Here is a 55,984-nt window from a genome sequence, read left to right on the forward strand (position 1 = left end):
AAGTCGTCGATGTGCATGCCGCGCGCCAGATAGGCCTCCACCAGCGTGAGGCCATTGGACAGGGTGAAAGCCAACTGGCTGATGGGGTTGGCGCCGGCCTCGGCGATGTGGTAACCCGAAATGGAGACGGAGTAGAAGTTGCGCACGCGGTTGTGCACGAAATACTCGGCGATGTCGCCCATGACCTTGAGCGAGAACTCGGTAGAGAAGATGCAGGTGTTCTGGCCCTGGTCTTCCTTGAGGATGTCGGCCTGCACGGTGCCGCGCACATTCTCCAGCACCCACTCGCGGATCTTTTCGGCTTCGGTATCGGTGGGCGCGCGGCCATTGTCGGTCTTGAACTTGGCGAGGTACTGGTCAATGGCCGTGTTCATGAACATGGCCAGGATGGTGGGCGCCGGACCGTTGATGGTCATGCTGACCGAGGTGGCCGGGTCGCAGAGGTCGAAGCCCCCGTAGAGCACCTTCATGTCATCCAGGGTGGCGATGGACACCCCCGAGTTGCCGACCTTGCCGTAGATGTCGGGGCGCGGGTCCGGGTCATTGCCGTAGAGCGTGACCGAGTCGAAGGCCGTGGACAGGCGCTTGGCCGGCATGTTGGCGCTCAGCAGCTTGAAGCGCTTGTTGGTGCGGAAGGGATCGCCCTCACCCGCGAACATGCGTGTGGGATCCTCGTTCTCGCGCTTGAAGGCGAAAGTGCCGGCCGTGTAGGGGTAGCTGCCGGGCACGTTGTCCAGCATCAGCCATTGGAGGATTTCGCCATGGTCTTCGTATTTGGGCAGGCTGACCTTGCGTATCGTCGTGCCGCTCAGCGATTTCGTGGTCAGCGCGGTGCGGATCTCCTTGTCACGGATCTTCACCACGTACTCATCACCCGCGTAGGCCTGCTGCATGGCCGGCCACTGCGCCAGCAGGCGGCTGGCATCGGCGTCCATCTGTAGTTCGCGGGCCTGGGCCAGGTCGATCGCCGCCTCGGCGGCCTTGGCACGGTCCGGCTTTTCTTCCTTGAGCATGGCCGCCGCCGCATTGAGCTGCTGGATCTCACGGGCCAGGCGGGCCTGAGCCCGTGCACGGCGTTTGTAGCCGCGCACCGTGTCGGAAATTTCGGCCAGGTAACGCGTGCGGGCGCCAGGCACGATGGGACTCTGGTTGCTGCTGTGGCGCACGCTCACGACAGGCAGACGCCCGGCGTCGAGCTTGAGACCCAGCGCACCCAGGCGCACTTTCAGCGCCTGGTAGAGCGCGGTCACACCGTCGTCGTTGAAACGCGCGGCCATGGTGCCGAAAACCGGCATCTGGTCGGGCGACGTGCTCCAGGCCTCGCGGTTGCGCTGTACCTGCTTGGCCACATCGCGCAGCGCATCCGGGGCGCCCTTGCGGTCGAACTTGTTGATGGCCACGAACTCGGCGAAGTCCAGCATGTCGATCTTCTCGAGCTGGCTGGCAGCACCGAACTCGGGTGTCATCACGTACAGCGGCACGTCCACATGGGGCACGATGGCCGCGTCGCCCTGGCCTATGCCCGAGGTCTCGACCACGATCAGGTCGAAACCGGCGCACTTGCAGGCGGCCACCACGTCGGGCAGGGCCGCGCTGATCTCGCTACCGGCATCGCGGGTAGCGAGCGAACGCATGAAAACGCGCGGACCCTGGCGCCAGGGCGAGATGGCGTTCATGCGAATCCGGTCGCCCAGCAGGGCACCGCCACTCTTGCGGCGCGAGGGATCGATGCTGATGATGGCCACACGCAGGGCGTCGCCCTGGTCCAGGCGCAGTCGGCGGATCAGCTCGTCGGTCAGCGAACTCTTGCCAGCCCCGCCGGTGCCGGTGATGCCCAGCACGGGCACTTTCCTGGCTGCCGCCTGTTCACGCAGATGCATGACCAGGCCCGCATCGGCACTGCCGTTCTCGAGCGCGGTCATGAGCTGGGCCAGGGCGCGCCAGGCTGCTTCGCCATGGCCTTGCAGGGCTTCGATCTTTTTCGGTGCCAGCGTGCCGAGGTCGCGGTCACAGCGCATGACCATCTCGCCGATCATGCCGGCCAGGCCCATGCGCTGGCCGTCCTCGGGACTGTAGATGCGCGTCACGCCGTAGGCCTGCAGTTCGCGGATCTCGGCAGGCACGATGACACCGCCACCGCCGCCAAAGACCTGGATGTGCTCCCCACCGCGCGCCTTGAGCAGATCCATCATGTACTTGAAGTACTCGACATGACCCCCCTGGTAGGAACTGATGGCGATGCCCTGCACGTCTTCCTGCAGCGCGGCGGTGACGACCTCGTCCACGCTGCGGTTGTGACCCAGGTGGATGACCTCGGCGCCCATGCCCTGCAGGATGCGTCGCATGATATTGATGGCCGCGTCATGCCCGTCGAACAGGCTGGCGGCCGTGACGAAACGCACCTTGTGACTGGGGCGGTAATTTGCGAGGGCCTTGAAGTCGGCGGACAGGTCGGTCATGGTGAGCCCACGTTGACGTTTACGTAAACGTCAATCTTACCGTTTTTGCCCGGTTTCCCCAAGAAGAAGGGGCGCCGCAGCGCCCCTTTCCCGATGAAAAAACCGTCGATCAGCCGCCGTACAGGTAGTTCGGCAGCCAGAGGGTCAGGCCCGGCCAGATGTACATGAAGACCATGCACAGGATCACGATCAGCATGTAGGGCATCATGCCGGCGAAGATCTGGTTGATCGTCACGTGCGCCGGACTGACCCCCTTGAGGTAGAAGGCTGACATCGCCACCGGCGGCGACAGGAAGGCCGCCTGCAGGTTGACGAAGACCAGCACGCCCCAGAGCATGGGATCGATCTGGAAGTGCTGCAGCAGGGGCAGGAAGATGGGCACGAAGATCACGATGATCTCGGTCCATTCCAGCGGCCAGCCCAGCACGAAGATGATGGCCTGTGACAGCAGCATGAACTGGATGGGCGAGAGGTTCATGGCCAACACCCACTCCTCGACCAGGCGCTGGCCACCGAGGATGGCGAACACGGCGGAGAACAGGGCGGAGCCGACGAAAAGCCAGCACACCATGGAGGTGGTCTTGGCGGTCAGGAACACCGCTTCCTTGATGCGCTGGAAGTCCAGCGTGCCGGCCTGCCAGGCCATGAGGAAGGCACCCGCCGCACCCACGGCCGCCGACTCGGTGGCCGTCGTGATGCCGAACAGGATCACGCCCAGCACCACGAAGGTCAGGATGCCCAGGGGCATGACCGAGCTGATCAGCATGGTCAGGATCTCGTACTGCTCGGCATCGAATTGCCAGTAGTACCAGGCCAGCAGGCCCAGGACGATCACGCAGGCCACCCAGAAGCCGGTGTAGAAGCCGTCGGGCACCGGTTCGGTCTTGGGTGCCTCGCTGCCCTCGCCGGCGCTCATGTCCTGCAGGGGTTCGTCCTTGTCCGCTTCGTCTGCATCGGGCTTGTCGGAGCCGGAGAGCTCCTGCAAGCCACCCGCTGCCTCGGCGGGCTCCGGCTCCGCGACCGCTGCGGGCACCTCTGCCGATTTCTGCGCCAGCTGCACCACCTCGGTCGGCGCGGCCTGGTTGTCCTTCTGGGAGTAGATGGTGACGTACCACCAGGTCGTGCCCAGGCAGACCACCGCAATGATCACAGGCACCAGGGCCCGCACCAGGGCGCCCAGCAGCTTGAGCCAGCTCAGCTGCACGCCTTCGATACCGCTGCGCAGGGCCTTGGCCGGCGCCACCACGGCCAGCAGCAGCGCCGGCAGCATGAAACGCGAGTAGCTCGCGGCGATGTGCGCGACCGCAGGGGAGATCGGCGCCTTCATCTTTTCCGGCGGCAGCTTGGGGGCGACCTTGGGATTGATCATGGCCCAGCCGATGACGTAGATCAGGTAGAGGAAGGCCAGGAAGAAACCCGGGAACATCGCCGCCGCGTACAGCTTGACCACCGACTGCCCGGCCACGGCCGCGTAGACGATGATCATGACCGAGGGCGGGATCAAGATGCCCAGCGTGCCCCCGGCCGTGATGACACCGGCCGCCAGTCGCGTGTCGTAACCGGCGTTGAGCATGGGGCGCATGGCGATCACGCCCATGAGCACCACCACCGCACCGACCAGACCGCTGGCAATGCCCCAGAAGGTGCAGATGACCAGGGTGGTGACGGCCAGCGAACCCGGCAGGCGGCGGAAGGCCAGCTGCACGCTGTGGAACATCTTGTCCACCAGCGCGCCGCGTTCCATGATGTAGCCCATCAACACGAAGAGGGGGATCGACAACAGCGTGTCGTTGTTCATGGCCCCGAAGGCGCGCTGCACCATCAGGTCGAAAACCTTGTTGTCCAGCCAGTGTGCGGCCGGGTCGTACAGGGCGACGAAGCCGAACATCATGCCCAGGCCCATCAGCGTGAACGCCGTGGGGAAACCCATCATGATGACGACCACGATGAGCCCCAGCATGGTGAGACCAAGTGCTGCGTTGCTCATCTCATTAACCTTTCAAACCCTTGGATTGCTCGATGGCCAGCTTGCGGGCCTCTTCATCGACAAATTCGCTGCCAGCCAGCTGCTGCGCCACGACGTCGGCCTCTTCGGCGTCCTTGATGCGCGGCGTCCACTCGCCGGTCTTGATGCAGACCACGCAGCGGACGATCTCGGAAATGCCCTGCATCAGCACCAGTGCGCCAGCCAGCGGAATCATGAACTTGAAGGGGTAAACGGGAAGCGGGTCCGCGTTGAAGGTCTGCTCATGGATGGCCAGCGAGTCCTGGAAGTAGGTCCAGCCCGACCAGGTCAGCGCTGCGATACCCGGCAGGAAGAAGGCGATGTAGAGAACCAGGTCGACCGTGGCCTGCCGGCGGGGCGGCCAGCTGCCGTAGAGAAAGTCGCCGCGCACGTGGCCGTCGTGCGCCAGGGTGTAGGCCCCCCCCATCATGAACAGCGTGCCATAGAGCATGTTGCTGGCGTCGAAGACCCAGGCCGTCGGCGCATTGAGCGCATAGCGCTTGAAGACTTCGATAACCACGAGCAGCATCAGCGCCACGATGAGCCAGGCAAATGCCTTGCCCACCCAGGTGCTGATGGCGTCTGCCGTGTGCAGCAGAGATTGGACTTTCATGGGATTTCTATTCGTACAAAAAACAAACCAGCCATCCGGGATCCCAGATGGCTGGCATGGTGGTCAGACGATCGGTTTCGTATCAGGCCTTCTTGGCGCCCTTGCCGAAGTAGTGGTTGGAGGCCATCTTGAAGTCGACCATGTAGGAGTTCTGCCATTCGGTGGTGCGCGCGGCATAGGCCTTCTGCGATTCGATCACCTTCTTGAACAGCGGATTCTCGCCGCCCTTCTTGGCGATGATCTTGTCCCAGGATGCGAGCTGGGCACGCAGGATGGCGTCAGGCGTCTTGTAGAACTTGATGCCTTGCTTCTTCAGGTCGATGTAGTCCTGGGAGTTGCGGTCGATGGCCTTCCAGCTCATGTCAGCGCTGGCCGCCTGCACGGCGTAGTCGATGATGGAACGCAGCTCGGTCGGCAGGGCCGTGAGCTTGGTCTTGTTGAACAGGATCTCGAACTGTTCGCCGGACTGGTGGAAGCTCTGCAGCATGCAGTTCTTCACCACGTCGGGGAAGCCCAGGATGCGGTCGGAGGTGGCGTTGTTGAATTCGGCGCCATCGATCAGGCCACGGTCCAGGGCCGGCACGATTTCGCCGCCGGGCAGCGGATTCACGGCAGCGCCCATGTCGGTGTACATGTCCACGGCCAGGCCCACGGTACGGAACTTCACGCCCTTCATCTGCTCGACCTTGGAGACCGGCTTCTTGAACCAGCCGAAAGGCTGGGTGGGCATGGGGCCGTAGAGGTAGGACACCACGTCCATGTTGATGGACTTGTAGATCTCTTCCAGCAGGGCCTTGCCGCCGCCGTAGTTGTGCCAGGCCAGGACCATGTTCGGGTCCATACCGAAGGCCGGGCCGGAACCCCAAAGGGCCAGCGCGGACTGCTTGCCGTAGTGGTAGGCCACCACGCCATGGCCGCCGTCCAGCGTGCCCTTGTTCACGGCTTCCAGCAGCTGGAAGGCCGGCACGACGGAGCCCGAGGGCAGCACTTCGATCTTGAGCTTGCCGCTGGCCATGTCGTTGACCTTCTTGGCAAAGTCATTGGCGTACTCGTGGAAGATGTCCTTGGCGGGCCAGGTGCTCTGGAAACGCAGGGTGGTTGCAGTTTGCGCGGTGGCGAGCATCGGTGCGGACATGGCACCTGCAGCAACGGCCACGCCCTTGAGCAAGCTGCGGCGATTCGGGGTTTTGTTATCGTTCACGGTAGTCTCCGGTAGTGGATAAGACGATGAGTTTGCTTACCATCGGGCTCAAATTCTGCGCCTCGGCGGGCATACGTACTTCTAGGGGTTTTCACCAGTATTTCTTGCGTGCTGTGCGAAACAGTTTTCACGAATCGAGGCCCTCAAGTACCTCACGCGCTGGTACAACCGTGCTTGCGCGTACACACCATAAAACCAGTTGAGGAGACACCCATGGACCGCCGTCATTTTTTCCAGAACACCGCCCTTGTCACCACCGGCGCACTCGCCGGCTGCGCACTGCCCGGCGTGGCCCAGAACAAGCCCAAGAGCCCCTTCGATGTGGCCGACACCTACATTCCCATCGTCGGCTCCGACGAGATGTTCCCGGTGCGTCGCATCTATTGCATCGGTCGCAACTACCGGGCGCACGCGATTGAAATGGGCTCCAACCCGGACCGCGAGCCGCCCTTCTTCTTCCAGAAGCCGACCGACGCCATCCAGTACGTCGCCGCCGGCACCGTGGCCGATCATCCCTACCCCACGCTGACCAAGAACTACCACTACGAAGCCGAACTCGTGGCCTGCCTGGGCAAGGGCGGGCGCAACATCCCGGTGGCGAAGGCGCTGGAGCTTGTCTACGGTTATAGCCTGGGCCTGGACATGACACGACGCGACCTGCAACGCGCCATGGGCGACGAGAAGAAGCCCTGGGAAATCGGCAAGAGTTTCGACCGCTCGGCGGTCATCGGTGCCGTGCACAAGCTCGGCCAGGTCGAGCATTTCAGCAAGGGCAGCATCTGGCTCAAGGTCAACGGCCAGATCAAGCAGAACGCCAATTTGAACCAGATGATCTGGTCGGTGGCTGAACAGATCAGCAAGCTGTCCGAAGCCAACGAACTCTTCCCTGGCGACATCATCTATTCGGGCACGCCCGAGAACGTGGGTCCCGTGGTGCGTGGCGACGTGATCGAGATGCACATCGACAACCTGCCCAATCTGAGCGTCAAGATCGTCTGATCGCACTCTGCCGCAAGGGCACGAGGGCCGCGTCATCCCGGTGACGCGGCCCTTGTCTTTTTTGCGTATCCTTGGGGCTGTTCCTGCCTCCGGCCCGGATGCGCCCCACCATGAACCCGATCCAGCTCTTCGACCCCGCCTCCAGCACCTACACCTACCTGCTTTTTGATGCAGATAGCCGCGAGGCGCTCATCATCGACCCGGTGGACGAACAGCTGGAGCGCGACCTGGGCGTGCTGCGCGAATACGGTCTCAAGCTCACGCTGGCCGTGGAAACCCACGCCCATGCCGACCACGTCACCAGCGCCAACCTGCTGGTGGAACACACGGGCGCCCGGACGGCCGCGCCCGAAGCCTGCGGTATCCGCACAGCAAGCATCCAGCTGCGGGATGGTGCGGAACTCGGCTTCGGCCGCGAGCGCGTCCGCGCACTGCACACCCCCGGGCATACCGCTGGCAGCATGTGCTACCTCTGGGAAAACGCAGGCCAGCGCCACGTCTTCACCGGCGACACCCTGCTCATCCAGGGCTGCGGTCGGACCGATTTCCAGTCCGGCAGCGCGGAGGCGCTCTACCGCAGCCTCACGCAGGTGCTGTTCGCCCTGCCCGAGGACACGCTGGTCTGGCCGGGCCATGATTACCAGGGCCGGCAGCACAGCACCGTAGGTGCCGAGAAACACAGCAACCCCCGCATAGCGGGCAAGTCCCTCGCCGAATTCAAGACCATCATGGAAAATCTGAACCTGCCCAAGCCGCGTCGTATCGACGAGGCCGTGCCCGCCAATCTGCACTCCGGTCTGCGCCACGACGCCGATGGCGCCGCCTTGATGGCCGTGCAGTCCGTGCAGGGTTATGCCGGCAACGTGAGCCCGGAGCTGGCCTGGTCATGGGTGCAGGCCGGCCAGGCCCTGCTGGTCGACGTGCGCAGCGACGCCGAACGCGAGTGGGTTGGTTTCGTGCCGGGCGCCATCGGTCTGGCCTGGAAACAATGGCCGGGCATGCAGCTCAACCCCGATTTCGACGCAGGCCTGCTGGCCGCCAGCACACCCGGCAAGAAGCTGGTGCTGCTGTGCCGCAGCGGCGTGCGCTCCATCGCAGCCGCGCGCCGCGCCACCGAGCTCGGCCTGGAGGCCTACAACATCCTCGAAGGTTTCGAAGGCGATCCGGACGAGCAAGCCCAGCGCGGTCACCGAGGCGGCTGGCGTTACCGTGGGCTGCCCTGGCGACAGGGCTGAGCATCAGCCTCCTTTATGATGCCGGCTGTCGCCAACTGAATCCAAAATATGTCTTTTCTCGCCATCGACGTTGGCAACACCCGCCTCAAATGGGCCCTGTACGAAGCGCCCCTGCCGGGCGCCCGGGTGCTGGCCCAGGGCGCTGAATTCCTGGACCACATCGACCGCCTGGCCGAGACTGCCTGGGCCGGCCTGCCGGCACCCAGTTGCATGCTGGGTTGCGTGGTCGCCAGCGATGCCGTCAAGCACCGCGTCGAGGCGCAGATGGAGCACTGGGACGTTTCGCCGCACTGGGTCATCTCCAGCGTCCAGGAGGCTGGCCTGAGCAATGGCTACGACCATCCGGCCCGCCTGGGACCGGACCGCTGGGTGGCCATGATCGGTGCCTGGCACCACATGCTGTCCATGGGTCCGAAGCGCCCCATCGTGGTCGCCATGGTCGGCACGGCGGTCACGGTGGAAGCCATCGATCCCGGTGGCAAATTCCTGGGCGGTTACATCCTGCCGGGCCACGGCATCATGCTGCGGGCCCTGGAATCCGGTACGGCCGGCCTGCACGTGCCCACGGGCGAGGTGCGCCCCTTCCCGACCAACACCAGCGACGCGCTGACCAGCGGCGGCACCTATGCCATCGCCGGCGCCATGGAGCGCATGGTGGAACATGTGCGGGAACACTGCAGCGCCGAGCCCTGGTGTGTCATGGCCGGTGGCGCTGGCTGGAAGATGGCCCCTAGCCTGGCCACGCGCTTCGACCTGGTCGACACCCTGATTTTCGACGGCCTGCTGCAGATCGCTGCGCACCGCGGCCTGCAATCGCCGCGCTGAGACAGCGTCAGCCTTTGCGGGCCAGCCAGGCTTCCGCCAGCTTTACCCAGTAGGTTGCGCCCAGCGGGATGAGGTCATCGTTGAAGTCGTAGCTCGGGTTGTGCAGGGCGCAGGGGCCGCCGCCGTGGCCCATCTCGCGGTGGACACCGTCGCCATTGCCGATGAAGGCATAGGCGCCGGGTTTGGCCAGCAGCATGTAGGCAAAATCCTCGGCGCCCATGGTGGGCTCCTGCTTGAGCACATTGGCCTCGCCGACGATGCCGGCCATCACGTCGCGGGCAAAAGCCACCGCCTGCTCGGCGTTGATGGTGGGTGGGTAGTTGCGGTCGAACTCGAAGTCGCAACGCGCGCCAAAGGCCGCGCAGGTGTGCTGGGCCACTTCGCGCATGCGCGCCTCGATCTGGTCCAGCACCTCCAGCGTGAAGGTGCGCACCGTGCCCTGCAACTCGCAGCTGTCGGCAATGACGTTGGTGGCATGGCCCGCATGGATCATGGTGACCGAGATCACACCCGCGTCGATGGGCTTGATGTTGCGGCTGATGATGGTCTGGAAGGCCTGGACCATCTGACAGGCCACCAGCACCGGGTCCACCGCGTTGTGCGGCATCGCTGCGTGCCCGCCCTTGCCGTGGATGGTGATCTTGAATTCGTTGCTCGAGGCCATGACCGGCCCCGGGCTCAGCGCAAAGGTACCGGCCTTCATGCCGGGCCAGTTGTGCATCCCGAACACGGCCTCCATCGGGAATTTTTCGAACAGGCCGTCCTTGATCATCTCGTTGGCACCTGCACCGCCTTCTTCGGCGGGCTGGAAGATCAGGTAGACGGTACCGTCGAAGTTGCGCTGCCGCGCCAGATGCTGGGCGGCGCCCAGCAGCATGGCGGTATGGCCGTCATGCCCGCAGGCGTGCATCTTGCCGTCGTGCCGGCTGGCGTGGGCAAAGGTGTTGCCTTCCTGCAGGGGCAGGGCGTCCATGTCGGCGCGCAGGCCGATGGCACGTTTCGAGCTGCCCTGCTGGATGATGCCGACCACCCCGGTGCCCCCGAGGCCGCGATGGATGGGAATGCCCCATTCCGTCAGCCGGGACGCGACCAGATCTGCGGTGCGCTGCTCCTGGAAACTCAGTTCGGGATGGGCGTGGATGTCACGCCGGATGGCCGATATGCCGGCAGCCTGGGCGACGATGGAATCGATGACCTTCATGCATGCGAGTCTAGTCCTTCGCCGGGCCCTCTGCCAGCCGGGGATATCCCCGCACTGGTGATTTCACTCAGGTGCGTACGCGTCCGTCGCCGGTCAGCATGGACAGCTCGACGAAGCTGGAGGCGACGTGGTCGGTGGCTGAGAAGTGGACCTGGAAACCGCCCAGACTCTGGCTGCCGATGGCTTCGATGCCCTGGATCAGGCCTTCACGGCTGCCGGCGCGTGCACCCGCACGGCGCAGGCCTTCGGTCACGACTTTGGCGGCCAGATACCCTTCCATGCTGGAGAAGTTGGCCTGCACATTGCCTGCCTTCTTGACCGCATCGGCAAACTCGCGCGCGATCGGGCGGGCCGGGTAATAGGGCGAGGGCATGACCTGGGAAACCACCACGCCGGCGCCGTCCTTGCCCAGCTCGTCGGCCAAGGCCTGCGTGCCCACGAAGGACACGTTGTAGAAGGTGCCGCCATAACCCGCCCTGCGTGCTTCGCGGATGAACGCGGCGCAGGATTTGTAGGCGCTGATCTGCACCACGGCGTCGGGCGCTGCCGCGGTCAAGACCTTGACCGCGGCCGAGACATTCACCGAGTTGCGTTCCACCGTGGCCGTAGCCACGGGTTTCAGGCCCAGCTTGTCCAGCGCCAGCATTACCCCATCGAGACCGGCTTTGCCGTAAGCGTCGTTCTGATAAAAGACCGCGATCTTCTTCAAGCCCAGGTTGGTAAGCTGGCGCACGATCAGTTCCGTCTCGTCGTTGTAGGACGCACGCAGGTGGAACACCTGCTTGTTGAAGGGCTCGCGCAGGCCCATGGCGCCCGTAAAGGGCGCGATGAAAGGCACCTGGGCCTTGGTCAGCAGGGGCAGCGCGGCCAGGCTGGTGGGCGTGCCGATGTAACCGAAGAGCGCGAACACATCCTCCGCGATCAGCTTCTGCGTGTTGGCCGCGCAGCGGTCAGGCTCGTAGCCATCGTCCAGGCTCTTGATCTCGATGGTCTTGCCACCGATGCCGCCCTGGGCGTTGACCTGTTCGAACCAGAGCTTGGCACCCTGGTGGAACTGGATGCCCAGTTCGGCCGCGGGGCCGGTGAAGGCAGCCGACTGACCGAGGACGATCTTGTTACTGCCCTGCGCCTTCAGCAGAGCGGGTGCGGCCAGCAGCGAAGCTGCGGTCAGGCCGAATTGGCGACGAGTGGTCATATGTGCTTCCAAAAAGGGGGAGCAGGGCTTTTGGCCTGGCTCCTACATCCACGACACTGCTTGTTACAGTGCCATGAAGCAGAAAAGCCCTCCGAAGAGGGCTTTTCCTTGTTGGTTGCGCGAGGAGGATTTGAACCTCCGACCTTTGGGTTATGAGCCCAACGAGCTACCAGGCTGCTCCATCGCGCGGTAATCTAGCATTATAGCTTATTCTGCCTTCGGTGCTTCAGTTTCCGCCGGACGGTCAACCAATTCCACCAGGGCCATGGGAGCGTTGTCGCCCACGCGGAAGCCCATCTTCAGAATACGGGTGTAACCACCGGGGCGGGCCTTGAAGCGCGGGCCGAGGTCGTTGAACAGCTTGGTGACGCTGTCGCGGTCACGCAGGCGGTCAAAAGCCAGGCGGCGGTTGGCCAGGGTGGCTTCCTTGGCCAGGGTGATCATGGGTTCCACGACGCGGCGCAGTTCCTTGGCCTTGGGGACCGTGGTCTTGATGACTTCGTGCTCGATGAGCGAATTCATCATGTTGCGCAGCATCGCGAGGCGGTGCTCGCTGGTGCGGTTGAGTTTACGGAGTCCGTGTCCGTGACGCATGGTGCTTTCCTTTCTTTATATAAACAGGCAGCCGTATCAGGTACTGCCCGGTGCACCCAGCCCTCAAGGGCTGGTTTTGTCCGCCCCGCTCGTGCGGGACCGGTATTCTAAATCAACGCTTCTCGAGCGCGGCCGGCGGCCAGTTCTCGAGCTTCATGCCCAGGGTCAGGCCGCGGGAAGCCAGCACTTCCTTGATCTCGTTGAGCGACTTGCGACCCAGATTCGGGGTCTTGAGCAGTTCGTTCTCGGAGCGCTGGATCAGGTCGCCGATGTAATAGATGTTCTCGGCCTTCAGGCAGTTGGCCGAGCGCACGGTCAGTTCGAGTTCGTCGACCGGGCGCAGCAGGATCGGGTCGAACTGGCTGCCGCTGCGCGGTGCCGGTGCATCGAAGGCTGCGAGTTCGCTGCCCTCGAGCTGGGCGAACACGGCCAGCTGTTCCACCAGGATCTTGGCCGAAGCGCGCACGGCATCTTCAGCAGTGATGGCGCCGTTGGTCTCGATCTCGACGACCAGCTTGTCCAGGTCGGTGCGCTGCTCGACGCGGGCGCTCTCGACGGTATAGCTCACGCGCTTGACCGGGGAGAACGAGGCGTCCAGCACGATGCGGCCGATCGACTTGGTCGGCTCATCGCCGTAACGGCGCATGGTGCCCGGTACATAACCACGGCCCTTTTCGACCTTGATCTGCATGTCGAGCTTGCCACCGGCCGACAGCGTGGCGATCACGTGGTCGGGGTTGATGATCTCTACATCGTGCGGGGTCTGGATGTCAGCAGCGGTGACGACGCCTTCGCCGTCCTTGCGCAGGCTCAGCGTGACTTCGTCGCGGTTGTGCAGCTTGAACACCACACCCTTGAGGTTCAACAGAATGTTGACCACGTCTTCCTGCACACCGTCGATGGACGAGTACTCGTGCAGCACGCCGGCGATGGTCACCTCCGTGGCAGCGTAACCCGGCATCGACGACAGCAGGACGCGACGCAGCGCGTTGCCCAGGGTATGGCCATAGCCACGCTCAAACGGCTCCAGCGCCACTTTGGCGCGGTTCAGGCCGAGTTGTTCGACGTTGATTGCTTTGGGTTTCAGCAGACTGGTTTGCATGCAGACTTCCTGTCAATACCCCCGGCTCGTTACACCGGTAAGGCTGGTGAAGCACCCGACAGACATGCCTGTCTGCCGGGAACGGACTCTAAACGAGAGCTGATTAGCGCGAGTACAACTCGACGATCAGCGATTCGTTGATATCGGACCCAAATTCGTCGCGATCGGGCACCTTCTTGAAGATACCTTCGGCCTTGTCGAGATTCACTTCGACCCAGGCCGGAATGCCGACCTGTTGCGCCAGTTGCAGGGCTTCGACCACGCGGTTCTGCTTCTTGGACTTGTCGCGCACGGCGATCACGTCGCCGGCCTTGACCGAGTACGACGGGATGTTCACGGACTGACCGTTCACGGTGATCGCCTTGTGCGAGACCATCTGGCGTGCTTCGGCACGCGTGGAGCCGAAGCCCATGCGATACACCACGTTGTCCAGGCGGCACTCCAGCAGGAACAGCAGGTTGGTACCGGTGTTGCCCTTGCGACGATCGGCTTCCTCGAAATAGCGGCGGAACTGGCGCTCCAGCACACCGTACATGCGCTTGACCTTCTGCTTTTCACGCAGTTGCAGACCGAAGTCGGAGGTACGGGCACCCGAGGTGCGGCCGTGCTGGCCGGGCTTGGAGTCGAACTTGGCCTTGTCGCTGATCGAGCGGCGAGCGCTCTTCAGGAACAGGTCGGTGCCTTCGCGGCGGGAGAGTTTGGCCTTGGGGCCGAGATTGCGTGCCACTTGAACTTCCTTCTATGTCAACTTCCGCAGTTGTCTGCGGGAGCCACCAGCGCAATGCCGGTGGCGGTGGGCTTGTTAAAGAATTGCGTGCCGCTTAGATGCGACGACGCTTTTGCGGACGGCAGCCGTTGTGCGGCACCGGGGTCACGTCGGAAATCAGGTTGATGCGAATGCCCAGTGCGGCCAGTGCGCGCACCGAAGACTCACGACCGGGGCCGGGGCCCTTGATCTCGACGTCCAGGTTCTTGATGCCCTGCTCCATGGCTGCGCGGCCAGCCACTTCGGACGCCACCTGGGCGGCAAACGGAGTGGACTTGCGCGAACCCTTGAAGCCCTGGCCACCAGACGAGGCCCAGGACAGGGCGTTGCCCTGGCGATCGGTGATCGTGATGATGGTGTTGTTGAAGGAGGCGTGCACGTGGGCGACACCGTCAGCCACGTTCTTGCGAACCTTCTTGCGCACACGCTGCGCGGCATTATTGGCGGGAGCTTTAGCCATGGTGATCTTTCAATGCCAGTTATTTCTTCAGTGCTGCGGCGCCCTTGCGCGGACCCTTGCGGGTACGGGCATTGGTGCGCGTACGCTGGCCGCGCATGGGCAGGCCACGGCGATGACGGAAGCCGCGGTAGCAGCCGATGTCCATCAAACGCTTGATGTTCATCGTGGTCTCACGACGCAGGTCACCCTCGATGGTGATACCGGCGATCTGGTCGCGGATTTTTTCCAGATCAGAGTCGGTCAGATCTTTGATCTTCTTGGAATATGCAATGCCGCAGGCATCGCAAATCTTGCGAGCGCTCGTGCGACCGATGCCGAAGATGGCGGTCAAGCCAATTTCTGCATGCTTATGCGGCGGAATGTTGATGCCAGCGATACGTGCCATTTTCGTCCTCTATAACTCTTGCAATCAGCCTTGACGCTGCTTGTGGCGGGGATCCGTGCAGATCACACGCACCACGCCCTTGCGGCGGATGACTTTGCAGTTGCGGCAAATTTTCTTGACCGAAGCCGAAACTCTCATTTCACTCTCCTAAAACTTTTACAGCCTGGCCCCGGACTATCCGGAACCTGCAAATTCATTTGGCCCTGAACACGATCCGCGCACGGGTCAGGTCATAAGGCGTCAACTCAACCGTCACTTTGTCACCCGGCAGGATACGGATGTAATGCATCCGCATCTTGCCGGAGATATGCCCCAGAACGACGTGGCCGTTTTCCAGCTTCACGCGGAAGGTCGCGTTCGGCAGGTTCTCTACCACCTCACCCTGCATCTGAATTACATCGTCTTTCGCCATCTCTTTCAGGCGCCCAGCGTCGGCTTGAAGTTAGCTTTCTTCAGCAACGACTCGTACTGCTGCGACATCATGTAATTCTGTACCTGGGCCATGAAATCCATGGTCACAACCACGATGATCAGAAGCGAGGTGCCACCGAAATAGAAGGGCACGTTGTACTTCAGGATCAGGAATTCGGGCAGCAGGCAGACGAAGGTGATGTAGATCGCACCAGCCAGGGTCAGTCGCAGCAAAATCTTGTCAATGTGGCGTGCCGTCTGCTCGCCGGGACGAATCCCGGGGATGAAGGCGCCGCCCTTTTTCAGGTTGTCGGCCGTCTCACGGCTGTTGAACACCAGCGCCGTGTAGAAGAAGCAGAAGAACACGATGGCAGAGGCATACAGCATCACGTAGATGGGCTGGCCCGGAGTCAGGCTGCTGGCGATGTCCTTGAGCCACAGCATCGAATCGCCGCTGCTGAACCAGCTCACCACGGTGGCGGGCAGCAGGATGATGCTCGATGCGAAGATGGGCGGGATCACACCGGCCATGTTCAGCTTGAGGGGCAGGTGCGAAGACTGGCCGCCATACACCTTGTTGCCAACCTGGCGACGCGCATAGTTCACGAGGATCTTGCGCTGGCCACGTTCGACGAAGACCACGAACCAGGTCACCAGGACCACCAGCGTGACGATGAACAGCGCAGCGATGATGCTCATGGAGCCGGTACGTACCAGTTCCAACAGACCGCCGATGGCGCCCGGCAGACCCGCGGCGATACCGCCGAAGATCAGGATCGAGATGCCGTTGCCCAGGCCGCGCTCGGTGATCTGCTCACCCAGCCACATCAGGAACATGGTGCCCGCAGTCAGGGTCACGACCGCCGTAAAACGGAAGCCAAAACCGGGAGCAATCACCAGGCCTTGCGAACTTTCCAGCGCCACGGCGATACCCAGCGACTGGAACAGTGCCAGGCCCAGGGTCGCATAACGCGTGTATTGCGTGATCTTGCGGCGGCCGGCTTCGCCTTCCTTCTTGATCTGCTCGAAAGCGGGCAGCACATAGGTCAGCAGCTGCATGATGATCGACGCGGAGATGTAGGGCATGATGCCCAGCGCGAACACCGTGAAGCGAGATAGCGCACCACCCGAGAACATGTTGAACAGGCTCAGGATGCCGCCCTGCTGGCCCTTGAAGAGCTGGGCCAGCTGGTCCGGATTGATGCCAGGCACGGGAATGTGCGCACCGATGCGGTACACCACCAGCGCGAGCAGCAAAAAGACGAGCCGACGACGCAGGTCGCCGAACTTGCCGGTTTTTGCAATCTGAGCCGCGTTCGTTGCCACTTCGTTCTACTCTCGGTCTGGTTTCTTCAGGCCACGCTGCCGCCGGCTGCCTCGATGGCGGCCTTGGCACCTGCGGTGGCACCGATGCCGTTCAGCTTGACGGCCTTCTTGATTTCGCCCGACTTGATGACCTTGACCACCTTGGCCAGCTGGCCAATCAGGCCAGCTTGCTTGAGGGTCAGCATGTCAACGGAGTCGGCGCCCAGCAGTTCCAGCGAGCTCAGGGTGATCTCGGCGTTGTACTTGAGCAGCTGCGACTTGAAGCCGCGCTTGGGCAGACGGCGATGCATGGGCATCTGGCCGCCTTCAAAGCCGACCTTGTGGTAGCCGCCCGAACGGGACTTCTGGCCCTTGTGGCCACGGCCGGCAGTCTTGCCCAGGCCGGAGCCGATGCCGCGACCGACGCGACGCTTGGCGTGCTTGGCGCCCGCTGCGGGCTTGATGCTATTGAGTTCCATCGTCAGCCTCTCAGAGAACCTTGACCAGGTAGTCGATCTTGTTGATCATGCCGCGCACGGCAGGGGTGTCCTGCAGTTCGCTGACGCTGTTCAGCTTGCGCAGGCCCAGGCCACGCACGGTGGCGCGGTGGGATTCCTTGCAGCCGATCGGGCTGCGAACCAGCTGGACCTTGACGGTTTGTTGCTTAGCCATGTCTGTAACTCCCGTTTAAGCGAAGAGTTCTTCAACGGTCTTGCCGCGCTTGGCTGCCACACCTGCAGGGGTGCTGCAGTTGTTCAGCGCGTCCAGCGTGGCACGGACCATGTTGTAAGGATTGGTCGAACCGTGGCTCTTGGCCACGATGTCGGTGATGCCCATCACTTCGAAGACAGCGCGCATCGGGCCGCCGGCGATGATGCCGGTACCCTTGGGAGCGGGAGCCATCATGACGTTGGCGGCACCGTGACGACCCGTCACCTGGTGGTGCAGCGTGCCGTTCTTCAGCGAAACCTTGAGCATGTTGCGACGGGCTTCTTCCATGGCCTTCTGCACGGCAGCCGGCACTTCCTTGGATTTGCCCTTGCCCATGCCGACGCGGCCGTCGCCATCACCCACCACGGTCAGTGCGGCGAAACCGAGAATACGGCCACCCTTCACCACCTTGGTCACGCGGTTGACCGCGATCATTTTCTCGCGCAGGCCGTCCTCGGGACCCTCGGCCCCTTTGCCCTGCATCTTTGCTTGAACTTTAGCCATCTTTAATTCCGATCTGCTTAGAACTGCAAGCCAGCTTCACGAGCCGCTTCGGCCAGCGCCTTGACGCGGCCGTGGTACGCGAAACCTGCGCGGTCAAACGCCACCTTCTCAACGCCGGCAGCCTTGGCCTTCTCGGCGATACGCTTGCCGATCAGCTGGGCTGCGGTGGCATTGCCACCCTTGCCCGAGGCGCCGAGCGACTTGCGCACTTCGACTTCGGCGGTGGAGGCACTGGCCAGCACCGTGGCGCCGTCGCCGGAAATGACGCTGGCGTAAATGTGCAAATTGGTGCGGTTCACGGTCAGACGGGCCACGCCTTGCGTTGCAATGCGGATGCGGGTCTGACGGGCCCGGCGAAGACGCTGCTCTTTCTTGGTCAACATGGTGCAGCTCCTTATTTCTTCTTGGTCTCTTTGATCGTGACCTTCTCATCCGCATAACGGATGCCCTTGCCCTTGTAGGGCTCGGGAGGACGGACGGCGCGAATTTCAGCGGCGATCTGGCCGACACGCTGACGATCTGCACCCTTGATCACGATTTCCGTGGGGGCCGGGGTGGCCACCGTGATGCCAGCGGGCATCTCGATGTTCACCGGGTGGGAGTAACCCACGGCCAGGTTCAGCTTGGCACCGGAAGCCTGGGCCTTGTAACCCACGCCGATCAGCGTCAGCTTCTTCTCGAAGCCCTTGCTCACGCCGTTGACCATGTTGTTCACCAGCTGACGCATGGTGCCGCTCATGGCATTGGCTTCACGGGATTCGTTCGCGGGGGCGAAGCTCAGCTTGCCACCCTCGTTGCTCACCTTGACCAGGGACGACTGGGTCAGCGACAGCGTGCCACCGGCACCCTTGACGTTGATCTGATCGGCCTTGATCGACACATCCACCCCGGTCGGGATGGCAACAGGCATTTTTCCTACGCGCGACATTTCAGTTTCTCCTCAATGCCTTAGGCCACGTAGCAAAGCACTTCGCCACCGACACCGGTAGCGCGAGCCTTACGATCGGTCATGACACCCTTGGGGGTGGTCACGATGGCCACGCCCAGACCGTTCTGGACCTGGGGGATGGCGTCACGGCCCTTGTACACGCGCAGGCCGGGACGGCTCACGCGCTCGATACGCTCGATCACCGGGCGACCGGCGTAGTACTTCAGGGCAATTTCAAGTTCGGACTTGCCACCTTCGGACTTCACCTGGAAGCCGTCGATGTAGCCCTCGTCCTTCAGCACCTGGGCGATGGCGATCTTCACTTTGGAAGAGGGCACCGACACCGAGGTCTTGGCCACCATCTGCGCGTTACGAATACGCGTCAGCAGGTCGGCGATGGGATCACTCATGCTCATCTTTAATCTCCTGCTTACCAGCTGGCTTTGGTGACACCGGGGATGTCACCGGCGAAAGCCATTTCACGGATCTTGGCGCGAGCCAGGCCGAACTGGCGGAAGGTGCCACGCGGACGACCGGTGATGGCACAACGGTTGCGCTGGCGCGTCGGGTTGGCGTTGCGCGGGAGCTTCTGCAGGCCCAGACGGGCAGCTGCACGCTCTTCTTCGCTACGCTTGAGGTCGCTGGCGATGGCCTTGAGTTCCGCGTGTTTCTTCGCGTACTTGGCAACCAGTTTGTCTCGCTTGAGCTCGCGCTCGATCAAAGCTACTTTAGCCACAGGTCACCTCAGTTCTTGAAGGGGAATTTGAAGCCGGCGAGCAGTGCCTTGCACTCTTCGTCCGTCCGAGCCGTCGTCGTGATGCTGATGTTCAGACCACGCAGGGCATCCACCTTGTCGTATTCGATTTCGGGGAAAATGATCTGCTCTTTGACGCCGATGTTGTAGTTGCCACGGCCATCGAAAGCACGACCGGAGATACCACGGAAGTCACGCACACGGGGCAGGGCCACGGTAACGAAACGGTCCAGGAACTCGTACATCTGCACGCCGCGCAGGGTCACCATGCAGCCAATGGCCTGCTGTTCGCGGATCTTGAAACCGGCGATAGCCTTCTTGGCCTTGGTCACCACCGGCTTCTGGCCGGCGATCTTGGTCAGGTCGCCCACGGCGTTTTCCATGACCTTCTTGTCGGCGACGGCTTCGCTCACACCCATGTTCAGGGTGATCTTGGTCAGACGCGGCACTTGCATGGGCGACTTGTAGCCAAATTTGGCCGTCAACTCGGGGACCAGCTTTTCGCGATAGTGTTGTTGCAGACGTGCCATGTTTATGCCACCTTGATTTCTTCGCCGCTGGACTTGTAGACGCGCACACGCTTGCCGTCAGCCAGGAGCTTGATGCCGACGCGGTCGGCCTTGCCGGTGGCCGCATTGAAAATGGCCACGTTGGACTGGTGGATCGGCATGGTCTTTTCCACGATACCGCCGGTCGTACCCTTCATGGGGTTGGGCTTGGTGTGTTTCTTCACCGTGTTCACGCCCTCGACCACCACATGGGTCTCATCCTTGCGCAGCGCGACCTTGCCACGCTTGCCCTTGTCACGTCCGGCGAGGACGATGACTTCGTCGCCTTTGCGAATCTTGTTCATGGCCGTGTCCTTAGAGAACTTCAGGAGCCAGGGACACGATCTTCATGAACTTCTCGGTACGCAGTTCGCGCGTGACCGGGCCGAAGATGCGGGTGCCGATGGGCTCCAGCTTGTTGTTGAGCAGCACGGCGGCATTGCCGTCGAACTTGACCAGGGAGCCATCGCCACGGCGGATGCCCTTGGCGGTGCGAACCACCACAGCGCTGTAGACCTCGCCTTTTTTGACGCGGCCACGCGGAGCGGCTTCTTTGATGCTCACCTTGATGACGTCGCCAACGCTGGCGTAACGACGCTTGGAACCGCCGAGCACCTTGATGCACAAAACGGACTTCGCGCCGGTGTTGTCGGCGACTTCTAACCGAGATTCAGTCTGGATCATTTCAATATTCCCAACTTGCACCAGTGAGCGCAAGGCAAACCGGTCAGTCTTGGGCCCGTCGTCCCCGGCATGAACCACTCACGCCGCTTCCGCTGGGCAGAAACTTCAGCTTTTTCAAGCGAAGCCCGCAATTGTGCCAAACAAATGGCAGGGCGTCAAGCGTCTTGTTCGGACGGCCAGCTTAAATAGTCCCGGGCCAAGCCCAGGAAGTCGGCCAAGGCGGGGTCCCGCCCGGTTTCCTCAGCCAGGATGGCCGCCACCCGCGGCGCCAGCGATGCCGCCAAAGCCGCGTCCAGGAAGAGTAGACGTGAACGTCGCGCAAGGACGTCCTCGACAGTCAGCGCATACTCATATCGTGCCGCAAAGCGCACCATGGCCTCGTCCAGGCCCGGCGCCAGCATCCGCCCGGCCCCCGGCAGGGTCTGGAGCAGAGCCTGTTCACTGCCATATATATGAAGGCCTGCGGCAGCGGCCACTGCCGGTCTTGGGACGTCCGCAGCCGACTCCGCGCCCACCAATTTCAGCTGGTCGCTCACGCCGGCTGGCTTTTCGGGCAGCAGCCCGGCCTGGAAGCAACGCGCCAGCACGTCCTCGGCCATGGCCCGGTAGGTGGTCCATTTGCCGCCGGTCACAGTGACCAGACCGGTGGGACTGACGAGCACCGTGTGCTCACGGCTCAAGGCAGCGGTGTCTTCATCGTCACCCGCCGGCCGGACCAGAGGGCGCAAGCCGACCCAGATGCTCTTCACATCGGCGCGGGTCGGGGGGCGCGCCAGGTAACGCGCGGCCTCGCCCAGGATGAAATCGAGCTCGGCGCGCAGGGGTCGCGGCTCGCGCGGCAGATCGCTGCGCGGCGTGTCCGTGGTGCCCAGCACCAACTTGCCCAGCCAGGGGACGGCGAACAGCACACGGCCGTCCGCCGTTTTCGGCACCAGCAGTGCGTGCTCACCTGGCAGAAAGGATTTGTCGACCACCACATGCACGCCCTGGCTGGGCGCCACCACGGGGCCGACGCTGCGGCCTTGAGCTGCGCCATCAAGCTGGCGCAGCGTGTCCACCCAGACCCCGGTAGCGTTGACCACGCAGCGTGCGCGTACTTCGTAAGCTTGCCCACCCATCGCATCATGGCAGCGCAGACCAGCCACGCGGCCTTTTTCGTGCAGCAGTTCGGTGACCGGGCAGTAGTTCAGCAGCAGCGCGCCTTCACGCGCGGCCGTGCGCGCCAGCGCCAGCGCCAGGCGCGCATCGTCGAATTGACCGTCCCAGTAGGCCACGCCACCGCAGAGGCCCGCAGGCTGCAGATTGGGCATGGCCGCCAACGTCTGCTGGCGGCCGAGGAAACTCGTTGCGCCCAGGCCGGCGCGGCCGGCAAGCAGGTCATAGAGCTTGAGGCCGATGCCATAAAAAGGCGTCTGCCACCAGGCATAGGAGGGCATGATGAAAGACAGCCTGGAGGCCAGGTGCGGCGCGTTGCGCAGCACCGTGCTGCGCTCGTGCAAAGCTTCGCGCACCAACGCGATATTGCCCTGCGCCAGGTAGCGCACGCCGCCGTGCAGCAGCTTGGTCGAGCGGGAAGAGGTGCCGCCCGCAAAGTCATGCGATTCCAGCAGCACCACCGAAAGGCCACGCGCCGCAGCATCGAGGGCCACGCCCAGACCGGTGGCACCACCACCGACCACGGCCAGGTCCCAGGTACGAGGCTCGGCCAGACGGGCAAAAAGTTGTACGCGATTCATGAATCCAACTAACTAACAGACAAATTCTTGGGAAGGGACGACCGAGCGCATGCAAGTTTCGCACCGCCATCGGTCGCCCCGGACTTCCCGGTTTTACCGCACCCGGCCCGCCTTCCAGGCGTTCAACAGGGTATCGTAGGCAATGGTCTGGCCCTTGGGCTTCTCATTGGCCAGCTTCTTCCACGGCGCGCCCTTGTCGGAGAGCCACTTGTTCGGGTCCTCCTTCTTGTTGAGCTTGGGCGCGCAGCGGGCCATGCCGGCGCGCTCGAGACGGGCCATCACCTGGTCCATCTCCTCGGCCAGATTGTCCATCGCGGCCTGCGGCGTCTTCTCACCCGTCACGGCCACGGCCACGTTCTTCCACCAGAGCTGGGCCAGCTTGGGGTAGTCGGGCACGTTGGTCCCGGTCGGCGTCCAGGCCACGCGCGCCGGGCTGCGGTAGAACTCGACCAAACCACCGAGCTTGGGGGCGAGGTCGGTCATGGCCTTGCTCTGGATGTCGGATTCGCGGATCGGCGTCAGCCCCACGATCGTCTTCTTGAGCGAGGTGGTCTTGGCCGTCACGAACTGGGCATAGAGCCAGGCGGCCGCCGTCTTGTTGGCGTCGTGCGCCTCGAAGAAGGTCCACGAACCCACGTCCTGGTAGCCGTTCTGCATGCCCTGCTTCCAGTACGGGCCGTTGGGGCCGGGCGCCATGCGCCACTTGGGCGTACCGTCGGCATTGACCACCGGCAGACCGGGCTTGGTCATGTCGGCGGTGAAAGCCGTGTACCAGAAGATCTGCTGCGCGATCTGGCCCTGGGCGGGCACCGGGCCGGCTTCGCCGAAGGTCATGCCCGTGGCTTCTTTCGGTGCGTACTTCTTCATCCAGTCCACGTACTTGGTCAGAGCGTAGACGGCGGCCGGCGAGTTGGTGGCGCCGCCGCGCGAAACACTGGCCCCCTGGGGGTTGCAGCCGTCTGCCGAGGCGCGGATGCCCCATTCGTCGACCGGGCGGCCGTTGGGAATGCCGATATCGGCGGTGCCTGCCATGGACAGCCAGGCGTCAGTGAAGCGCCAGCCCAGCGACGGGTCCTTCTTGCCGTAGTCCATGTGGCCGTAGATGGGCTTGCCGTCGATGGTCTTGACATCGTTGGAGAAGAACTCGGCGATGTCTTCGTAGGCGCTCCAGTTCAGCGGCACGCCCAGGTCGTAGCCGAACTTGGCCTTGAACTTGTCCTTCAGGTCCTGGCGCGCGAACAGGTCGGCGCGGAACCAGTACAGGTTGGCGAACTGCTGGTCGGGCAGCTGGTAAAGCTTCTTGTCGGGCGCGGTGGTGAAGCTGGTGCCGATGAAGTCCTTGATGTCCAGCCCCGGGTTCGTCCACTCCTTGCCCTTGCCGGCCATGTAGTCGGTCAGGTTCATGATCTTGCCGTAGCGGTAGTGCGTGCCGATCAGGTCGGAGTCGCTGATCCACCCGTCGTAGATCGACTTGCCCGACTGCATCGAGGTCTGCAGTTTCTCGACCACGTCGCCTTCCTGGATCAGGTCGTGCTTGACCTTGATGCCGGTGATCTCCTCGAAGGCCTTGGCCAGGGTCTTGGACTCGTACTCGTGCGTGGTGATCGTTTCCGACACCACCGAGATCTCCTTCACCCCCTTGGCCTGCAGCTTCTTGGCCGCCTCGATGAACCACTTCATCTCGGCCATCTGCTGGTCCTTGTTCAGCGTGGACGGCTGAAACTCGCTGTCTATCCACTTCTTCGCTTCCGGCTCACCGGCCCAGGCCGCCTGGCCCGCCACCAGCGCCGCCGCCGCGAACGCTATCAAACCGTATCTGACTTTCATCGGGATCTCCTCAATTTCGGCTCCCCTGAACCGGGAACCCGGCCTGGGGAGCTTGCGGCCGTATTCCCTTGCGTCTTAGAGCTGACGCGGTCTGAGCGGTGAGTCGCGTCGGTGGCGTCCTCACCCTTTCCTGATGATCAGCGCCAGCAGCAGCATGGAAGCGCCGAACGAAATCCATACAGAGGGCTCCTGCTCCAAAGCGAGCCAGAGCATCAGCCGCTCGCTCACACCCACGAAAGCGAGGTTCAGGTACGCCGCGCACAGCAGGCCGATGAAGAGGCGGTCACCCCGCGTGGTCTCGATCGGCAACCAGCCGCGGCGCAGCGTGGTGGGAGACTTGAGCTCCCACACCGTCATGCCGATCAGCATCAGCACGATGCAACAGAAGAACACCGCGACCGGCAGCGTCCAGGCCATCCACTCGAACATCAGACTCTCCCCATGGCAAAGCCCTTGGCGATGTAGTGCCGCACGAACCAGATCACGATGGCACCCGGCACGATGGTCAGCACACCGGCGGCGGCGAGCACCCCCCAGTCCATGCCGGAGGCGCTGACCGTGCGCGTCATCGTCGCGACGATGGGCTTGGCGTTCACGCTGGTCAGCGTGCGCGCCATCAGCAGTTCCACCCAGCTGAACATGAAGCAGAAAAAGGCCGCCACGCCCACCCCGGCCTTGATGAGCGGGATGAAGATGGTGAGGAAGAAGCGCGGGAAGGAATAACCGTCGATGTAGGCGGTTTCGTCAATCTCGCGCGGGATGCCGCTCATGAACCCTTCGAGGATCCAGACCGCCAAAGGCACGTTGAACAGCAGGTGGGCGAGTGCCACCGCGATGTGCGTGTCCATCATGCCGAGCGTGGTGTAGAGCTGGAAGAAGGGCAGCAGGAAGACCGCGGGCGGCGTCATGCGGTTGGTCAGCAGCCAGAAGAAGACGTGCTTGTCGCCGAGGAAGCTGTAGCGGCTGAAGGCATAGGCCGCGGGCAGCGCCACCACGAGCGAGATCACCGTATTGATGGCCACGTAGATCAGCGAGTTGATGTAGCCCGAGTACCAGCTCTCGTCGGTGAAGATGGTCCGGTAGTGCTCCCAGGTGAAGTTCTGCGGGAACAGGCTGAAGGTAGAGAGGATCTCCGTGTTCGTCTTGAACGACATGTTGACCATCCAGTACACCGGCAGGATGGCGAACAGCAGGTAGGCGATCAGGAAGATCGTGCGCTTGCGAAAGCGGCGCTCATCCATGGCAGCTCCCGCACGGCCGCCCGAAGGGGGCTGCCGGTCCCCTCGGGGGGCAGTGAGTGAAGTGAACGTGGGGGCTCATTGCACTGCCTCCGTTTTGGATTGCGTGCCCACGCGCTGCATCCAGTTGTAGAGGATGAAGCAGAGCAGCAGGATGATCAGGAAATAGATCAACGAGAAAGCCGCGGCCGGGCCGAGGTCGAACTGGCCGACCGCCTTCTGCGTCAGGTATTGGCTCAGGAAGGTGGTGGCATTGCCCGGCCCGCCGCCGGTGAGCACGAAGGGCTCGGTGTAGATCATGAAGCTGTCCATGAAGCGCAACAGCACGGCGATCATCAGCACGCCACGCAGCTTGGGAAGCTGGATGTAGCGAAACACCGCGAACTTGCTGGCGCCGTCAATGCGCGCGGCCTGGTAGTAGGCATCGGGGATGGCGCGCAAGCCGGCAAAGCACAGCAGCGCGACCAGCGGCGTCCAGTGCCACACATCCATCACCAGCACCGTGAGCCAGGCATCGGTGGCGTTGCCGGTGTAGCTGTAGTCGACGCCCAGCCCTGCGAGCGCTGCGCCCAGCAGGCCGATGTCGGTGCGGCCATAGATCTGCCAGATGGTGCCCACCACGTTCCAGGGGATCAGCAGCGAGATGGCCACCAGCACCAGCACCGCCGATGACTTCCAGCCCTGGGCCGGCATGGACAGCGCCAGCGCGATGCCCAGCGGAATCTCCACCAACAGCACCGAGAGCGAGAAGCCCACCTGGCGCAAGAGCGCGCCCTGCAAGTCGTCATCGCGCATCACGGCCTTGAACCATTCGGTACCAACGAACACCCGCCGCTCGGGCGAGATGATGTCCTGCACCGAGTAGTTCACCACCGTCATCAGCGGCAGGACAGCCGAGAAGGCCACGCACAGCACCACCGGCAGTATTAGGAACCACGCTTTCTGATTGATCGGCTTCATGCTGCAGCTACTCCTTCGATCAGCTCTTCGTTCTTGTAGAAGCAGGTGTGCGTGCCCATCAGGCCCAGCCAGGCGGTGGCACCGACCGCGGGCGGCGTGAGGTCGGGACTCACCCGGGCGCGGATCACGCTGTCGCCCGCCCTGGCCGTCAGCAGCCAGTAGGTGCCCACATCCTGGCGCTGCGTCACGGTGGCGGCCACGGCACCGGCGCTGTGGGTCGGCGCCAGCGTCACGTACTCGGGCCGCACACCCAACAGCGTGGCACCCGCCGGCGCACCGGGGACGATGTCTGCCGGCAGGAAGTTCATGCCGGGCGAGCCGATGAAATGCCCAACGAAGGTGTGCTGCGGCCGCTCGAACAGCTGGTCGGCCGAGCCGACCTGCACTGCGCGGCCACGCGTCATCACCACCACCTCTTCGGCGAAGGTCAGGGCTTCCACCTGGTCATGCGTCACATAGATCAGCGTGAGCTTCAGTTCGTGGTGGATCTGTTTGAGCTTGCGCCGCAGCTGCCATTTCAGGTGCGGGTCGATCACGGTCAGCGGCTCGTCGAACAGCACGGCGCTCACATCCTCGCGCACGAGGCCGCGACCCAGGCTGATCTTCTGCTTGGCGTCGGCGGCCAGGCCAGCGGCGCGCACGTCCAGCTGGCCGCTCATCTCCAGCATTTCGGCGATGGTGCCGACACGCTGTTTGATCTTCTCGGGTGCAATGCCGCGGTTCTTCAGCGGGAAAGCCAGATTCTCGGCCACCGTCATCGTGTCGTAGATCACCGGAAACTGGAACACCTGGGCGATGTTGCGCTGCTGCGGCGACTTGCGGGTAACGTCTTCGCCGTCGAACTTCACCGTGCCTTGCGAAGGCGTGACGAGACCCGACACGATGTTGAGCAAAGTGGTCTTGCCACAACCCGAGGGGCCGAGCAAGGCGTAGGCGCCGCCATCGCGGAAACTCATCTTCAGGGGCAGCAGCGCGTAGTCCTCATCCTTCTGCGGATTCGGGCGGTACGCGTGCGCCAGGTCGAGGTCGATACGTGACATCAGGCCACCCCCTCTTTCGATGGCGCTACCAGCAAAGCGCCGGCCGAATCGAAAACATGCACATGTGCCGGGTTCAGATACAGCGTGATGGATGCCCCCAGTTCGAAGAAGTGCACGCCGGTAAGTTGCGCGACGAGTTCGCCCACGCCGGTTTCGACGTGCACGAAGGTGTCGGAGCCCGAGATCTCGGCCAGTTCCACCTTGCCGGGCAAAGCCACATCACCCGGACGTTGGGCTACACGCAAGGCGCTGGCGCGCACACCGATCGTCAGCGCCTGGGTGTGCGCCTGCGGCAGCGGCACCGAGAGCTGCACGTTCGCGGGCAGGGTGACGCCGATGCTCGCAGCCACCCCATCGATCAGGTTCATCGGCGGGTCGCTGAAGGCCTTGGCAACACGGATGGACCTGGGCCGGTGGAACACCTCGGCCGTCGGCCCGTACTGCAGCAGCTCGCCGGCATCGAGCACCGCGGTATAGCCCCCCAGCAGCAGTGCTTCGGTAGGTTCGGTGGTGGCGTAAACGACGGTCGAGTCACCTGCGGCGAAAAGCTGGCTCAGCTCGTCCCGCAGTTCCTCGCGCAGTTTGTAGTCCAGGTTCACCAGCGGCTCATCCAGCAGCATCAGGGGAGCAGCCTTGGCCAGGGCGCGGGCCAGGGCCACACGCTGCTGCTGGCCACCGGACAGCTCGGCCGGCAAGCGCTTCAGATAGGGCTCGATGTGCAGCTTGGCCGCCAGCTCGCGCACGCGGGCCTCGATGCCGTCCTCCCGCCGCAACTTGAGTGGCGAGGCGATGTTGTCGTAAACCGTCATCGACGGGTAGTTGATGAACTGCTGGTAGACCATGGCCACATTGCGTTCGCGCACAGGCATGCCGGTGACGTCATGCCCGTCCACGCGGACCACACCCTGGGTTGGCCGGTCCAGACCTGCCATCAGGCGCATCAGACTGGTCTTGCCGGCCTGGGTGGCCCCCAGCAACACGGTCACGGCGCCGGGTTGCAGGTCCAGATCCAAAGGGTAGAGATGGGTGCTGGCCCCAAGCACCTGGCCCACGCGATCCAGGCTCAGATGCATGGTTGCCCCCAGGCGCAGGGCCGTGCAATAAGACCGCTTAGGGCCTGCAAAGAAGGGTACATGGCGTGATTCATGTGTGTATTCTTTCGAATCTATTGTTTTTATGTTCGTTTTCTTTCGGTATTTTCCCTAATCAGGCCGCGCATTTGTTTGTTTATGGTCTACTCCCAGCAAAACAAGAGGCCCGCCGCACGATGACCCCGAACCCACGCCAGACCCGCCTGCTTGAAGAAGTGCGCACCCACGGCTCCGCCTCCATCGAGGCCCTGGCCGAACAATTCCAGGTCACCTTGCAGACAGTGCGGCGCGATGTGCAGCGCCTGGCCGAGGCGGGCCTGCTGGCCCGCTTCCATGGCGGCGTGCGGCTGCCCAGCTCCACCACCGAGAACATCGCCTACCGCCAGCGCCAGGCCCTGCAGGCCGAGGGCAAGGCGCGCATCGCGCGCGCCATTGCGCAGCGCGTGCCCAACGGCTGCTCGCTGATCATGAACATCGGTACCACCATCGAGGCCGTGGCACGCGAACTGGTGCGCCACCGGGGCCTGCGGGTCATCACCAACAACCTGCATGTCGCCTCGATCCTGATCGACAACCCGGACTGCGAGGTCATCATTGCCGGCGGCGTGGTACGCGCGCTGGACCGCGGCATCGTGGGCGAGGCGACGGTGGACTTCATCAAGCAGTTCAAGGTGGACATCGGCCTGATCGGCATCAGCGGCATCGAGGCCGACGGAACCCTGCGCGACTACGATTACCGTGAGGTGAAAGTCGCCCGCACCATCATCGACCACTCACGCGAGGTCTGGCTGGCCGCGGACCACAGCAAGTTCAACCGGCCCGCCATGGTGCAGCTGGCCCCGCTGCGCGACATCGACCGCCTCTTCACCGACACCGAACTGCCCGAGCCGTTCGCACCCCTCATGGCCCAGGCCGGTGTGGAATGCGTGATCGCCGACTGAACAACACAAGGAGATAAAGCCGTGGATTACCTGCTGGCCCTGGACCAGGGCACTTCCAGCTCGCGCAGCATCGTCTTCCGCCGCGACGGCAGCATCGCGGCCATGGCGCAGCGTGAGTTCCGCCAGATCTACCCGCAACCCGGCTGGGTGGAACACGACCCGATGGAAATCTGGCAGACCCAGCTCGAGACAGCGCGTGAAGTGCTGCGCAAGGCCGGGCTGGAGGCCAGGCAGATCAAGGCCATAGGCATCACCAACCAGCGCGAAACCACCGTCGTATGGAACCGTCGCACAGGCCAGCCCATCTACAACGCCATCGTCTGGCAGGACCGGCGTGCCGAACCCAGCTGCGCGGAGCTGCGTGCCCGCGGCCTGGAAGACACCATCATCGCCAAGACCGGCCTGCGCGTGGACGCCTACTTCTCCGGTACCAAGCTGCAATGGATCCTGGACCACGTGCCTGAAGCGCGCCAGCACGCCGAGCGCGGCGAGCTGGCCTTCGGTACCGTGGATGCCTGGCTCATCTGGCAACTCACCGAAGGCCAGGTGCACGTGACCGACGTCAGCAACGCCTCGCGCACCATGCTCTTCAACGTGCATGAAAACCGCTGGGACGCCGAACTCATGGGCGCGCTCAACATCCCGCCCCAGCTCATGCCCGAAGTGCGCCCCTCCAGTGCCGATTTTGGCCGCACCGCGCCCGCTCTGCTGGGCGCGTCTATCCCCATCGGGGGCGTCGCCGGTGACCAGCAGAGCGCCCTGTTCGGTCAGGCCTGCTTCACCGCCGGCCAGGCCAAGAACACCTACGGCACGGGCTGCTTCATGCTCATGCATACGGGCCAGCGCTTCCACACCAGCCACAACGGGCTGATCACCACCAGTGCCGCGCAACCGCGCGCGAGACCCGAATTCGCGCTCGAAGGCAGCGTTTTCATCGGCGGCGCCGTGGTGCAGTGGCTGCGCGACGGCCTGCACGCCATCCACAGCAGCGGCGAGGTGCAGAACCTGGCGCAGAGCGTGCCCGATGCCGGTGGCGTGATGTTCGTGCCGGCCTTCACCGGACTGGGCGCGCCCTACTGGCAACCCGATGCGCGCGGCGCCATCGTCGGCCTCACGCGCGGCACCACCATGGCCCACATCGCGCGCGCCGCTCTGGAAAGCATCGCCTTCCAGAGCGCGGCCCTGCTGCAGGCCATGAGCCGCGACGCAGTGGAAAACGGCGGCGTGCCCGTGAGCGAGCTGCGCGTGGACGGCGGCGCCTGCGTCAACGACTTCCTCATGCAGTTCCAGGCCGACCTGCTGGGCATCCCGGTGCTGCGTCCGGCCGTGATCGAGACCACGGCCCTGGGCGCGGCCTACCTGGCCGGCCTGAGCAGCGGCCTGTACGACAACCTGGAAGAACTCTCGCGCCAGTGGCGCGTGGACCGCACCTTCACGCCCACGCTGCCTCGCGCACGCGCCCAGGAGCTGATGGAACGCTGGGAACACGCCGTGCGCCAGACCGTCGCGATCTGAATCTGAATCGGCGGGCGGCCCGCGCCGAGGAGCTCCCTCGTTAGCTGCGACAATCCCTCCGGAATACCCCCGAAGCCCCTCGCATACCTAGGCCAAACGGCCACCCTGAAGACCCATGAACGAACGCATTGCAATCATCGGCGGCGGCAATATGGCCAGCGCCATCATCGGTGGCCTGATCAAGAAGGGCCTGCCGGTCGCCCGCATCGAGGTGGTGGACACCAACCCCGAGGCCCAGCAGCGGCTCAAGGACAACTTCGGTCTGGTGGCCCACGCCGAACCAGGCCCCTTCTTGAAGAACTTCCCCATCGTGATCTGGGCCGTCAAGCCGCAGACCTTCAAGGACGCCGCCTTGCCCGCCGCCCCGCACGTGCGCGACGCCCTGCACATGAGCGTGGCCGCCGGCATCCCCAGCGGCAGCATTGCGCGCTGGCTGGGCACCGAGCGCGTGGTGCGCAGCATGCCCAACACCCCGGCACTGATCGGCCGGGGCATCACGGGCCTTTACGCACGCACCGGCGTGGGCGAGCAGGATCGCCAGCACATCGAGCACATCGCTTCGGTCATGGGTGAGTTCGTCTGGGTCGACCGCGAAGAACTGCTCGACGCCGTGACCGCCCTCTCGGGCTCGGGCCCGGCCTATGTGTTCTATTTCCTCGAGGCCATGGCGGCTGCGGGTGTGGAGATGGGCCTGAGCCATGAACAGGCCTACCACCTGGCCGTGGACACCTTCCGCGGCGCCGGCGAACTGGCCAAGTTCTCGGACGAGCCGCCCGAGGTGCTGCGCCAGCGCGTCACCTCCAAGGGCGGCACCACCTACGCTGCCATCACCATGATGGAAAGCCAGAAGCTCAAGGAAAAATTCGGCCAGGCCCTGCATGCGGCCGAGAAGCGCTCCAAAGAACTGGGCGCGGAATACGGCAAGGACTGAGGACTAGCGAAGCGCGTAGCCGGCCACAATGCCGGCGAACAGCGTAAAGCCCAGCCAGTGGTTGAGGCGGAAAGCCTTGAAGCAGCCTTCGCGCGTGCGGTCCCGGATCAGGCGATGGTGCCAGACCACCTGGGCCGTCGCCGCCAACAGCGCTACAAACCAGGCCCAGGGCTCGATGCGCTCGACCAGCAGCACCGTCCACAACAGCAGCTGGACGACGTAGAAGCTGGTGACCGCCACCACATCCCAGCGCCCCAGCGTGATGGCCGAGGTCTTCATGCCTATGCGCAGGTCGTCGTCGCGGTCCACCATGGCGTACTCGGTGTCGTAGGCCAACACCCAGAACAGATTGCCAATCAGCAGCCCCCAGGCCAGGGCCGGCACCTCGCCGCGCACCGCCGCGAAAGCCATGGGGATGCCGAAACTGAAAGCCACGCCCAGCACAGCCTGCGGCATCGCGAAGAAACGCTTGGCGTAGGGATAGATGATGGCCACCGCCAGCGCGGCAAAAGACCAGGCCACCGCCACCGGGTTGGTGGTGAGCACCAGACCGAAGGCCAGCAAGGCCAGCACCGCGCCCAGCCACAGCGCCTCGCGCACCGAGACCTTGCCCGCCGTCACCGGGCGCTGTGCCGTGCGCTTCACATGCTTGTCGAAATCACGGTCGGCCACGTCGTTCAGGCAGCAGCCTGCGCTGCGCATGAGGATGGTGCCGAGCACGAACACCGCCGCCAGATGCCAGCCGGGGAACCCGCCAGCCGCCACCCACAGCGCACTCAAGCTAGGCCAAAGCAGCAACAGCCATCCCGCCGGCCTGTCCCAGCGGATCAGATCCAGATAAAGCGAGAGCTTGCGCGCCAACATCAGAGGCCCAGTTGGCGCAGGTCCAGCCGGCCCTCGCGCATCGGCGGGCACCAGTAATAGGCCCCGTTGACGGGTTTGGAGAAGCGGAACAGCGCGTCGACGATGCCATCCTCCCGGCCTGCCATGCGCGCCATCTGTGCCTCGAAGGCGTCGAAGCTGTGACCGAAGGCCACGTACATCAGGCCGGCTTGGCGCGACTGGGCCCAGGGCATGGAGCGTCGCAGCACAAAGGCCTCGGGCGCGAAGCTTTCCTGCGCCGTGCGCTTGACGTGGGCCGAGGCCGGGGCATCGTCGAGTTCCTCGTTGTCGCTGCGCCGCCGGCCCATGGCCAGGTCCTGGGCGGGCTGGCCCAGCCCTTCGAAGGCATCGAAGTCGTGCACCCACTGCTGCACCACGACCATGCTGCCACCATCCAGCCCGGCACCCGCCCCCTGCACCAGGGCGGCGGTTTCGGCCTCCGCGCCCTCCGGGTTCTCCGTGCCGTCTTCGTAACCGGTGAGGTCGCGGCCATGGCCATTGGGGCCCTGGCCATGCCTGAAGGCATCGATGACACGGTCCAGATGGAAAGCGGGGGCCAGCTGTTGTTCAAGCGTGTGGGTGAGTCGCACCAGATCACCGCGGTCCTCGCCACGTAACCAGCAGCACAGGGCCATGGGTGTGGTGGGCACTTCGGCCTCGGGACCGGAAAGATCGGGCATCTCGTGCAAGCCCGGCACCTGGACACGCAGCGCCGTGATCAGGCTGGCACCCAGCAGGGCCACTACCGCGACGCCATCGGTCGCGCCAGCGCAGCGCTGCAGCGCTGCGCGCAGGGCCTGCGGCTGAACCAGCGAAAAGAAAAGGTAACGCCCCTGGGCTGGAACCGGCTGCAGGATGCCGGCTTGCGCACTGCTCATATCCACCTCAAACACGAAACATCAGGACAGGCGTTTCACACCGGGCAGCTCGCAGGCATACACGGCGTTGCGCAGCGAGGCGATGGCCTCGTAGCGCGTGAAGCTGCGCCGCCACACCAGCACCACACGGCGCGTAGGCGCCTCACCGCTGAAGGGCAGGTAGCGCACAAAACCCTCATCGGTGGTCGTCGAAGCCTTGGCCTTGCCCTTGGCCAGCAGGGCCGACTTGGGCACACTCAGGCGCGGCACCAGGGTCACACCCATGCCGGCGGCCACCATGTGCTTGATGGTCTCCAGCGAAGAGCCTTCGAAGCTCTTGCGTATGCCCTCGGCATTGCTCGAGAAGCGCGCGAACTCGGGACAGACTTCCAGCACATGGTCGCGGAAGCAGTGGCCCGTGCCCAGCAGCAGCATGGTCTCGGCCTTGAGCTCGTCGGTGCTGATGCTGTCGTTCTTCGCCAGGGCGTGGTTGTGCGGCAGCGCGGCGTAAAAGGGCTCGTCATACAGCGGCGCCACGGCCAGGCCCGTGTCCGGGAACGGTTCGGCCAGGATGGCGGCGTCGATATCGCCGGTGCGCAGCATTTCCAGCAGCTTGACCGTGAAGTTCTCCTGCAGCATCAGCGGCATCTGCGGCGTGTGCTCGATCATCTGGCGCACCAGGTCGGGCAGCAGATAGGGGCCGATGGTGTAGATCACTCCCAGCTTGAGCGGGCCCGACAAAGGGTCCTTGCCGCGCTTGGCGATCTCCTTGATGCTGGCAGCCTGCTCCAGCACGGCCTGGGCCTGGCGCACGATCTCCTCGCCCAGGGGCGTGACCGTCACCTCGTTGGCGCTGCGCTCGAAGAGCTTGACGTCCAGCTCTTCCTCGATCTTCTTCACTGCCACCGACAACGTGGGCTGCGACACGAAGCAGGCCTCGGCCGCACGGCCGAAATGCTTCTCACGGGCGACCGCAACGATGTATTTGAGTTCGGTGAGCGTCATGATTGAATTGTGCCATTCAGGAGCCCAAAGCGATAGCACGCCTTACGGCGTGCTCACCCGCAGCTGCAGCAGGCGCGGCCGCTGCGTGGCCGCATCGCTGCGGTAGCTGCCGGGCGGCGTGCTGTTGCCGCTGCGCGCCAGCGTGACCCACTGGCCCAGCGGGGCCTGCACCGTGGTCGCCAGTTCGCTGTGCTCCTGCGTGGGCAGGTCCCGGCCCGGCTGCTGCTGCACACTCTTGGTCTGCACCTCGACATCCACCGTGGCGGGCTTCTGGCCACCGGGCCAGCGCGGCTTCAGCTGCAGGCTCTGTCCGGCCTGCAGCCAGATCAGGCCCTGCTTCACGCCCGCACCCGTCATCGGCCCCTGCGCCTGCGCGGACTGCACCCATTGCAGCGGCGTGGCCTGCGCGAAGCTCAGCCGCGCCGCGCTACCGTTGCGCACCTGCAGTTGCTGCGGCGGCATCAGCGCCGCCTGCGGCCGTGTGCCCACCACATAACCCCCACCACCCTCCTCGATCTCGCGCAGCTCGAGCAGCAGATCGCGCTCGGGCAATTGCGCAGCCGCCGGCCAGGCCAGCCAGCACGACAGAAGCAGGAATAGCATGCGCATGGCTGAATCTCCTCCAGAAGGAACGGACTTCATTGTGCCAAAGCGGTCGGTCTGCGGGCCCATGCCAGAATTTGAAACCCTGGCGCACCCAGCCCCCCTGACGCACATCAAACAAAGCATCTACGCCATGAGCCTGCTGTTTACCCCATATGAGCTGCCCGCGCCGCGCGACCCCTTGCCCCTGGCCAACCGCATCGTCATCGCGCCCATGTGCCAGTACTCGGCCCACAACGGTGAGGCAACAGACTGGCACCTCGCGCACTGGACCAGCCTGCTCAACAGCGGCGCCGGCCTGATGACCATCGAAGCCACCGCCGTCACGGCCAAGGGCCGCATCACCCCCGACTGCCTGGGCTTGTGGGACGAACGCACGGAACAGGCCCTGGGCAGCACCCTGCATCGGGCGCGCGAGCTGGCGCCCCCGATGCCCGTCTGCATCCAGCTCGCGCACGCCGGCCGCAAAGCCTCCAGTGCCGTGCCCTGGCATGGCGGACAGCAGCTCTCCGCCGCACAGGGGGGCTGGCAGGCGCTGGCCCCCTCGGCCCTGCCGCAGTTGCCTACCGAAACGCCGCCTGCGGCCATGTCGCTGGCGCAGCTGCAGGAGGTGCGTGAGGCCTTCGTGGCCGCCGCGCAGCGAGCGCGGCGCATCGGCATCGACGCCATCGAGCTGCACGCCGCGCACGGCTACCTGCTGCACCAGTTCCTCTCACCCCTGGCCAACCAGCGCACGGACGACTACGGCGGCAGCTTGGCGAACCGCATGCGCTTCCCGCTGGAAGTGTTTGCCGCCGTGCGTGCCGTCTTCGATGGTCCCGTGGGCCTGCGTGTCTCGGCCACCGACTGGGTCGAGGGCGGCTGGGATCTGCCGCAGACCCTTGAGTTCTCGCGTCGCCTCAAAGATCTGGGCTGCAGCTTCATGCACGTCTCCACGGCCGGCGTGTCGCCGCAGCAGAAGATCGCCATCGGCCCCGCCTACCAGGTGCCCTACGCACGTGAAGTGCGCAAAGCCTGCGGACTGCCGACCACGGCGGTCGGCCTGATCACGGAGCCGCAACAGGCGGAAGACATCCTGCAGGCCGGTGACGCCGACCTGATCGCGATGGCGCGTGCCATGCTCTACAAACCGCGTTGGCCCTGGGAAGCGGCCGCCATCCTGGGCGGCCAGGTGCAGGCCAGTGAACAGTATTGGCGCTGCATGCCGCGCGAAGCGCAGGGCATCTTCGGCCAGGTGAAGATAGGCCAGCGCTGAACGCGCAGGCCGCAAGGCTCAGGGCCGCTGGCGTATCACCAGGGTCGGCAGGTTCAGCGTCTTGATGCGCAGCGCGGCCTGGTCGGCCTCGGCCTGGCGCGTGAAAGGGCCGACGCGCACGCGCATCAGCTTGCCCTTGGTGGCGGTCTCGAAGGTTTCAGCGCCCGCCTCCAGGCCCAGCGCCTGCACCTCGGCCAGGGCCTTCTGCGCATTCGCTTCCTGGGCATAGGCACCCACCTGGATCACCCAGACATAACGCAGCCGCGGGGCACTGGCCGCCGCGGCCGGGCGCGGTGCAGCCACTGGCGTCGCTGTAGCTGCCGCCACATTGGTCGCAGCCGCCGGGCGCGCGGGGGCAGGTTCGGCAGGCTCCGGCTTGGCCGGTGCCGCGCTGCGGTCCGAAGCATTGACCATGGCCGGCTTGCCGCTGCTCGCAGGGCGAACCGTTGCGGGAATCGCGGGCACGCTGGCGGCCTGGGCCAGCTGAGGCGTCTCTGGAACGGCGGCCGGCGCCACCACGGGCGTGGGGGCAGGCGCTGCAGCCGGTGCACTGGCCGTCACGGCCGGCTCCGTGGCCGCAGGTGCGGGCGCCGTCGCCAGCGCACGGACCTGACCGGACTGGCCACCGGCCAGCGGGCGCTCTTCATGCGAGGCCAACTGGGGCAAGGCGCTTTCGCTGCCCTGGAAACCGCTCCAGACGGCGAACACCAGGCCCAGCAGCACCGCATTGCCCAGGCCCAGCAGCAGCATGCGACGGCTGTCCGGCGCCTGGTTGGCCAGCACCGTGGCCGCGTCTTTCACCTCGGGTTTGCTGCGCAGGGCGTCCGATATCTTCTCGTTGCAGTGCGTGTAGAACCAGGCGTTGGCATACATGCCCGGGATGACAAAGGCCATCGTCAGCAGCAGCAGGGACAGCAGCACGGCGCTGGCGTCAGAGTAGTTGAACACCAGCTTGCCCACGCCGAAGACCAGCAGCGCCAGCCCCATCAGCGCGCCCACATAGGCCAGGGCCCAGCCCCACATCCTGCGGTAGACCAGCCAGTTGAAGGTGGTCCAGTAGGCGGCCCAGTTCCAGCTGCTGCCGGCCTTGCCTTCCCCGTCGAAGCGGGCGAAATGGCGCAGGTAATAGTCCTGACCGCGCGGGCCGATGGCGGCGCGGTAAAGGTAGGCGGTGTCGCCAGAGGCAAGCTTGGGGGAGGAGTCCTTGGCCATCGTGGATGTTCCAGGTATGCCCGGAGTCTAATTCACATTGGCCGCCGTGCCACGTCCGGCGTGCCGTGGATGCTACACATTTGCAACTGCCATGGCGCTCAGGCTTTCAAGTAGTTCGTTCGGCTCCCCAGCCAGCGCATGACGTGCCGTTCGGCCAGATCCGGGTGCCGGTCCAGCATCACGGGCGCCGCTTCGCGCGCCCAGGCCAGCAGCTGGATGTCTTCGGTCAGGTCGGCAAAGCGCAGCAAGGCCGCACCCGACTGGCGTGCCCCCAGGAACTCACCCGGCCCGCGGATGTCCAGGTCGCGCCGCGCGATCTCGAAACCGTCGTTGGTCTCGGCCATGGCCCTCAGCCGCTCGCGCGCCGTCTCGCCCAGGCGCGGCGCATCCCCCGTGGAAAACAGCAGCACGCAGGCCGAGGCCGCCGCGCCGCGCCCCACCCGCCCGCGCAACTGGTGCAGCTGCGACAGGCCAAAGCGCTCGGCATGTTCGATCACCATCAGCGTGGCATTGGGCACATCCACTCCCACCTCGATCACCGTGGTACTCACCAGCACACCCATCTGCCCGCTCGTGAAGAGCGACATCACGGCTTTCTTCTCAGCCACGGGCATGCGTGAATGCAGCAGCCCCACCATCACCCCCGGCAGCGCCGCGCTGAGTTCCGCGTGCGTCTCCGTGGCGTTCGTGAGATCCAGCATCTCGCTCTCTTCAATGAGCGGGCACACCCAATACACCTGCCGCCCCTGTTCCAGCTGGCCGCGGATGCGCTGGATCACCTCGTCGCGCCGCTGCTCGGACACCACCTTGGTCACGATGGGGCTGCGCCCCGGCGGCAGCTCGTCGATGGTGGACACATCAAGGTCGGCGTAGTAGCTCATGGCCAGGGTGCGCGGAATCGGCGTGGCCGTCATCATCAGCATGTGCGGCTCCAGGTCCTCGCCGTTGGTCTTGCTGCGCAAGGCCAATCTCTGAGCCACCCCAAACCTGTGCTGCTCGTCGATGATGGCCAGGGCCAGGTTCTTGAACTGCACCTGCTCCTGGATCACCGCGTGCGTACCCACCACCAGGCCGGCCTCACCGCGTTCGATCAGGCCCAGCATCTCGGTGCGTTCTTTCTTCTTCTGGCTGCCCGTGAGCCAGGCCACGCGCACGCCCAGAGGCTCCAGCCAACCCACCAGCTTGCGGAAATGCTGGTCGGCCAGGATCTCGGTGGGCGCCATCAGCGCGCACTGCCAGCCCGCGTCCATGCAGACCGTGGCGGCCAGCGCGGCCACCACGGTCTTGCCCGAACCCACGTCCCCCTGCAGCAGGCGATGCATCGGTTTGTACATTGCCAGGTCCTGTGCAATCTCTGCGCAGACCCGGCGCTGCGCACCGGTCAGCTGAAAGGGCAAGGCCTTCAGCAGGCGTTCGTGCAGGGAAACCGCGCCGTCCACGCGCAACACGGGCGCGCGCAGGTGCTCACGTTCACGGCGTGATTGCAGCTGCGAGAGTTGCTGCGCCAGCAGTTCCTCCAGCTTCAGGCGCTGCCAGGCCGGGTGCGTGTGGTCTTCCAGCTGGGCCAGCATCACGTCAGGCGTGGGGTGGTGCAGGAACTCCAGCGCCTGCTTGAGCGTCCACAAGGGCCGCAGCTTGAGCCGGGCCGCCACCTCGGGCGCCAGCGTGTCGGAGAGTTCGGCCCGTGCCAGGCCGCTGAGTACCGCCTTGCGCAGGTAGGGCTGGGGCAGGCCCGCCACCGTGGGGTAGACGGGGGTGAGCGCTGTGGGCAAGGCGCCGCTGGCCGCCTTGCAGTGCGGGTGCACCATGGTCCAGCCCAGGAAACCACCACTGAGCTCACCGCGCGCCCGGATCTTCGTGCCCACGGCCAGGGCCTTCTGCTGCGAGGGGTAGAAATTGAAGAAGCGCAGCACGCAGCTGTCGCTGCCGTCGTTCACGGTCACCAGCAGCTGGCGGCGCGGGCGGTAGGCCACCTCACAGGCTGTGACCTCGCCCTCGATCTGCACCGTGTCGCCCTCACGCGCGTCGGCCAGGCGGGTGATGCGGGTCTCGTCCTCGTAACGCAGGGGCAGGTGCAGGGCCAGGTCGATGTCGCGCCGCAGGTTGAGCTTTTCGAGTGCCTTCTGCGGCGCGCTTTTGGCTCCACCCGACCCTGATGCAGACGCGGACTTTGCTACCGGCGCTGCGCCCTCCCTGGCGGCCGGCTTCTTCGTGACTTTTTTCTCGTTTCCGCTCAAAGAACGTGAAGGCATGGCCCGATTGTGGCCCAAGCCGAACCAATCGACGCACCTGGGCACGTCTCTTGCTGAGGCTCTGGCAGACAGGGAGAAATAAATATCAGACGTCGTTGGAAACCAGCCATGCCCGCCCCTGCCCCCCGCCTACAGACCGATACCTACCTTCCTTATATGCGCGACGTGATCCGCTGCGAGCAATCGCTGCGTGAGCTCAACCAGATGTGGCGCATGATCGAGTCCTCGGCCAAGATGAACTGCCCGCAGGAAGCGCAGACCATCCTGCCCATCATGGCTGCCACGCGCGACGGCTTCAGCCGGCTCGAACAGGAGCTGGTCGACAGCCTGGTCAGCGAGAAGGTGGCCAACGTGCTCGCCGCCGTGGGCACCAAGGCACAGTACGTGATCGACATTGTGGTGCGCAATCTCTACGAACGCACCGCCGACGTGGGTTTCCTCGCCACCGACCGCGAACTCTGCACCTTTGTGGCCGGCCTGCACGAGGACGTCGACGTCATCCGCTCGCGCCTGCTGGCCTACCGCCACAAGTACACGGTCTACAACGAGATCATGCTGCTCGACGCGCAGGGCAACGTGCTGGTGCAGCTCGACCCGGACTCCCCCGTCGAGGGCAGCACCGACCCGCTGATCGCCCAGACCCTGGCCAGCGAGACCTTCGTCGAGACCTTCCGCGCCACCGACCTGCGCCCCGGCCGCACGCAGGCGCTGATCTATTCACGGCGCATGCATCACCCCGAGACCGGCGTCGTCGTGGGCCTGCTCTGCCTGTGCTTTGATTTCGAGGCCGAGATGGCCGGCATCTTCCGCTCGCACCGCGACCCCGAAGGCCGCGCCAACATGCTGCTGCTGGACGAGAACCACCGCGTCATCGCCAGCGCCGACGAACGCTGGGTCGCCCCGGGCACCACTGTCCCCGTCAACCCCGAGGGCCGCCCGCAGCTGATGATCCATGAGGGCCGCGAATACCTGGTGCGCACCACCCGCGCCGAGGGCTACCAGGGTTATCTGGGGCCCGAAGGCTGGCTGGGTCAGGTCATGACGCCTGTGGACCTGGCCTTCTCCGGCGACACGCGCCAGACGCTGGCCACCCTGGATTCGGCCGTGGCCAGTGGCCTGCTGGCCCACGCGCGCAACTTCAGCCCACCGCTGTACGAAGTGATGACCGCCACCGAGACCATACGCCGTGTGGTCTGGAACGGCCAGGTCATCACAGCCGACCGTAGCGGCGAACGCGTCAAGCTCAAGACCATCCTGGACCAGATCAGCGAAACCGGCTCGCGCAGCAACGCCCTGTTCTCGCAGTCCATCCGCGACCTGTACGAAACCGTGCTGGAATCCAAGCAGCGCAACACCGAGTTCATGGCCCAGCTGCTCGTGGACCTGCTGGACCGCAACCTCTACGAACGCGCCGACGACTGCCGCTGGTGGGCGCTGACACCCGAGCTGCGCACCAGCCTGGCTGCGCCCGAGGTGCCCGCGGCCGAGGCGCGCCGCCTGCAGGAAATCCTGGCCTACATCCACAGCCTCTACACGGTCTACACCCAGCTCTTCGTCTACGACCGCAACGGCCAGGTCATCGCGCGCTCCTGCCGCGGGAGCGAACCCGGGCCGGCCAGCATCGACGCCGGCACGCTGGAACGCGTGCGCGCCCTGGGCGACGACCAGGCCTACCACGTGAGCGCCTTCGAACCCAGCCCCTTCTACGGCGGGCGCCCCACCTACATCTATCACGCCGCTGTGCGCGACCCGCTTAACGACAGGCAGGTGGTCGGTGGCATCGGCATCGTCTTCGACGCCGCGCGCGAGTTCGAGTCCATGCTGCAAGGCAGCCTGAGCCAGGACAGCGGCATCTCCGCCTACTTCGTCGACCGCGCGGGCCGCATCATCTCCGGCACAGCCGGCGCGCAGGCCGTGGGCAGCACCCTGGCACTGGACCCGACGCTGCGCAAGTTGCCGCGCGGCCGCAGCCTCTCGCGCGTGATCGAGCACGAAGGCCAGTACGCCATCATGGGTTGCGCCGCCTCCCAGGGCTACCGCGAGTTCAAGGTCAGCGACGGCTACGAGGAAGACGTGCTCGCCGTCGTCTACCTGCCCCTCGGGGCCGTGCGGCAGGACCGCGGCCTGCAGCCCGCCGACAGCATCGCCATTGAAGACGGCAGCTACGCCGTCGACGGCCAGGAGCGCCAGACCTATGCCACCTTCCAATGCGGCGGCGGCCTGCTGGCCCTGCCCGCTGTCCATGTGCTGGAGGCCCTGCCCCTGAGCGCCCTCTCGGCCCGCATCCCCGGGGGCCCGGCCGGCCGCGTGGGCATGCTGGCCCCGCAGAACAACAGCCAGATCCGCCACTTCGTGTGGGTCTTCGACCTCGGCTGGCTGCTGCACGGTCGCCCCAGCGCGCAGGACAACAACAGCCAGATCGTCATCGTGCGCCACGGCCTGCACACCGTGGGCCTGCTGGTGGACGCGCTGCATGCCGTGCCCGAATTTGCCGACACCCAGCTCATGCCCTCGCCTTTCGGCACCGGGCACAAGCTCGTGAGCCACTTCATCAAGGCCAACGGTGGCCAGCTGCTCATCCAGCTGCTGGACCCTGCACCCCTGTTCGAACGCCTGGCCGGTGGCCTGCTCACTGCCACTGAAGCCGAACTGGACCGTGCGGAGGAAGGCCGGGAGGAAGTTCTGGGAAAATAGCGGCCTGTCTTACTTGGAACGGGTCCGTCCGGCCCTCAAGCACATGTCCTCTGCTCCCGGCGCTACGCGCACCCATACCCTCAGCGATTTCGACTTCGAGCTCCCGCCCGAGCTCATCGCCCAGCACCCGGCCGCAGAGCGCAGCGCCTCGCGCCTGCTCGACGGCCGCTCGTCCACCCCTGTGGACCGCATCTTCCGTGAACTGCCCGGCCTGCTGCAAGCCGGTGACCTGCTGGTCTTCAACGACACCAAGGTGGTCAAGGCCCGGCTCTTTGGCGAGAAACCCACGGGCGGCAAGCTGGAGCTGCTGATCGAGCGTGTGCTGACCGGCCACGAGGTGGTGGCCCACATGAAGGTCAGCAAGAGACCGGCTGTGGGCACGGTGTTGCAGATGACCGGCGGCTACACCGCCACTCTATTGGGCCGCTGGCCCGACGAAGAAGGGCAGCTGTTCCGCCTGCGCTTCAGCGCCGAGCCCCACGCACTGATGGAGCAATACGGGCACGTGCCCCTGCCGCCCTATATCGAACACGGCGACAGCGCCGAAGACGTGGCCCGCTACCAGACCGTCTTCGCCGCCAAACCCGGCGCAGCAGCAGCCCCCACCGCCGCCCTGCATTTCGACGAAGGCGTGCTGGCCGCGCTCGAAACGCGTGGCATCAAGCGCGCCAGCGTCACCCTGCACGTGGGCGCCGGCACCTTCTCACCCGTGAAGACCGAGAACCTGGCCGAACACCGCATGCACCGCGAGTGGTACGAGGTACCCGCCGCCACGCAGCAGGCCATTGCGGAGACCAAGGCCAAGGGCGGCCGCATCGTCGCCGTGGGCACCACCACCATCCGCACGCTCGAATCCTGGGCCCAGACTGGCCAGGCCAGTGGCGACACCGAAATCTTCATCACCCCGGGCTTCGAGTTCAAGGTGGTCGACCTGCTGGTCACCAACTTCCACCTGCCCAAGTCCACTCTCATGATGCTCGTCAGCGCCTTTGCGGGTTACGAGCACATCATGGGGCTGTACCGGCATGCGATCGCGCAGCGGTATCGGTTTTTTAGTTATGGGGATGCGATGGTGTTGGAGCGGGCGCGTCCGCCCCGCAGTTGAGCAAAGCCCGCTACCGGCCAAAAGCGGACACTCAGGTTTTGCGCCGAAAGCTGTCGTTCAATGACCCTTTTGGGGGATATGCCGAGGCTCCCGCCTTTCCTAGAATCTCCCTAACCATTCAGTCAAGCGCGGATCGGCCGGGCGTCCGCTTACCTCAACCGCTAGGGTTTATGAACGACGTGCTGTTTCGAACTTCGTTGTACGGGCGCTTTGGGCACCTTGTGATGGCGACAGTGAGCCTAGCCTTCGCAGTGCTTTTCGGGCTGCCGTTCCTCATGCCTGGTCCTTCCCGCCCGGAATTCCTGGTTCTAGCTGGCTCTGCCGCATTCAGCATTGGAGGGCTTGCGATCGCTCTGTATTCGATTTGGTTCATGGTTGCGCCCAGCGGACGTATTCGCTGCACCAACGAGGCCTTGTTTTACCGAGGGTTCTTTGGATCGCTCCACCTCCCTTGGCGGCAAATTGAATCGGCGAAACTGAATTTTGCTGGGCGCTCTCCATTCGTTTTCCTACTGGTGCGGAGGCGCGGCTCAAGTTTTGTACATAAAATCAACGTTTCCGGCCTGACGCCGGCTTACGAAGTTCTTGTTGATCACGTGCGCAGGCGCATGCTGCATGCCCCAAGTTCAGCGAACGGACATGATCCCACTGAGGCCGTCGCGGGCGAGAACAGTGACCGCTCTAACAGGTCGACCCAGAGTCGACAGCCTTCGGCTGAGGCTGGCCTCCGGCGTTGAGTGTCGGCTTTCCTTTATGACCCAGCGGCCGCTATGGGTCGTAAGCCGACGGAGTTAGCCGTCTCTCGGCAACACGACACTCTTCCCTGTCTAGAATTCCGCTGCATTCCCAGCCAACGGCCGTACGCCGGTCCTCGCGATTCCAACCAAAGACGCCCATGAACCACCGCAAACTCGGAAACACAGGCCTTTCCACTTCAGCCATCGGCCTGGGTTGCATGGGCATGAGCGAGTTCTATGGGCAGAGCGATGACGCCGATTCGCTGCGCACGCTGGAGCGGGCGCTGGAACTGGGTGTCACCCACTTCGACTCGGCCGACACCTATGGCCTGGGCCACAACGAGGAGCTGCTGGGCCGGTTTGTGGCTGCTGGCGGGGCAGCTCGCCGCCAGCAGGTGGTACTGGCCACCAAGTTCGGCATCGTGCGCGCGGCCGGGCAATACGAGCGACGTATCGACAACTCACCCGCCTACATCCGCTCGGCCTGCGAAGCCTCGCTGCGCCGCCTGGGCACGGACCACATCGATCTCTATTACTGCCACCGACGCGACCCGGCCGTGCCCATCGAAGAGGTGGTGGGCGCCATGGGCGAGCTGGTGCAGGCCGGCAAGGTCCGGGCCATCGGCCTGTCGGAGGTATCGGTGGAGACGCTACAGCGTGCCCATGCCGTCTTCCCCATTGCCGCAATGCAAAGCGAGTATTCGCTGTGGAGCCGCGAGCCTGAGGCCGGCATGCTGGCGGCCTGCGCGGCGCTGGGTACGGCCTTTGTGGCCTACAGCCCGCTGGGTCGGGCCTTCCTGACCGGCGCGCTCAAGGTGGACGAACTGGCCGACAACGATTTTCGCAAACGCAATCCGCGTTTTGTGGGCGATGCACAGGCGCAGAACCAGCAGCTCGTGGCTGCACTGCAGGCCCGTGCCGAGGCAAGGGGCCTGAGCAGCGCCCAGCTGGCGCTGGCCTGGTTGCTCAACAAACACCCCCATGTGGTGCCGATCCCGGGTACACGCCGCATCAGCTATCTGGAAAACAACGTGGGCGCGGTGGGCGTGCAGCTCAGCGCCGAAGAGTTGGCAGCGCTAGACCAGCTCTTCGACCCCGAGCGCGTGGCCGGAGCGCGCTACCCCGACGCGGGCTTTGTGGGCATCGAGAGCCGCTAGGTCAGCGCCTCGCAAGGCCTGCGCATGATGCGCCCTGATCCCCGAAGAGGGGCAAATGCTCAAGGCAGCCCCGACTTGAGCATCTGCTCGAACTCTCTCTGTGCCGCCGGCCGCGCGTACAGAAAACCCTGCTGCAGCACGCACCCTCGGCCCTGCAGGAATTCGGCCTGTTCTGCGGTTTCCACACCTTCGGCCACCACCTGCAGGCCCAGCTCCTGACCCAGGGTGATGATGGTGGCGGCGAGCGCTCCGTCGCGGCCGCCGCGGGCCACGTCGGTGACGAAGGCACGGTCGATCTTGATCTCGCTCACCGGCAGGTGCTGCAGGTAGGCCAACGAAGAGTAGCCGGCGCCAAAATCGTCCAGCGCCAGGCCGAAGCCCATGGCGCGCAGGCGCTCCAGCACCGCGATGGTGGCAGTCACGTCGCGCATCAGCATGGTCTCTGTCAGCTCCAGCGTGAGGCAAGACGGGGTCAGACCGTGTTGCCGCATCAGTGTGTCCAGCTGGCCAGGCAGACGGGCGTCGGCCAGGCTGGAGGCGGGCAGGTTGACCGCGAGCGGTACGCTGGGCAGGCCCAGGTCCATCCAGCGACGCTGGCTGCGGCAGGCGGCCTGCAGCACCCAGTCTGTCAGTGGCACGATGAGACCGCTCTCTTCGGCCAGGGTAATAAAACGCCCCGGCAGAATCAGGCCGCGTTGCGGATGCACCCAGCGCACCAGCGCTTCGGCACCCACGATGCGGCGGCTGCGCACGTCGACCTTGGGCTGGAAAAACAGGCTCAGCTGCCCGGCCTGGATGGCCAGCCGCAGCTCGGTCTCCAGCAGCACACGGTCCCGGGCCCGGGCGTTGAGCGCGGCATCAAAGAACTGGATCTCGACGCCAGCGGCGTCGTCCGCGGCGTGCGCCGCCTGCTCGGCACAACGCAGCAGTCCCGGGAGATCCGGTGCATCCCCGGGGAATATGGCAATGCCGATGCGGGCCGACAGCACCAGGGGCCGGCCGTTGACGACGATGGGCTGGGCCACGGCCGCGAGCAGGCGCTGCACCACCTGGGAGGCCCGCTCCTGGCTGTCGAGATCGGTGAGGAGGAGGGAAAAGGCCTTGTCGCCCAGCCGGGCCATCACGCCGGCCTCATCCCCGGCCGCTACGGCCAGCGCGTCGCCGCCACGCACGCTCAGGCGGATGCGCTGGATGACCTCGGCCAGCACGGCGTCGCCCTGGCCGCGGCCATAGACATCGTTGATGCCTGCGAGGCGGCCGATCTCCACATGCAGGACGGCGCAGCCCACGCTGTTGCGCAGTGCACGCTCCAGCGCCGGCAGGGCCAGCTCGGCGAACAGGCGACGATTGGGCAGGCCCGTGAGTTCGTCGTAGTGTGCGAGCCGCAGCGCGCGCTGCTCGGCCGCGGCGCGCAAGTCGTCCAGCGTATCGCGTGCAAGAAACTCCTTGCGCAACAGGAACTCGCGCCACCAGCCTATGCCGCCCGCAAGGATGAAGAGGGTGAACACATGGTAGGACCAATAGGCCACCTGCTCCGACGAAAACTCACCGTCCACCCAGAGCGCGGACTGGAAGGCCGCAAGGATGATGGCGCCCGATGCCAGGGCATAACGGAACTGGACACCCAGGATCACGAAGCAGTAGAACTCGAGAAAGGTAAAGTTGAGGACGCCGACCCAGGTCCTCAAGCCCGCACCGCCTTCGGCATCGATGCGCGTCAGGATGGCAAAGAGACAGAAGGCCACCGTGACGATGAAACCGGCCATCACCGGCTGCCAATGCCGGCGCGCCATGGGCAGCAGCGTATAGGCAAAGCCGCCCAGCAGCACCGGCACGGCCGCCGTCAGCCGCAGCAGGTTGGCCGCCCCGTTGCCGTAGGCAAAGCGGTCGACCAGGTAGTCGCCCACAATGAGCACCATGCCCAGCAACAGGCTCGCCTGTGCATAACGCAGATAGAAGGCCACATAGTGGCTGACGAAACGCTGCTCGTATGCAGTATCGGTAAAACGCAGGAACAGCCGCAATGGCAGCGCGGGCACGACGCCGACGTGGTCGGCGCCTGGCTTCTTGGCATCGAGAGCGAGCATCAAAAGGCCTGTTCAGGACGGCGGGCGCTGAGCGGGCACCCGGGAACTGCGACTCGTCCCCATCATATCGGCCAACCCGCCCCGCCGCCAAGCGTGCAGGCCCGTACGGTGAAATCCGTCACAGAAAGAGCCTGTGCATGGACGCCTCGGCAAGGAAAAGTGCCGTCGCGGGCAGCCCTTGCACCCACGTTGACCCTCTTGCAGAGTCACCCCTCATCGGGGCGGCAGTCACTTCAATGCTTGCGCATGGTGGGCGAAGTGGTCCGCCATGACACTCGCGATGAAGTAATAGCTGTGGTCATAGCCCGCGTGGCGGCGCAGCGTGAGGGGGTGGCCCGCTGCAGAGCAGGCCGCCTCCAGCAACTCGGGGCGCAACTGCTTGCGCAGGAATTCATCGGTTTCGCCCTGGTCCACGAGGATAGACAGGCGCTCGGTAGCTGTAGCCACCAGCTCCACCGCGTCCCATTCCTTCCACGCTGAAGCATCCGCACCCAGATAGGCCGTGAAGGCCTTCTGGCCCCAGGGCACCTGACTGGGTGCGACCACGGGTGCGAAGGCCGAGACACTGCGGTAACGACCGGGGTTGCGCAGCGCAGTGACGAGCGCGCCGTGGCCGCCCATGCTGTGGCCGAAGATGCCGCGTGCATCGGTGGCGGGGAAGTTCTGCTCGATCAGCGCGGGCAGTTCCTGGGCCACGTAGTCCGCCATGCGGTAGTGCTGGGCCCAGGGGGCTTGCGTGGCGTTCAGATAAAAACCCGCGCCTTCGCCCAGGTCGTACGTATCTTCATTGGGCACACCGGGGCCGCGCGGGCTGGTGTCGGGCGCGACGACGATGAAGCCATGCCGCGCCGCGTGTTCCTGCGCACCGGCTTTGGTGATGAAGGTCTGTTCGTTGCAGGTCAGGCCGGCCAGGTAATACAGCACGGGGCAACGTTCGCCGGCCACGGCGGCCGGCGGCAGGTAGACGCCGAACTTCATCTCGCAGCCCAGGGTGGCGGAGGGGTGTTTCCAGACTTCCTGGCGGCCGCCGAAGCTGGCGTGGCGCTCTACGCGGTTCATGTCGTTTTCCTCTTGAGGGTTCAGTAATGGATGACGGTGCGGATGGATAGTCCTTCGTGCATGAGGTCGAAGGCTTCGTTGATGTCTTTGAGTTCGCGCGTGTGCGTGACAAAGGGCGCGAGCTGGATGTCGCCCTTCATGGCGTCTTCCACCATGCCCGGCAGCTGCGTGCGGCCCTTGACGCCGCCGAAGGCCGTGCCCAGCCAGCGCCGGCCCGTCACGAGCTGGAAGGGGCGGGTGGAAATCTCCTGCCCCGCGCCGGCCACGCCGATGATGACGCTCTGGCCCCAGCCGCGGTGCGCGCACTCCAGCGCGGCGCGCATGACATTGACGTTGCCGATGCACTCGAAGGAATGGTCCACGCCCCAGGTCGTCATCTCCACGATAACCTGCTGGACGGGCTTGTCGTGGTCCTTGGGGTTGACGCAGTCGGTGGCGCCGAAAACCTTGGCGAGGTCGAACTTGCCCGGGTTGGTGTCGACGGCGATGATGCGGCCGGCCTTGGCCTGCTTGGCACCCTGGATCACGGCCAGCCCGATACCGCCCAGGCCGAACACGGCCACGGTGTCGCCGGGTTGCACCTTGGCGGTGTTCTTCACGGCGCCCAGGCCGGTGGTGACGCCGCAGCCCAGCAGGCAGACCTGCTCGTGGTTGGCCTTGGGGTTGATCTTGGCCAGCGAGACTTCGGCCACCACGGTGTATTCGCTGAAGGTGGAGCAGCCCATGTAGTGGTAGACCGGCTGGCCCTGGTAGCTGAAGCGCGTGGTGCCGTCGGGCATCACGCCCTTGCCCTGGGTGGCGCGCACGGCCACGCAGAGATTGGTCTTGCCGCTCTTGCAGAACAGACACTCGCCGCACTCGGCGGTGTAGAGCGGGATCACATGGTCGCCCGGCTTCACGCTGGTGACGCCCTCGCCCACTTCGACCACCACGCCCGCGCCCTCGTGGCCCAGCACAGCGGGAAAGATGCCCTCGGGGTCGTCCCCGCTGAGGGTGAAGGCATCGGTGTGGCAAACGCCGGTGTGCGTGATCTTCACCAGCACCTCGCCCTTTTTCGGCGGTGCCACGTCGATCTCGACGATCTGCAGGGGCTGACCGGCAGCGAAGGCGACGGCGGCGCGGGATTTCATGGGGTTTCCTTCTCGGTGTGAATCACGAATTATCCGTGCGGGCTCCAGGATGTACGGCGCACCAAAAGAAAAGCCCGGCGCGCCGGGCTGGTCTTGTGTGCGGCTGGGGCGCCCGCGTTTATTCGGCCTTGATGCCCGCGTGCGCGGCCACGCGCGACCAGCGCACGAGTTCGGAGCGCATGAAGTCGGTGGCCTGGTCCGGCGTGGCGTAGACGATGTCGAAGCCCATGCCTTCGAGCTTGGCCTTGGTCTCGGGCTGCTTGAGCACCTGGGTGTAAGCGGCGTGCAGGCGCTTGACCACGGCCGGCGGCGTGGCCGCCGGAGCGTAGAGCGCGAACCAGTTGGACACCTCGGCGCCGGGGTAACCGGACTCGACCAGCGTGGGCGTCTGGGGCAGTTCGCGGTGGCGCTGTTTGGCGGCCACGGCCAGCACACGGATGCGGCCCTGCTTGATGTAGGGCAGGGCGTTCTGCAGCGGACTGAACATGTAGTCGATCTGGCCGCCCACGAGGTCGTTCATGGCCTGCGACTGGCCCTTGTAGGGGATGTGGTTGGAAGTGATGCCGGCGAGCTGGTTGAAGTACTCGGCCGTCAGGTGCTGCGAGCTGCCCTGCCCGGCCGAGCCGTAGTTGAGCGCGCCCGCCTTGCTGCGCGCCAGGTCCACGAACTCCTTGACCGTGCTGGCCTTGACCGACGCATGCACCACCAGGGCCACGTCGGTCTGGCCGACCAGGGCCACGGTCTGGAAGTCCTTGAGCAGGTCGTAGGGCAGCTTGCGGTACACGGCCACATTGGTGGCGATGGTGCTGGGCGAGAACAGCAGGGTGTAGCCGTCGGCCTTGGCCTTGGCCACGAACTCCACGCCGATGTTGCCGCCGGCGCCGGTCTTGTTCTCGACCACCACGGGCTGGCCCAGCAGCTCACCCACCTTCTGGCCCACGGTGCGGGCCATGACGTCGGTGCCGCCGCCGGCCGAGACGGGTACGACGAGCTGGATGGGGCGTTGCGGGAAGTTCTGCGCGCTGGCGGATGCCAGCAGCGTGAGCCCCAGCGCAAGGCCGGCAGGAATGCGGTGCAGCAGCTTCATGAAGTCTCCTCTTGAATTCGTTTTAAGATGATAACCATACATAGCACTTGCACAAGCCCGGCCGCCCGGGCTTTACCCTGGAGACCCCTGCCATGCCCCACCCAGCCAGCCCCGCCCTGATCGATGACCTGGTGGTCGCCAACCACATCCTCGTCAACGAGGGCGTGCTCGACGGCTTTGGTCACATCAGCGTACGCCACGACAAGGAGCCCGACCGCTTCCTGATCGCACGCAGCATGGCCCCGGGCCTGGTGACCACCGACGATATCGTGGTCTGCGACCTGGACGGCGAGGTGCACGACAAGCGCGGACGCAAGACCTATGTGGAGCGGTTCATCCACAGCGAGGTCTACCGCGCCCGCCCCGATGTGATGGCCGTGATCCACAGCCACTCGCCGGCCGTGATCCCCTTTGGCGTGACGAGCGCACGCCTGCGCCCGATCTGCCACATGAGCGGTTTCCTCGGCGCGCAGGTGCCGGTGTTCGAGATCCGGCAGGCGGCCGGTGAGAGCACCGACCTGTTGATCCGCAACCAGGCCCTGGGCAAGGCCCTGGCGGCCGATCTGGGCCAGGCCGCGGTGGCGCTGATGCGCGGGCATGGCAATGTGGTGGTGGGCTTCTCGATCCAGCAGGTGGTGTTCCGCGCCATCTACACCGAGGGCAACGCCCGCCTGCAGAGCGAGGCCATGCGCATGGGCGAGATCAACTTCCTCACGCCGGAAGAAGCCAAGGCCGCCTCCGACATGAACGACGAACACCTGGACCGCCCCTGGCAGGTCTGGAAGCGGCGCGCGCAGCAAAACCGCTTCTGAGCCCGGGTTTGAGGGGGCAACCTAGAATCTCCCCCTCACCATGCTGAAATTCGACCTGCTCAAGACCGAGGGCCACGCGCGCCGCGGCCGTCTCACGCTCAACCACGGCGTGGTCGAGACCCCCATCTTCATGCCCGTGGGCACCTATGGCACCGTCAAGGGCGTGATGCCGCGCAGCCTGGAAGAAATGGGCGCGCAGATCATCCTGGGCAACACCTTCCACCTGTGGATGCGCCCGGGGCTGGACATCATGCAGGGCTTCGGTGGCCTGCACGGCTTCGAGCAGTGGCACAAACCCATCCTGACGGATTCGGGCGGCTTCCAGGTCTGGAGCCTGGGCGCCATGCGCAAGATCACCGAGGAAGGCGTGCACTTCGCCTCACCCGTGAACGGCGACAAGCTTTTCATGTCGCCCGAGGTCTCGATGCAGATCCAGACCATCCTCAACAGCGACATCGTGATGCAGCTGGATGAGTGCACGCCCTACTGGCAGGGCGAGAAAGGCAGCGGCCACATCACCACGCAGGCGGAAGCACGCAAGAGCATGGAGATGAGCCGGCGCTGGGCACTGCGTTCGCAACAGGAATTCGCGCGGCTGGAGAACCCCAACGCGCTGTTCGGCATCGTGCAAGGCGGCATGTTCGAAGACCTGCGCCAGGAATCGCTGGAAGCTCTGGTGGAAATGGATTTCCCTGGCTACGCCGTGGGCGGCGTCAGCGTGGGCGAACCCAAGGAGCTCATGAACCAGATCATGGCGCACACGCCGCACCGCCTGCCTGCGCACAAGCCGCGTTACCTCATGGGCGTGGGCACGCCGGAGGACCTGGTCTACGGCGTGCAGCAGGGTGTGGACATGTTCGACTGCGTGATGCCCACGCGCAATGCGCGCAACGGCACCATCTTCACGCGCTACGGCGACCTGAAGCTGCGCAACGCCCGCCACAAGGCCGACCCGCAGCCCATCGACCCCACCTGCACCTGCTACGCCTGCGCAGGCACGGCCGGCGTGAGCTGGAACGACGGTGGGCGTGCCGGCTTCAGCCGCGCCTACCTGCACCACCTGGACCGCTGCGGCGAGATGCTGGGCCCCATGCTGAACACGGTGCACAACCTGCACTACTACCTGAACCTCATGCGCGAGGTGCGTGCCGCGCTGGACGCCGGGGCCTACGCGGCCTTCATGCAGCAGTTCGCAGCCGACCGGGCCCGCGGCATCTAGGCCGCGGGGGCAGGCACCAACGCATCAACCGAGCCGCCTGAGTTCGAACACTTCGGCATAAGGCTGAGCCGCCTGAACCGCAGTGGCCGATTGCTGGTTGATGCGCAGCACGCGCGCATCGAAGCCATGCCCCCGCGTGTTGAGGTTACGCTGATGCTGTGAGGCATGAAAACGCAAGAGCTCGGCCTTCCACCGCGCAGCGTTTTCATCAAATGGTGTGTAGAGGTCTTGCCGCATGGCCAGTGTCTTGGCGTCCTGGTTAAGCCAGGCCCACAAGGGGTAAGGCATCTGCCGCGCCACGGCGTCGATCAGCGCATAGGTGCGCTGGTGGGTCACATTGCTATCGTTGCCGTGCGGCAGAAAGACACAGTGGGGTTGGTGCTGCACGAGCAGGCGCTGCACGGTGGCGTGGTTGGTCCCATCCAGGCGCGGGTCGCCACCTTCGTCGTTCGGCAGACGCAGAAATTCCAGATGCGCGGCAGGCAAACCGAAGAAGGCACAGCTAGCAGTCTGCTCCAACTCGCGCAGCGCGCCCTTGGCCTCATCGGTCTGTGCCCCGGCAAACCCTGGCTCCACCCCACTGGCGCCCGTGGTGCACACCGCGAGGTGCAGGCGCATGCCCTGCGCATGCAGGCGACGCAGGGTGACGGCTATGGCGTCGAAGTCATCTGGGTGGGGCGCGAGCACCAACGCCGACAAACCGCGGGGCAGCACCAGCTTGTCAAAGGAGACCGGGCCTCGCCCCTGGGCCCGGGTCTGCGGGTGCACCGCTCCCAAAACGGCGTCCAGCGCGTGCAAACCTGCACCCATCGCGCGCTCACTTGAACAGGCTGTCGCGCGCCACCCAGGCAAAAGCCAGCAGCAGAGCCAGCGCCAAGATACCGAGATACAGGGCCCAGGGCCGCTTTTTCTCGGCATAGGGATCGGTCAGCGCGCGCTCGGCGTTGGGCGGCAGGTGGGCCGTCTGCGTGAGCGAGGTACCGAAGGGGATGTTGATCTTGGCACGCGCATTGATGGCCCAGCCATTGGCGTCCAGGATGGGACCCAGGTTGCGGCTGCGCAGCTTGAACCAGGCCAGGATGACCGCGGGGCCGGAGATGGCCAGCATCAGGCCAGCCAGCGCGATCGGCACCTGCCACCACTTGAGCGCCAGCAGACCCACCAGCACCGAGGCCAGGGCCGTGCCGATGGCGCCCACGGCCAGCCCGATGGCGGCAAAGATGCCGGCGAACTTGCCCACGTCGAAAGGTGGCGGGGGCGTGGCCGGTGCCGCAGGGGCCGCGGCCACTTTCTTGGTGCCGTCGACCACGGCCGTGGTCAGCTTCTCGTCCGAGGCCTTGGCCTTGCTCGCGGCCATCTTCTGCATCTGCTCGCCGACAAAACGCGCCACGCGCTTGTAGGGCGACCAGAAAGCCTGGCGCAGGCTGATCGGGTGGTCCACGATCTTGGCGATGGTGGCGTCCCAGTCACGGCCCAGGCGGTCGTAGAACACGCCGTTGCGGCTCACCATGAGCTGGTCCGAATCGCCGGCGGTGAAGGCGGCGGCGATGCTCATCTTCTCGCTGCCGCGCACGCAGTCGCAATAGACCAGGCACATGCGTGAAAGCGTGGCCAGCGTGGCGTGGCGGGCGGCGTCGTTGACGGCCACGCAGAGTTCGGCGGAGCGGCCGTCCAGGTAGAGCGTGCCGACCTGGAAGGTGGCCTTGCCCTGGCGGGTGTAGAAATCACGGAAGGCCACGAAGTTGTTGGCCAGGGCCAGCAGGTCGCGCACGTAATGGGCCAGCCGCTCCAACTGGCGCACGGCATCGGCCTCGACCGCCGCATCGGGCTTGGCGGCCAGCCAGGCGGCATAGGGTGCGAGCTTGGCTTTGAGCGCTGTCCAGTCAGACGCCGTCAGCAGCGCGCGATCCCCCAGCAGCGGCTGGACAGCGGCCTGGTTCAAGGTGGCCATGCGCGCGGCCCAGGCCGGGTTGAGTCCGCTGCCCAGCGGCAGCGCCGCACTGGCCTGCACATGGGCCAGCGGCAATGCGGCGATGGCTTCGTCGTCGGTCTTCAAGGTCGCGCCCCCGAGCGCGGCCAGAGTGGCATCGGCCGCATTGAGGGCCGCGCCGGCACGCGCGTCAAAGGCCGCCAGGCGGCAGCGCACGAACCAGTCTTCCACCTTTTCCGCCACAGCCACGAGGGCTTCATGCGCAGCGGCCGTGGCGTCGCCCAGCGGGCGCGCAGCCGCACCGGCGGCTTCCCAGGCGGCCAGCGCACGCTGTGCATGGCGGGTCTGTGCAGCGTTGGCGGCGGCAACCGTCACCATGCCGTCCGTGCTGCCTATGTCGGCCAGCAGCTCGCGCGCGGCGGTGGCGATGGCCGCGCCTTCTTCATCATCGTCACGGATGGCGGCCAAGGGCACACCGGGCAGCTTCTGCGCCAGCACATTGCTGTCCTTGAGGCGCGCACCGGCCCAGGCGACGGCAGCGATCAGTTCGGGCGCACGGACCTGGCCATCGCCATCACCATCGACAAAGGACAGAGTGCGGGCGTCGAACTCGATGCCCTTGACCGGGCAGGACAAGGCCACCCAGAGTTTCTGGTCGAGCTGGCCGATGTTGAGCAATTCGGCCGCGGTGTCCAGTCGGACCTGGTCAAAGCCGCCGGCACGGAAAAAACGCCAGT

Annotated in this window: 55 protein-coding genes, 1 tRNA gene and 1 pseudogene (2 of these 57 only partly in view); 13 read left to right on the forward strand and 44 right to left on the reverse strand. The window is 64.9% G+C overall.

Annotated elements, in window-relative coordinates:
* From icmF to AC07NT_RS16860, 4 genes are all read right to left on the reverse strand, one after another.
* Positions 1-2,459 carry the 5' portion of a fused isobutyryl-CoA mutase/GTPase IcmF gene (gene icmF / locus AC07NT_RS16845; RefSeq protein ID WP_498599913.1) on the reverse strand. Its footprint begins 835 nt before the window's first position, so the window shows 2,459 of its 3,294 coding nt (coding positions 1-2,459); the start codon lies at positions 2,457-2,459; its stop codon lies beyond the left edge, outside the window.
* Between the two features lie 109 nt (positions 2,460-2,568).
* Positions 2,569-4,446, reverse strand: a complete 1,878-nt coding sequence (locus tag AC07NT_RS16850) for a TRAP transporter large permease (RefSeq protein ID WP_498599912.1) — start codon at positions 4,444-4,446, stop codon at positions 2,569-2,571.
* 4 nt (positions 4,447-4,450) lie between these two features.
* On the reverse strand, positions 4,451-5,077 hold the full coding sequence (locus tag AC07NT_RS16855; RefSeq protein ID WP_498599911.1) for a TRAP transporter small permease subunit: 627 nt from the start codon (positions 5,075-5,077) through the stop codon (positions 4,451-4,453).
* 82 nt (positions 5,078-5,159) lie between these two features.
* Positions 5,160-6,278, reverse strand: a complete 1,119-nt coding sequence (locus tag AC07NT_RS16860; RefSeq protein ID WP_498599910.1) for a TRAP transporter substrate-binding protein — start codon at positions 6,276-6,278, stop codon at positions 5,160-5,162.
* 213 nt (positions 6,279-6,491) lie between these two features.
* Here AC07NT_RS16860 and AC07NT_RS16865 point away from each other — a divergent pair, with 213 nt between their 5' ends.
* The 4 genes and pseudogenes from AC07NT_RS16865 to AC07NT_RS16880 all read left to right on the forward strand — a co-directional run bounded on the left by AC07NT_RS16865 (position 6,492) and on the right by AC07NT_RS16880 (position 9,337).
* Positions 6,492-7,277, forward strand: coding sequence for a fumarylacetoacetate hydrolase family protein (locus AC07NT_RS16865; protein ID WP_498599908.1), 786 nt, complete (start codon positions 6,492-6,494; stop codon positions 7,275-7,277).
* Between the two features lie 110 nt (positions 7,278-7,387).
* Positions 7,388-7,900 (forward strand): annotated as a pseudogene (locus tag AC07NT_RS16870) (MBL fold metallo-hydrolase); the annotation flags it as partial.
* 204 nt (positions 7,901-8,104) lie between these two features.
* On the forward strand, positions 8,105-8,512 hold the full coding sequence (locus AC07NT_RS16875) for a rhodanese-like domain-containing protein (RefSeq protein WP_498600204.1): 408 nt from the start codon (positions 8,105-8,107) through the stop codon (positions 8,510-8,512).
* A gap of 48 nt (positions 8,513-8,560) precedes the next feature.
* Positions 8,561-9,337, forward strand: coding sequence for a type III pantothenate kinase (locus AC07NT_RS16880; RefSeq protein ID WP_498599906.1), 777 nt, complete (start codon positions 8,561-8,563; stop codon positions 9,335-9,337).
* Positions 9,338-9,344: 7 nt separating this feature from the next.
* Here the strand turns inward: AC07NT_RS16880 and AC07NT_RS16885 are convergent, their stop codons facing one another.
* From AC07NT_RS16885 to AC07NT_RS17020, 28 genes are all read right to left on the reverse strand, one after another.
* Positions 9,345-10,538, reverse strand: a complete 1,194-nt coding sequence (locus tag AC07NT_RS16885; protein ID WP_498599905.1) for a M20 aminoacylase family protein — start codon at positions 10,536-10,538, stop codon at positions 9,345-9,347.
* A 67-nt stretch (positions 10,539-10,605) separates the two neighbouring features.
* Positions 10,606-11,733: an ABC transporter substrate-binding protein gene (locus tag AC07NT_RS16890; RefSeq protein ID WP_498599903.1), complete on the reverse strand. Its 1,128-nt coding sequence runs from the start codon at positions 11,731-11,733 to the stop codon at positions 10,606-10,608.
* Positions 11,734-11,845: 112 nt separating this feature from the next.
* A tRNA-Met gene (locus AC07NT_RS16895) sits at positions 11,846-11,922 on the reverse strand.
* A gap of 18 nt (positions 11,923-11,940) precedes the next feature.
* Positions 11,941-12,327 (reverse strand): 50S ribosomal protein L17, encoded by a 387-nt coding sequence (rplQ, locus tag AC07NT_RS16900; protein WP_498599902.1) that lies wholly within the window; start codon positions 12,325-12,327, stop codon positions 11,941-11,943.
* A gap of 112 nt (positions 12,328-12,439) precedes the next feature.
* Positions 12,440-13,429: a DNA-directed RNA polymerase subunit alpha gene (locus tag AC07NT_RS16905; protein ID WP_493038011.1), complete on the reverse strand. Its 990-nt coding sequence runs from the start codon at positions 13,427-13,429 to the stop codon at positions 12,440-12,442.
* A 103-nt stretch (positions 13,430-13,532) separates the two neighbouring features.
* Positions 13,533-14,156 carry a 30S ribosomal protein S4 gene (gene rpsD / locus AC07NT_RS16910; RefSeq protein ID WP_498599900.1) on the reverse strand — a complete coding sequence of 208 codons (624 nt, stop codon included), beginning with the start codon at positions 14,154-14,156 and terminating at the stop codon, positions 13,533-13,535.
* Between the two features lie 94 nt (positions 14,157-14,250).
* Positions 14,251-14,655: a 30S ribosomal protein S11 gene (gene rpsK / locus AC07NT_RS16915; protein ID WP_057674003.1), complete on the reverse strand. Its 405-nt coding sequence runs from the start codon at positions 14,653-14,655 to the stop codon at positions 14,251-14,253.
* Positions 14,656-14,674: 19 nt separating this feature from the next.
* Positions 14,675-15,040: a 30S ribosomal protein S13 gene (gene rpsM, locus AC07NT_RS16920; protein ID WP_057674004.1), complete on the reverse strand. Its 366-nt coding sequence runs from the start codon at positions 15,038-15,040 to the stop codon at positions 14,675-14,677.
* 24 nt (positions 15,041-15,064) lie between these two features.
* Complete coding sequence (gene rpmJ, locus AC07NT_RS16925; RefSeq protein WP_028820150.1) at positions 15,065-15,178, reverse strand: 50S ribosomal protein L36; 114 nt, start codon at positions 15,176-15,178, stop codon at positions 15,065-15,067.
* A gap of 55 nt (positions 15,179-15,233) precedes the next feature.
* Positions 15,234-15,452 (reverse strand): translation initiation factor IF-1, encoded by a 219-nt coding sequence (infA, locus tag AC07NT_RS16930; protein WP_498599898.1) that lies wholly within the window; start codon positions 15,450-15,452, stop codon positions 15,234-15,236.
* A gap of 5 nt (positions 15,453-15,457) precedes the next feature.
* Positions 15,458-16,777 carry a preprotein translocase subunit SecY gene (gene secY, locus AC07NT_RS16935; RefSeq protein ID WP_498599896.1) on the reverse strand — a complete coding sequence of 440 codons (1,320 nt, stop codon included), beginning with the start codon at positions 16,775-16,777 and terminating at the stop codon, positions 15,458-15,460.
* A gap of 26 nt (positions 16,778-16,803) precedes the next feature.
* Positions 16,804-17,235: a 50S ribosomal protein L15 gene (gene rplO, locus AC07NT_RS16940; RefSeq protein WP_498599895.1), complete on the reverse strand. Its 432-nt coding sequence runs from the start codon at positions 17,233-17,235 to the stop codon at positions 16,804-16,806.
* 10 nt (positions 17,236-17,245) lie between these two features.
* The gene (rpmD, locus tag AC07NT_RS16945; protein ID WP_322273723.1) at positions 17,246-17,428 is read right to left on the reverse strand and encodes a 50S ribosomal protein L30; all 183 of its coding nucleotides are present in this window, start codon (positions 17,426-17,428) and stop codon (positions 17,246-17,248) included.
* 15 nt (positions 17,429-17,443) lie between these two features.
* Complete coding sequence (gene rpsE, locus AC07NT_RS16950; RefSeq protein WP_460488210.1) at positions 17,444-17,971, reverse strand: 30S ribosomal protein S5; 528 nt, start codon at positions 17,969-17,971, stop codon at positions 17,444-17,446.
* A gap of 17 nt (positions 17,972-17,988) precedes the next feature.
* Entirely contained in the window at positions 17,989-18,354 is a 366-nt protein-coding gene (gene rplR, locus AC07NT_RS16955) for a 50S ribosomal protein L18 (RefSeq protein WP_498599893.1), read from the reverse strand.
* Between the two features lie 11 nt (positions 18,355-18,365).
* A complete protein-coding gene (gene rplF, locus AC07NT_RS16960) occupies positions 18,366-18,899 on the reverse strand; it encodes a 50S ribosomal protein L6 (RefSeq protein ID WP_498599892.1) in 534 nt (177 codons plus the stop codon).
* Between the two features lie 20 nt (positions 18,900-18,919).
* Positions 18,920-19,315 (reverse strand): 30S ribosomal protein S8, encoded by a 396-nt coding sequence (gene rpsH / locus AC07NT_RS16965; RefSeq protein WP_057674010.1) that lies wholly within the window; start codon positions 19,313-19,315, stop codon positions 18,920-18,922.
* A 14-nt stretch (positions 19,316-19,329) separates the two neighbouring features.
* Positions 19,330-19,635, reverse strand: a complete 306-nt coding sequence (gene rpsN / locus AC07NT_RS16970; RefSeq protein WP_498599890.1) for a 30S ribosomal protein S14 — start codon at positions 19,633-19,635, stop codon at positions 19,330-19,332.
* 8 nt (positions 19,636-19,643) lie between these two features.
* The gene (gene rplE, locus AC07NT_RS16975) at positions 19,644-20,183 is read right to left on the reverse strand and encodes a 50S ribosomal protein L5 (protein WP_498599888.1); all 540 of its coding nucleotides are present in this window, start codon (positions 20,181-20,183) and stop codon (positions 19,644-19,646) included.
* A gap of 2 nt (positions 20,184-20,185) precedes the next feature.
* Complete coding sequence (rplX, locus tag AC07NT_RS16980) at positions 20,186-20,506, reverse strand: 50S ribosomal protein L24 (RefSeq protein WP_498599886.1); 321 nt, start codon at positions 20,504-20,506, stop codon at positions 20,186-20,188.
* A 10-nt stretch (positions 20,507-20,516) separates the two neighbouring features.
* On the reverse strand, positions 20,517-20,885 hold the full coding sequence (rplN, locus tag AC07NT_RS16985) for a 50S ribosomal protein L14 (protein WP_174253436.1): 369 nt from the start codon (positions 20,883-20,885) through the stop codon (positions 20,517-20,519).
* Between the two features lie 155 nt (positions 20,886-21,040).
* A complete protein-coding gene (locus tag AC07NT_RS16990) occupies positions 21,041-22,621 on the reverse strand; it encodes a glycerol-3-phosphate dehydrogenase/oxidase (protein ID WP_498599885.1) in 1,581 nt (526 codons plus the stop codon).
* A 93-nt stretch (positions 22,622-22,714) separates the two neighbouring features.
* On the reverse strand, positions 22,715-24,448 hold the full coding sequence (locus tag AC07NT_RS16995) for an ABC transporter substrate-binding protein (protein ID WP_498599883.1): 1,734 nt from the start codon (positions 24,446-24,448) through the stop codon (positions 22,715-22,717).
* Positions 24,449-24,568: 120 nt separating this feature from the next.
* Positions 24,569-24,877, reverse strand: coding sequence for a DUF2160 domain-containing protein (locus AC07NT_RS17000; RefSeq protein WP_498599882.1), 309 nt, complete (start codon positions 24,875-24,877; stop codon positions 24,569-24,571).
* A complete protein-coding gene (locus AC07NT_RS17005) occupies positions 24,877-25,689 on the reverse strand; it encodes a carbohydrate ABC transporter permease (RefSeq protein WP_498599881.1) in 813 nt (270 codons plus the stop codon). Before AC07NT_RS17005 ends, AC07NT_RS17000 begins: the two co-directional genes overlap by 1 nt.
* A gap of 75 nt (positions 25,690-25,764) precedes the next feature.
* The gene (locus tag AC07NT_RS17010; protein WP_498599879.1) at positions 25,765-26,646 is read right to left on the reverse strand and encodes a carbohydrate ABC transporter permease; all 882 of its coding nucleotides are present in this window, start codon (positions 26,644-26,646) and stop codon (positions 25,765-25,767) included.
* Complete coding sequence (locus tag AC07NT_RS17015) at positions 26,643-27,686, reverse strand: ABC transporter ATP-binding protein (RefSeq protein ID WP_498599877.1); 1,044 nt, start codon at positions 27,684-27,686, stop codon at positions 26,643-26,645. Before AC07NT_RS17015 ends, AC07NT_RS17010 begins: the two co-directional genes overlap by 4 nt.
* Positions 27,686-28,759, reverse strand: a complete 1,074-nt coding sequence (locus tag AC07NT_RS17020; RefSeq protein ID WP_498599875.1) for an ABC transporter ATP-binding protein — start codon at positions 28,757-28,759, stop codon at positions 27,686-27,688. The genes AC07NT_RS17015 and AC07NT_RS17020 overlap by 1 nt, the downstream gene beginning before the upstream one ends.
* Before the next feature lie 194 nt (positions 28,760-28,953).
* Here AC07NT_RS17020 and AC07NT_RS17025 point away from each other — a divergent pair, with 194 nt between their 5' ends.
* From AC07NT_RS17025 to proC, 3 genes are all read left to right on the forward strand, one after another.
* Positions 28,954-29,718, forward strand: a complete 765-nt coding sequence (locus AC07NT_RS17025) for a DeoR/GlpR family DNA-binding transcription regulator (RefSeq protein ID WP_498599873.1) — start codon at positions 28,954-28,956, stop codon at positions 29,716-29,718.
* 21 nt (positions 29,719-29,739) lie between these two features.
* A complete protein-coding gene (glpK, locus tag AC07NT_RS17030; RefSeq protein WP_498599871.1) occupies positions 29,740-31,233 on the forward strand; it encodes a glycerol kinase GlpK in 1,494 nt (497 codons plus the stop codon).
* Positions 31,234-31,348: 115 nt separating this feature from the next.
* Positions 31,349-32,164 carry a pyrroline-5-carboxylate reductase gene (gene proC / locus AC07NT_RS17035; RefSeq protein WP_498599869.1) on the forward strand — a complete coding sequence of 272 codons (816 nt, stop codon included), beginning with the start codon at positions 31,349-31,351 and terminating at the stop codon, positions 32,162-32,164.
* 3 nt (positions 32,165-32,167) lie between these two features.
* On the opposite strand, the gene ubiA is transcribed toward proC, so the two are convergent.
* The 4 genes from ubiA to AC07NT_RS17055 are packed head-to-tail and all read right to left on the reverse strand — an operon-like array spanning position 32,168 to position 35,517.
* A complete protein-coding gene (gene ubiA / locus AC07NT_RS17040) occupies positions 32,168-33,028 on the reverse strand; it encodes a 4-hydroxybenzoate octaprenyltransferase (RefSeq protein ID WP_498599867.1) in 861 nt (286 codons plus the stop codon).
* On the reverse strand, positions 33,028-33,924 hold the full coding sequence (locus AC07NT_RS17045; protein WP_498599865.1) for a Dyp-type peroxidase: 897 nt from the start codon (positions 33,922-33,924) through the stop codon (positions 33,028-33,030). The genes ubiA and AC07NT_RS17045 overlap by 1 nt, the downstream gene beginning before the upstream one ends.
* 21 nt (positions 33,925-33,945) lie before the next feature.
* Positions 33,946-34,908, reverse strand: coding sequence for a hydrogen peroxide-inducible genes activator (locus tag AC07NT_RS17050; protein WP_498599863.1), 963 nt, complete (start codon positions 34,906-34,908; stop codon positions 33,946-33,948).
* Positions 34,909-34,950: 42 nt separating this feature from the next.
* Positions 34,951-35,517 (reverse strand): hypothetical protein, encoded by a 567-nt coding sequence (locus tag AC07NT_RS17055; RefSeq protein ID WP_498599861.1) that lies wholly within the window; start codon positions 35,515-35,517, stop codon positions 34,951-34,953.
* Positions 35,518-35,644: 127 nt separating this feature from the next.
* On the opposite strand from AC07NT_RS17055, the gene AC07NT_RS17060 reads away from it, so the two are divergent.
* The gene (locus AC07NT_RS17060; protein ID WP_498600202.1) at positions 35,645-36,766 is read left to right on the forward strand and encodes an NADH:flavin oxidoreductase/NADH oxidase; all 1,122 of its coding nucleotides are present in this window, start codon (positions 35,645-35,647) and stop codon (positions 36,764-36,766) included.
* An 18-nt stretch (positions 36,767-36,784) separates the two neighbouring features.
* Here AC07NT_RS17060 and AC07NT_RS17065 read toward each other — a convergent pair whose 3' ends face one another.
* Positions 36,785-37,978: an SPOR domain-containing protein gene (locus tag AC07NT_RS17065; RefSeq protein WP_498599859.1), complete on the reverse strand. Its 1,194-nt coding sequence runs from the start codon at positions 37,976-37,978 to the stop codon at positions 36,785-36,787.
* 98 nt (positions 37,979-38,076) lie between these two features.
* Positions 38,077-40,230 (reverse strand): ATP-dependent DNA helicase RecG, encoded by a 2,154-nt coding sequence (gene recG / locus AC07NT_RS17070; RefSeq protein ID WP_498599857.1) that lies wholly within the window; start codon positions 40,228-40,230, stop codon positions 38,077-38,079.
* Positions 40,231-40,338: 108 nt separating this feature from the next.
* Here recG and AC07NT_RS17075 point away from each other — a divergent pair, with 108 nt between their 5' ends.
* The 3 genes from AC07NT_RS17075 to AC07NT_RS17085 all read left to right on the forward strand — a co-directional run bounded on the left by AC07NT_RS17075 (position 40,339) and on the right by AC07NT_RS17085 (position 45,923).
* Complete coding sequence (locus tag AC07NT_RS17075) at positions 40,339-42,924, forward strand: chemotaxis protein CheW (protein WP_498599855.1); 2,586 nt, start codon at positions 40,339-40,341, stop codon at positions 42,922-42,924.
* 43 nt (positions 42,925-42,967) lie between these two features.
* Positions 42,968-44,029 carry a tRNA preQ1(34) S-adenosylmethionine ribosyltransferase-isomerase QueA gene (gene queA, locus AC07NT_RS17080; protein ID WP_498599853.1) on the forward strand — a complete coding sequence of 354 codons (1,062 nt, stop codon included), beginning with the start codon at positions 42,968-42,970 and terminating at the stop codon, positions 44,027-44,029.
* A gap of 895 nt (positions 44,030-44,924) precedes the next feature.
* Positions 44,925-45,923, forward strand: a complete 999-nt coding sequence (locus tag AC07NT_RS17085; RefSeq protein ID WP_498599851.1) for an aldo/keto reductase — start codon at positions 44,925-44,927, stop codon at positions 45,921-45,923.
* A 59-nt stretch (positions 45,924-45,982) separates the two neighbouring features.
* On the opposite strand, the gene AC07NT_RS17090 is transcribed toward AC07NT_RS17085, so the two are convergent.
* The 4 genes from AC07NT_RS17090 to AC07NT_RS17105 form a co-directional block, all read right to left on the reverse strand.
* Positions 45,983-48,010, reverse strand: coding sequence for a putative bifunctional diguanylate cyclase/phosphodiesterase (locus AC07NT_RS17090; protein ID WP_498599849.1), 2,028 nt, complete (start codon positions 48,008-48,010; stop codon positions 45,983-45,985).
* A gap of 228 nt (positions 48,011-48,238) precedes the next feature.
* Complete coding sequence (gene fghA / locus AC07NT_RS17095) at positions 48,239-49,069, reverse strand: S-formylglutathione hydrolase (RefSeq protein ID WP_498599848.1); 831 nt, start codon at positions 49,067-49,069, stop codon at positions 48,239-48,241.
* A gap of 20 nt (positions 49,070-49,089) precedes the next feature.
* On the reverse strand, positions 49,090-50,199 hold the full coding sequence (locus AC07NT_RS17100; RefSeq protein WP_498599847.1) for an S-(hydroxymethyl)glutathione dehydrogenase/class III alcohol dehydrogenase: 1,110 nt from the start codon (positions 50,197-50,199) through the stop codon (positions 49,090-49,092).
* Between the two features lie 118 nt (positions 50,200-50,317).
* Positions 50,318-51,286, reverse strand: coding sequence for a Bug family tripartite tricarboxylate transporter substrate binding protein (locus AC07NT_RS17105; protein ID WP_498599845.1), 969 nt, complete (start codon positions 51,284-51,286; stop codon positions 50,318-50,320).
* Positions 51,287-51,378: 92 nt separating this feature from the next.
* Between AC07NT_RS17105 and AC07NT_RS17110 the strand changes: the two genes are divergently transcribed.
* Both AC07NT_RS17110 and tgt read left to right on the forward strand, forming a co-directional pair.
* On the forward strand, positions 51,379-52,098 hold the full coding sequence (locus AC07NT_RS17110) for a class II aldolase/adducin family protein (protein WP_498599844.1): 720 nt from the start codon (positions 51,379-51,381) through the stop codon (positions 52,096-52,098).
* A gap of 40 nt (positions 52,099-52,138) precedes the next feature.
* Positions 52,139-53,317 carry a tRNA guanosine(34) transglycosylase Tgt gene (gene tgt, locus AC07NT_RS17115; protein WP_498599843.1) on the forward strand — a complete coding sequence of 393 codons (1,179 nt, stop codon included), beginning with the start codon at positions 52,139-52,141 and terminating at the stop codon, positions 53,315-53,317.
* Positions 53,318-53,341: 24 nt separating this feature from the next.
* On the opposite strand, the gene AC07NT_RS17120 is transcribed toward tgt, so the two are convergent.
* Both AC07NT_RS17120 and AC07NT_RS17125 read right to left on the reverse strand, forming a co-directional pair.
* Positions 53,342-54,127, reverse strand: a complete 786-nt coding sequence (locus AC07NT_RS17120; RefSeq protein ID WP_498599841.1) for a PIG-L deacetylase family protein — start codon at positions 54,125-54,127, stop codon at positions 53,342-53,344.
* A 7-nt stretch (positions 54,128-54,134) separates the two neighbouring features.
* A protein-coding gene (locus AC07NT_RS17125) for a hypothetical protein (protein ID WP_498599840.1) crosses the window boundary here: on the reverse strand, positions 54,135-55,984 show its 3' portion. Its footprint extends 19 nt past the window's final position; 1,850 of the gene's 1,869 nt are visible here — the last part of the coding sequence; the start codon falls outside the window, past its right edge; it ends in the stop codon at positions 54,135-54,137.

The sequence above is a fragment of the Hylemonella sp. GW821-FHT10B10 genome, from assembly GCF_059415585.1.

Coding starts and splice junctions, on each gene's coding strand:
- AC07NT_RS16850 (WP_498599912.1), bottom strand. CDS start 4,446: ATGAGCAACGCAGCACTTGGTCTCACCATGCTGGGGCTCATCGTGGTC.
- AC07NT_RS16855 (WP_498599911.1), bottom strand. CDS start 5,077: ATGAAAGTCCAATCTCTGCTGCACACGGCAGACGCCATCAGCACCTGG.
- AC07NT_RS16865 (WP_498599908.1), top strand. CDS start 6,492: ATGGACCGCCGTCATTTTTTCCAGAACACCGCCCTTGTCACCACCGGC.
- AC07NT_RS16875 (WP_498600204.1), top strand. CDS start 8,105: ATGGCCGTGCAGTCCGTGCAGGGTTATGCCGGCAACGTGAGCCCGGAG.
- AC07NT_RS16880 (WP_498599906.1), top strand. CDS start 8,561: ATGTCTTTTCTCGCCATCGACGTTGGCAACACCCGCCTCAAATGGGCC.
- AC07NT_RS16885 (WP_498599905.1), bottom strand. CDS start 10,538: ATGAAGGTCATCGATTCCATCGTCGCCCAGGCTGCCGGCATATCGGCC.
- AC07NT_RS16890 (WP_498599903.1), bottom strand. CDS start 11,733: ATGACCACTCGTCGCCAATTCGGCCTGACCGCAGCTTCGCTGCTGGCC.
- rplQ (WP_498599902.1), bottom strand. CDS start 12,327: ATGCGTCACGGACACGGACTCCGTAAACTCAACCGCACCAGCGAGCAC.
- AC07NT_RS16905 (WP_493038011.1), bottom strand. CDS start 13,429: ATGCAAACCAGTCTGCTGAAACCCAAAGCAATCAACGTCGAACAACTC.
- rpsK (WP_057674003.1), bottom strand. CDS start 14,655: ATGGCTAAAGCTCCCGCCAATAATGCCGCGCAGCGTGTGCGCAAGAAG.
- rpsM (WP_057674004.1), bottom strand. CDS start 15,040: ATGGCACGTATCGCTGGCATCAACATTCCGCCGCATAAGCATGCAGAA.
- rpmJ (WP_028820150.1), bottom strand. CDS start 15,178: ATGAGAGTTTCGGCTTCGGTCAAGAAAATTTGCCGCAACTGCAAAGTC.
- infA (WP_498599898.1), bottom strand. CDS start 15,452: ATGGCGAAAGACGATGTAATTCAGATGCAGGGTGAGGTGGTAGAGAAC.
- rplO (WP_498599895.1), bottom strand. CDS start 17,235: ATGGAACTCAATAGCATCAAGCCCGCAGCGGGCGCCAAGCACGCCAAG.
- rpmD (WP_322273723.1), bottom strand. CDS start 17,428: ATGGCTAAGCAACAAACCGTCAAGGTCCAGCTGGTTCGCAGCCCGATC.
- rpsE (WP_460488210.1), bottom strand. CDS start 17,971: ATGGCTAAAGTTCAAGCAAAGATGCAGGGCAAAGGGGCCGAGGGTCCC.
- rplR (WP_498599893.1), bottom strand. CDS start 18,354: ATGTTGACCAAGAAAGAGCAGCGTCTTCGCCGGGCCCGTCAGACCCGC.
- rplF (WP_498599892.1), bottom strand. CDS start 18,899: ATGTCGCGCGTAGGAAAAATGCCTGTTGCCATCCCGACCGGGGTGGAT.
- rpsH (WP_057674010.1), bottom strand. CDS start 19,315: ATGAGCATGAGTGATCCCATCGCCGACCTGCTGACGCGTATTCGTAAC.
- rplE (WP_498599888.1), bottom strand. CDS start 20,183: ATGGCACGTCTGCAACAACACTATCGCGAAAAGCTGGTCCCCGAGTTG.
- rplX (WP_498599886.1), bottom strand. CDS start 20,506: ATGAACAAGATTCGCAAAGGCGACGAAGTCATCGTCCTCGCCGGACGT.
- rplN (WP_174253436.1), bottom strand. CDS start 20,885: ATGATCCAGACTGAATCTCGGTTAGAAGTCGCCGACAACACCGGCGCG.
- AC07NT_RS16990 (WP_498599885.1), bottom strand. CDS start 22,621: ATGAATCGCGTACAACTTTTTGCCCGTCTGGCCGAGCCTCGTACCTGG.
- AC07NT_RS16995 (WP_498599883.1), bottom strand. CDS start 24,448: ATGAAAGTCAGATACGGTTTGATAGCGTTCGCGGCGGCGGCGCTGGTG.
- AC07NT_RS17000 (WP_498599882.1), bottom strand. CDS start 24,877: ATGTTCGAGTGGATGGCCTGGACGCTGCCGGTCGCGGTGTTCTTCTGT.
- AC07NT_RS17005 (WP_498599881.1), bottom strand. CDS start 25,689: ATGGATGAGCGCCGCTTTCGCAAGCGCACGATCTTCCTGATCGCCTAC.
- AC07NT_RS17010 (WP_498599879.1), bottom strand. CDS start 26,646: ATGAAGCCGATCAATCAGAAAGCGTGGTTCCTAATACTGCCGGTGGTG.
- AC07NT_RS17015 (WP_498599877.1), bottom strand. CDS start 27,686: ATGTCACGTATCGACCTCGACCTGGCGCACGCGTACCGCCCGAATCCG.
- AC07NT_RS17020 (WP_498599875.1), bottom strand. CDS start 28,759: ATGCATCTGAGCCTGGATCGCGTGGGCCAGGTGCTTGGGGCCAGCACC.
- AC07NT_RS17025 (WP_498599873.1), top strand. CDS start 28,954: ATGACCCCGAACCCACGCCAGACCCGCCTGCTTGAAGAAGTGCGCACC.
- proC (WP_498599869.1), top strand. CDS start 31,349: ATGAACGAACGCATTGCAATCATCGGCGGCGGCAATATGGCCAGCGCC.
- ubiA (WP_498599867.1), bottom strand. CDS start 33,028: ATGTTGGCGCGCAAGCTCTCGCTTTATCTGGATCTGATCCGCTGGGAC.
- AC07NT_RS17045 (WP_498599865.1), bottom strand. CDS start 33,924: ATGAGCAGTGCGCAAGCCGGCATCCTGCAGCCGGTTCCAGCCCAGGGG.
- AC07NT_RS17050 (WP_498599863.1), bottom strand. CDS start 34,908: ATGACGCTCACCGAACTCAAATACATCGTTGCGGTCGCCCGTGAGAAG.
- AC07NT_RS17055 (WP_498599861.1), bottom strand. CDS start 35,517: ATGCGCATGCTATTCCTGCTTCTGTCGTGCTGGCTGGCCTGGCCGGCG.
- AC07NT_RS17060 (WP_498600202.1), top strand. CDS start 35,645: ATGAGCCTGCTGTTTACCCCATATGAGCTGCCCGCGCCGCGCGACCCC.
- AC07NT_RS17065 (WP_498599859.1), bottom strand. CDS start 37,978: ATGGCCAAGGACTCCTCCCCCAAGCTTGCCTCTGGCGACACCGCCTAC.
- recG (WP_498599857.1), bottom strand. CDS start 40,230: ATGCCTTCACGTTCTTTGAGCGGAAACGAGAAAAAAGTCACGAAGAAG.
- AC07NT_RS17075 (WP_498599855.1), top strand. CDS start 40,339: ATGCCCGCCCCTGCCCCCCGCCTACAGACCGATACCTACCTTCCTTAT.
- queA (WP_498599853.1), top strand. CDS start 42,968: ATGTCCTCTGCTCCCGGCGCTACGCGCACCCATACCCTCAGCGATTTC.
- AC07NT_RS17085 (WP_498599851.1), top strand. CDS start 44,925: ATGAACCACCGCAAACTCGGAAACACAGGCCTTTCCACTTCAGCCATC.
- AC07NT_RS17090 (WP_498599849.1), bottom strand. CDS start 48,010: ATGCTCGCTCTCGATGCCAAGAAGCCAGGCGCCGACCACGTCGGCGTC.
- fghA (WP_498599848.1), bottom strand. CDS start 49,069: ATGAACCGCGTAGAGCGCCACGCCAGCTTCGGCGGCCGCCAGGAAGTC.
- AC07NT_RS17100 (WP_498599847.1), bottom strand. CDS start 50,199: ATGAAATCCCGCGCCGCCGTCGCCTTCGCTGCCGGTCAGCCCCTGCAG.
- AC07NT_RS17105 (WP_498599845.1), bottom strand. CDS start 51,286: ATGAAGCTGCTGCACCGCATTCCTGCCGGCCTTGCGCTGGGGCTCACG.
- AC07NT_RS17110 (WP_498599844.1), top strand. CDS start 51,379: ATGCCCCACCCAGCCAGCCCCGCCCTGATCGATGACCTGGTGGTCGCC.
- tgt (WP_498599843.1), top strand. CDS start 52,139: ATGCTGAAATTCGACCTGCTCAAGACCGAGGGCCACGCGCGCCGCGGC.
- AC07NT_RS17120 (WP_498599841.1), bottom strand. CDS start 54,127: ATGGGTGCAGGTTTGCACGCGCTGGACGCCGTTTTGGGAGCGGTGCAC.